This is a genomic window from Flavobacterium sp. 11, assembly GCF_002754315.1.
In the GTDB taxonomy this organism is placed as follows: Bacteria; Bacteroidota; Bacteroidia; order Flavobacteriales; family Flavobacteriaceae; genus Flavobacterium; species Flavobacterium algoritolerans.
The window spans coordinates 2018502-2076172 of record NZ_PEFE01000001.1 but is presented as its reverse complement, the minus strand read 5'-3'; the positions used below and the strand labels follow the sequence as shown (position 1 = coordinate 2076172).

Annotated in this window: 56 protein-coding genes (2 of these 56 cut by a window edge); 35 read left to right on the top strand and 21 right to left on the bottom strand. The window is 33.0% G+C overall.

What is annotated here, in order from left to right; genetic code table 11:
- Positions 1–830 carry the 5' portion of a sensor histidine kinase KdpD gene (locus tag CLV00_RS09025; protein WP_099714804.1) on the bottom strand. Its footprint begins 214 nt before the window's first position, so only the first 830 of its 1044 coding nucleotides appear in the window; it begins with the start codon at positions 828–830; its stop codon lies beyond the left edge, outside the window.
- A 501-nt stretch (positions 831–1331) separates the two neighbouring features.
- On the opposite strand from CLV00_RS09025, the gene rlmD reads away from it, so the two are divergent.
- The 3 genes from rlmD to CLV00_RS09010 all read left to right on the top strand — a co-directional run bounded on the left by rlmD (position 1332) and on the right by CLV00_RS09010 (position 4211).
- Complete coding sequence (gene rlmD, locus CLV00_RS09020) at positions 1332–2744, top strand: 23S rRNA (uracil(1939)-C(5))-methyltransferase RlmD (RefSeq protein ID WP_099714803.1); 1413 nt, start codon at positions 1332–1334, stop codon at positions 2742–2744.
- A 125-nt stretch (positions 2745–2869) separates the two neighbouring features.
- Positions 2870–3406: a DUF6452 family protein gene (locus CLV00_RS09015; protein WP_099714802.1), complete on the top strand. Its 537-nt coding sequence runs from the start codon at positions 2870–2872 to the stop codon at positions 3404–3406.
- The gene (locus tag CLV00_RS09010; RefSeq protein WP_099714801.1) at positions 3378–4211 is read left to right on the top strand and encodes a DUF6048 family protein; all 834 of its coding nucleotides are present in this window, start codon (positions 3378–3380) and stop codon (positions 4209–4211) included. The genes CLV00_RS09015 and CLV00_RS09010 overlap by 29 nt, the downstream gene beginning before the upstream one ends.
- 81 nt (positions 4212–4292) lie before the next feature.
- Here the strand turns inward: CLV00_RS09010 and CLV00_RS09005 are convergent, their stop codons facing one another.
- Both CLV00_RS09005 and CLV00_RS09000 read right to left on the bottom strand, forming a co-directional pair.
- Entirely contained in the window at positions 4293–4529 is a 237-nt protein-coding gene (locus tag CLV00_RS09005) for a hypothetical protein (protein WP_099714800.1), read from the bottom strand.
- A 58-nt stretch (positions 4530–4587) separates the two neighbouring features.
- On the bottom strand, positions 4588–5763 hold the full coding sequence (locus tag CLV00_RS09000; RefSeq protein WP_099714799.1) for a class I SAM-dependent RNA methyltransferase: 1176 nt from the start codon (positions 5761–5763) through the stop codon (positions 4588–4590).
- Between the two features lie 69 nt (positions 5764–5832).
- Here CLV00_RS09000 and CLV00_RS08995 point away from each other — a divergent pair, with 69 nt between their 5' ends.
- Together CLV00_RS08995 and CLV00_RS08990 are read left to right on the top strand one after the other, a co-directional pair.
- Positions 5833–6597, top strand: coding sequence for a bifunctional 2-polyprenyl-6-hydroxyphenol methylase/3-demethylubiquinol 3-O-methyltransferase UbiG (locus CLV00_RS08995; RefSeq protein WP_099714798.1), 765 nt, complete (start codon positions 5833–5835; stop codon positions 6595–6597).
- Positions 6597–7265, top strand: a complete 669-nt coding sequence (locus tag CLV00_RS08990; RefSeq protein ID WP_099714797.1) for a ZIP family metal transporter — start codon at positions 6597–6599, stop codon at positions 7263–7265. Before CLV00_RS08995 ends, CLV00_RS08990 begins: the two co-directional genes overlap by 1 nt.
- 47 nt (positions 7266–7312) lie before the next feature.
- Here CLV00_RS08990 and CLV00_RS08985 read toward each other — a convergent pair whose 3' ends face one another.
- Entirely contained in the window at positions 7313–9703 is a 2391-nt protein-coding gene (locus tag CLV00_RS08985) for an outer membrane beta-barrel family protein (RefSeq protein ID WP_099714796.1), read from the bottom strand.
- A 156-nt stretch (positions 9704–9859) separates the two neighbouring features.
- Positions 9860–11002 carry an AraC family transcriptional regulator gene (locus CLV00_RS08980; RefSeq protein ID WP_099714795.1) on the bottom strand — a complete coding sequence of 381 codons (1143 nt, stop codon included), beginning with the start codon at positions 11000–11002 and terminating at the stop codon, positions 9860–9862.
- Between the two features lie 213 nt (positions 11003–11215).
- On the opposite strand from CLV00_RS08980, the gene murQ reads away from it, so the two are divergent.
- The 8 genes from murQ (at position 11216) to CLV00_RS08940 (ending at position 17087) form a co-directional block, all read left to right on the top strand.
- Positions 11216–12028: an N-acetylmuramic acid 6-phosphate etherase gene (gene murQ / locus CLV00_RS08975; protein WP_099714794.1), complete on the top strand. Its 813-nt coding sequence runs from the start codon at positions 11216–11218 to the stop codon at positions 12026–12028.
- A 6-nt stretch (positions 12029–12034) separates the two neighbouring features.
- Positions 12035–12337: a Dabb family protein gene (locus CLV00_RS08970; protein ID WP_099714793.1), complete on the top strand. Its 303-nt coding sequence runs from the start codon at positions 12035–12037 to the stop codon at positions 12335–12337.
- 10 nt (positions 12338–12347) lie between these two features.
- A complete protein-coding gene (locus tag CLV00_RS08965; protein WP_099714792.1) occupies positions 12348–12569 on the top strand; it encodes a DUF6095 family protein in 222 nt (73 codons plus the stop codon).
- Positions 12569–13141 (top strand): pentapeptide repeat-containing protein, encoded by a 573-nt coding sequence (locus CLV00_RS08960; RefSeq protein WP_099714791.1) that lies wholly within the window; start codon positions 12569–12571, stop codon positions 13139–13141. Before CLV00_RS08965 ends, CLV00_RS08960 begins: the two co-directional genes overlap by 1 nt.
- Before the next feature lie 23 nt (positions 13142–13164).
- Positions 13165–13539 (top strand): DNA topoisomerase IV, encoded by a 375-nt coding sequence (locus CLV00_RS08955; protein ID WP_099714790.1) that lies wholly within the window; start codon positions 13165–13167, stop codon positions 13537–13539.
- A 39-nt stretch (positions 13540–13578) separates the two neighbouring features.
- Positions 13579–14349 (top strand): TerC family protein, encoded by a 771-nt coding sequence (locus CLV00_RS08950; protein WP_099714789.1) that lies wholly within the window; start codon positions 13579–13581, stop codon positions 14347–14349.
- Between the two features lie 159 nt (positions 14350–14508).
- The gene (locus CLV00_RS08945) at positions 14509–16428 is read left to right on the top strand and encodes a DUF294 nucleotidyltransferase-like domain-containing protein (RefSeq protein WP_099714788.1); all 1920 of its coding nucleotides are present in this window, start codon (positions 14509–14511) and stop codon (positions 16426–16428) included.
- Positions 16428–17087, top strand: coding sequence for a PolC-type DNA polymerase III (locus tag CLV00_RS08940; RefSeq protein WP_099714787.1), 660 nt, complete (start codon positions 16428–16430; stop codon positions 17085–17087). The genes CLV00_RS08945 and CLV00_RS08940 overlap by 1 nt, the downstream gene beginning before the upstream one ends.
- Before the next feature lie 56 nt (positions 17088–17143).
- Here the strand turns inward: CLV00_RS08940 and CLV00_RS08935 are convergent, their stop codons facing one another.
- The 5 genes from CLV00_RS08935 to ychF all read right to left on the bottom strand — a co-directional run bounded on the left by CLV00_RS08935 (position 17144) and on the right by ychF (position 23975).
- A complete protein-coding gene (locus CLV00_RS08935) occupies positions 17144–19834 on the bottom strand; it encodes a DNA gyrase/topoisomerase IV subunit A (RefSeq protein ID WP_099714786.1) in 2691 nt (896 codons plus the stop codon).
- A 50-nt stretch (positions 19835–19884) separates the two neighbouring features.
- A complete protein-coding gene (locus CLV00_RS08930; protein ID WP_099714785.1) occupies positions 19885–20070 on the bottom strand; it encodes a hypothetical protein in 186 nt (61 codons plus the stop codon).
- A gap of 11 nt (positions 20071–20081) precedes the next feature.
- Complete coding sequence (locus CLV00_RS08925) at positions 20082–21944, bottom strand: DNA topoisomerase IV subunit B (RefSeq protein WP_099714784.1); 1863 nt, start codon at positions 21942–21944, stop codon at positions 20082–20084.
- Between the two features lie 163 nt (positions 21945–22107).
- The gene (locus CLV00_RS08920; RefSeq protein ID WP_099714783.1) at positions 22108–22629 is read right to left on the bottom strand and encodes an NADPH-dependent FMN reductase; all 522 of its coding nucleotides are present in this window, start codon (positions 22627–22629) and stop codon (positions 22108–22110) included.
- 251 nt (positions 22630–22880) lie between these two features.
- Positions 22881–23975, bottom strand: coding sequence for a redox-regulated ATPase YchF (ychF, locus tag CLV00_RS08915; protein WP_099714782.1), 1095 nt, complete (start codon positions 23973–23975; stop codon positions 22881–22883).
- Positions 23976–24278: 303 nt separating this feature from the next.
- Here ychF and CLV00_RS08910 point away from each other — a divergent pair, with 303 nt between their 5' ends.
- Together CLV00_RS08910 and CLV00_RS08905 are read left to right on the top strand one after the other, a co-directional pair.
- Positions 24279–26972, top strand: coding sequence for a TonB-dependent receptor (locus tag CLV00_RS08910; RefSeq protein ID WP_099714781.1), 2694 nt, complete (start codon positions 24279–24281; stop codon positions 26970–26972).
- A 439-nt stretch (positions 26973–27411) separates the two neighbouring features.
- Entirely contained in the window at positions 27412–27948 is a 537-nt protein-coding gene (locus CLV00_RS08905) for a hypothetical protein (RefSeq protein ID WP_099714780.1), read from the top strand.
- Between the two features lie 82 nt (positions 27949–28030).
- Here CLV00_RS08905 and CLV00_RS08900 read toward each other — a convergent pair whose 3' ends face one another.
- Positions 28031–28381 carry a 4Fe-4S dicluster domain-containing protein gene (locus CLV00_RS08900; protein WP_091171992.1) on the bottom strand — a complete coding sequence of 117 codons (351 nt, stop codon included), beginning with the start codon at positions 28379–28381 and terminating at the stop codon, positions 28031–28033.
- A 135-nt stretch (positions 28382–28516) separates the two neighbouring features.
- On the opposite strand from CLV00_RS08900, the gene CLV00_RS08895 reads away from it, so the two are divergent.
- The 6 genes from CLV00_RS08895 (at position 28517) to CLV00_RS08870 (ending at position 33395) form a co-directional block, all read left to right on the top strand.
- Positions 28517–29575 (top strand): acyl-CoA reductase, encoded by a 1059-nt coding sequence (locus CLV00_RS08895; RefSeq protein WP_099714779.1) that lies wholly within the window; start codon positions 28517–28519, stop codon positions 29573–29575.
- A 93-nt stretch (positions 29576–29668) separates the two neighbouring features.
- On the top strand, positions 29669–30739 hold the full coding sequence (gene serC / locus CLV00_RS08890; RefSeq protein ID WP_099714778.1) for a 3-phosphoserine/phosphohydroxythreonine transaminase: 1071 nt from the start codon (positions 29669–29671) through the stop codon (positions 30737–30739).
- Between the two features lie 161 nt (positions 30740–30900).
- A complete protein-coding gene (locus CLV00_RS08885; RefSeq protein ID WP_099714777.1) occupies positions 30901–31851 on the top strand; it encodes a D-2-hydroxyacid dehydrogenase in 951 nt (316 codons plus the stop codon).
- Positions 31852–31947: 96 nt separating this feature from the next.
- The gene (locus CLV00_RS08880; RefSeq protein ID WP_099714776.1) at positions 31948–32511 is read left to right on the top strand and encodes a DUF937 domain-containing protein; all 564 of its coding nucleotides are present in this window, start codon (positions 31948–31950) and stop codon (positions 32509–32511) included.
- Positions 32512–32625: 114 nt separating this feature from the next.
- Positions 32626–33060, top strand: a complete 435-nt coding sequence (locus tag CLV00_RS08875; protein ID WP_099714775.1) for a DUF6146 family protein — start codon at positions 32626–32628, stop codon at positions 33058–33060.
- A gap of 32 nt (positions 33061–33092) precedes the next feature.
- Positions 33093–33395, top strand: a complete 303-nt coding sequence (locus CLV00_RS08870; RefSeq protein WP_099714774.1) for a DUF6787 family protein — start codon at positions 33093–33095, stop codon at positions 33393–33395.
- Positions 33396–33407: 12 nt separating this feature from the next.
- On the opposite strand, the gene CLV00_RS08865 is transcribed toward CLV00_RS08870, so the two are convergent.
- Positions 33408–33707 carry a hypothetical protein gene (locus CLV00_RS08865; RefSeq protein WP_099714773.1) on the bottom strand — a complete coding sequence of 100 codons (300 nt, stop codon included), beginning with the start codon at positions 33705–33707 and terminating at the stop codon, positions 33408–33410.
- Between the two features lie 42 nt (positions 33708–33749).
- Positions 33750–34298, bottom strand: a complete 549-nt coding sequence (gene msrA / locus CLV00_RS08860; RefSeq protein WP_099716293.1) for a peptide-methionine (S)-S-oxide reductase MsrA — start codon at positions 34296–34298, stop codon at positions 33750–33752.
- 245 nt (positions 34299–34543) lie between these two features.
- Between msrA and CLV00_RS08855 the strand changes: the two genes are divergently transcribed.
- From CLV00_RS08855 to CLV00_RS08820, 8 genes are all read left to right on the top strand, one after another.
- Complete coding sequence (locus CLV00_RS08855) at positions 34544–35206, top strand: ABC transporter ATP-binding protein (RefSeq protein WP_099714772.1); 663 nt, start codon at positions 34544–34546, stop codon at positions 35204–35206.
- Between the two features lie 60 nt (positions 35207–35266).
- Positions 35267–36031, top strand: a complete 765-nt coding sequence (locus tag CLV00_RS08850; RefSeq protein WP_099714771.1) for a TIGR02757 family protein — start codon at positions 35267–35269, stop codon at positions 36029–36031.
- 131 nt (positions 36032–36162) lie between these two features.
- Positions 36163–37377: a HEAT repeat domain-containing protein gene (locus CLV00_RS08845; RefSeq protein ID WP_099714770.1), complete on the top strand. Its 1215-nt coding sequence runs from the start codon at positions 36163–36165 to the stop codon at positions 37375–37377.
- A complete protein-coding gene (locus CLV00_RS08840; protein ID WP_099714769.1) occupies positions 37374–38810 on the top strand; it encodes a glycosyltransferase in 1437 nt (478 codons plus the stop codon). Before CLV00_RS08845 ends, CLV00_RS08840 begins: the two co-directional genes overlap by 4 nt.
- Positions 38807–40075: a YaiO family outer membrane beta-barrel protein gene (locus CLV00_RS08835; RefSeq protein WP_099714768.1), complete on the top strand. Its 1269-nt coding sequence runs from the start codon at positions 38807–38809 to the stop codon at positions 40073–40075. The genes CLV00_RS08840 and CLV00_RS08835 overlap by 4 nt, the downstream gene beginning before the upstream one ends.
- Position 40076: 1 nt before the next feature.
- The gene (locus tag CLV00_RS08830) at positions 40077–42311 is read left to right on the top strand and encodes a DUF4838 domain-containing protein (protein WP_233206873.1); all 2235 of its coding nucleotides are present in this window, start codon (positions 40077–40079) and stop codon (positions 42309–42311) included.
- A 12-nt stretch (positions 42312–42323) separates the two neighbouring features.
- Positions 42324–42686 carry a response regulator transcription factor gene (locus CLV00_RS08825; protein ID WP_099714767.1) on the top strand — a complete coding sequence of 121 codons (363 nt, stop codon included), beginning with the start codon at positions 42324–42326 and terminating at the stop codon, positions 42684–42686.
- Between the two features lie 93 nt (positions 42687–42779).
- The gene (locus CLV00_RS08820) at positions 42780–44132 is read left to right on the top strand and encodes a DEAD/DEAH box helicase (protein WP_099714766.1); all 1353 of its coding nucleotides are present in this window, start codon (positions 42780–42782) and stop codon (positions 44130–44132) included.
- A 67-nt stretch (positions 44133–44199) separates the two neighbouring features.
- Here CLV00_RS08820 and CLV00_RS08815 read toward each other — a convergent pair whose 3' ends face one another.
- Positions 44200–45312, bottom strand: a complete 1113-nt coding sequence (locus CLV00_RS08815) for a lactonase family protein (RefSeq protein ID WP_099714765.1) — start codon at positions 45310–45312, stop codon at positions 44200–44202.
- A gap of 182 nt (positions 45313–45494) precedes the next feature.
- Between CLV00_RS08815 and CLV00_RS08810 the strand changes: the two genes are divergently transcribed.
- The 4 genes from CLV00_RS08810 (at position 45495) to CLV00_RS08795 (ending at position 49801) form a co-directional block, all read left to right on the top strand.
- Complete coding sequence (locus CLV00_RS08810) at positions 45495–47423, top strand: BatA domain-containing protein (protein WP_099714764.1); 1929 nt, start codon at positions 45495–45497, stop codon at positions 47421–47423.
- 118 nt (positions 47424–47541) lie between these two features.
- Positions 47542–48795, top strand: a complete 1254-nt coding sequence (locus tag CLV00_RS08805; protein ID WP_099716291.1) for a dihydroorotase family protein — start codon at positions 47542–47544, stop codon at positions 48793–48795.
- A gap of 3 nt (positions 48796–48798) precedes the next feature.
- The gene (locus CLV00_RS08800; protein ID WP_099714763.1) at positions 48799–49149 is read left to right on the top strand and encodes a hypothetical protein; all 351 of its coding nucleotides are present in this window, start codon (positions 48799–48801) and stop codon (positions 49147–49149) included.
- A 4-nt stretch (positions 49150–49153) separates the two neighbouring features.
- Complete coding sequence (locus CLV00_RS08795; RefSeq protein ID WP_099714762.1) at positions 49154–49801, top strand: alpha/beta hydrolase; 648 nt, start codon at positions 49154–49156, stop codon at positions 49799–49801.
- A gap of 6 nt (positions 49802–49807) precedes the next feature.
- Here the strand turns inward: CLV00_RS08795 and CLV00_RS08790 are convergent, their stop codons facing one another.
- The 3 genes from CLV00_RS08790 to CLV00_RS08780 are packed head-to-tail and all read right to left on the bottom strand — an operon-like array spanning position 49808 to position 51524.
- Positions 49808–50245, bottom strand: coding sequence for a hypothetical protein (locus tag CLV00_RS08790; protein WP_099714761.1), 438 nt, complete (start codon positions 50243–50245; stop codon positions 49808–49810).
- Positions 50246–50247: 2 nt separating this feature from the next.
- Positions 50248–50748, bottom strand: coding sequence for a hypothetical protein (locus CLV00_RS08785; RefSeq protein WP_099714760.1), 501 nt, complete (start codon positions 50746–50748; stop codon positions 50248–50250).
- 11 nt (positions 50749–50759) lie between these two features.
- Positions 50760–51524 carry an MBL fold metallo-hydrolase gene (locus CLV00_RS08780; protein WP_099714759.1) on the bottom strand — a complete coding sequence of 255 codons (765 nt, stop codon included), beginning with the start codon at positions 51522–51524 and terminating at the stop codon, positions 50760–50762.
- Positions 51525–51618: 94 nt separating this feature from the next.
- Here CLV00_RS08780 and CLV00_RS08775 point away from each other — a divergent pair, with 94 nt between their 5' ends.
- Entirely contained in the window at positions 51619–53079 is a 1461-nt protein-coding gene (locus CLV00_RS08775) for a TonB-dependent receptor (protein ID WP_099714758.1), read from the top strand.
- A 223-nt stretch (positions 53080–53302) separates the two neighbouring features.
- Here the strand turns inward: CLV00_RS08775 and bcp are convergent, their stop codons facing one another.
- Positions 53303–53755: a thioredoxin-dependent thiol peroxidase gene (bcp, locus tag CLV00_RS08770; RefSeq protein WP_099714757.1), complete on the bottom strand. Its 453-nt coding sequence runs from the start codon at positions 53753–53755 to the stop codon at positions 53303–53305.
- An 89-nt stretch (positions 53756–53844) separates the two neighbouring features.
- On the opposite strand from bcp, the gene nth reads away from it, so the two are divergent.
- The gene (gene nth / locus CLV00_RS08765) at positions 53845–54495 is read left to right on the top strand and encodes an endonuclease III (RefSeq protein WP_099714756.1); all 651 of its coding nucleotides are present in this window, start codon (positions 53845–53847) and stop codon (positions 54493–54495) included.
- Positions 54496–54804: 309 nt separating this feature from the next.
- On the opposite strand, the gene CLV00_RS08760 is transcribed toward nth, so the two are convergent.
- From CLV00_RS08760 to bglX, 3 genes are all read right to left on the bottom strand, one after another.
- Positions 54805–55389, bottom strand: coding sequence for an RNA polymerase sigma factor (locus tag CLV00_RS08760; RefSeq protein ID WP_099714755.1), 585 nt, complete (start codon positions 55387–55389; stop codon positions 54805–54807).
- 343 nt (positions 55390–55732) lie between these two features.
- Positions 55733–56488, bottom strand: a complete 756-nt coding sequence (locus CLV00_RS08755) for a family 16 glycosylhydrolase (RefSeq protein WP_099714754.1) — start codon at positions 56486–56488, stop codon at positions 55733–55735.
- A gap of 6 nt (positions 56489–56494) precedes the next feature.
- Positions 56495–57671, bottom strand: the 3' portion of a protein-coding gene (gene bglX / locus CLV00_RS08750) for a beta-glucosidase BglX (protein WP_099714753.1). The gene runs 1124 nt beyond the window's last position; 1177 of the gene's 2301 nt are visible here — the last part of the coding sequence; the start codon falls outside the window, past its right edge; it ends in the stop codon at positions 56495–56497.

The following is a 57671-nucleotide window of genomic DNA, read 5'->3' as shown; positions in this document are numbered from 1 at the left end:
AAAAACAATTTACCGCCTTGCATATAAACACGAACTTTGATTTCACTATCCGGAAACGAGAATTTTATAGCATTATCTATTAAGTTCACTAAAACTCGTATCAGCAACACTTTATCAATTTTCAAAAGTGCTTCTTCGACTTCAATTGATAAATCCAGTTTAAGGTTTTTATTACTTAGCAGCTGATCCAATTGCTTAGATACAACAGAAAAAATAGAAGAAAACTGAACAATATCATTTTCGGATTTTTTTTCTATAACTTGATCTTGCTCTTTCAGCAGCTTGATAAAGTTTTCAATATAATTATACTGTTGTTCTGTCGATTGAAGTATTAATTGGGCTAATTCAGTTATAGATTCAGAAGGTTCTTCCTCTAAAATAAGCAACGCCACCGACTTAGAATTCCCGACAAAGTTTCTTAAATCATGGGAAAGCAAATACACTAAATCTTGTTTTTCAGTAATGAAATTTTCATTTTCAGCGATTGAATCCTGAATATTACTCATCAATAAACCTGCTTCATCAGAGAAATTAGTTGGTAATGAAGGAACAATTCTCTTGTTTCTATACACATGTAAGGCTTTAGAAGCTACTTCAATTGGCTTAATTAGCTGCTTTAAAAATAGCAAAGTTGTACCTGTAGCTACTAAGGTCATGATAAGTGCAAAAATTAAAATGGTATCTGCAGAAATGGTTTTACTGCCATAAAGCACAAAAAACAACAACCCAATCAACGGAATATGAATTCCTATAAATGCGACAAACAAAAATTTGAACGCATAACTCTTTTTAAGAAAACCTATGTTAGATAATTTTTTATATAACTGCATAGACAATTTATTTCGTTTTTTTAAACAACAGAAAATTACAAAGAACAAAATAAGTGATTAATTTCTTACTAATACTTAAGATATTCTAAATAAAATATTAAATTAAGTATTTTACTTCAACCAACATACGTTTAAAAAGAGTATTTGGTTCTTAAAGTTGATTATTTAATACTATTCTTATTTTTTTATAGAAATAAATCACAATTGCTTATCTGAAATCTTCGCTGAACAACAACACCCAATTCTAGACCACAATTCCCTGCCCCCGATTACAGCGAAAAACCCGCCGTTGCGAAAGCTTTGGAACACTTGCCGGTAAAGAGCGCCTCCCGAAACTTCGGGAGAAGCTCCTTTACGGGCGCAGTGTTGCTGCTTGCGAAAGAGCCCCGAAGCATCGGGGTTCTAGTGGAAAGCGGGAATGGCTCCAATAAAAAACACTTGAAATTAAAAATATTTCCTAATTTGAATTTATAAAACCATTCAAACGCTTATTTTTGCGCTATGGCAAAGAAAAATACAGACAAAGTTGTCTTTCATCAAATAAAAGTCCTTGATGCTGGTGCAAAAGGCGTATCGGTAGCAAAGGCTCCCGACGGAAAAGTAGTTTTTATCCCGAATGTGGTTCCGGGTGATGTGGTTGATGTGCAGACTTTCAAGAAGCGCAAGGCTTATTATGAAGGAAAAGCGGTTCATTTTCATGAATATTCAGAGCATCGTGTAGACCCAATTTGCGAGCATTTTGGTGTTTGTGGCGGTTGTAAATGGCAGAATATGAAATACAGCCAACAGTTGTATTACAAGCAAAATGAGGTAAAAAACCATTTGCAACGCATTGGAAAAATAGAACTTCCGGAATTTGAACCGATTCTTGGTTCCGAAAAACAGTTTTTTTACAGAAACAAAATGGAATTTTCGTTTTCGAACAGCCGTTGGTTAACTGAAAAAGAAATTGACAGCACCGAAGATTTAGGAAACAGAAACGCACTTGGTTTTCACATTCCGAAAATGTGGGACAAAATTCTGGACATTAATAAATGTCATTTACAGGAAGACCCATCGAATGCGATTAGAAACGAGGTTCGCGCTTTTGCTAACGAACATGGTTTGACTTTCTTTAATCCAAGAGCCCACGAAGGTTTATTGAGAACTTTGATGTTGCGTACTGCTTCGACTGGTGAAATCATGGTTTTGATTCAGTTTTTTGAAAACGACAAAGCCAACAGAGAATTACTTCTCGACCATCTTTACGAGAAATTCCCCCAAATTACTTCGCTGCAATATGTTATCAATAATAAAGCGAATGATACTTTATACGATACCGATATTAAATTATATAAAGGAAGAGATTATATTCTAGAAGAAATGGAAGGTTTGAAATTTAGCATTAATGCAAAATCTTTTTACCAAACCAATTCCGACCAAGCATACGAATTGTATAAAATAACGCGCGATTTTGCCGGTCTTACCGGAAATGAAATTGTGTATGATTTATATACTGGAACGGGAACTATTGCACAGTTTGTTTCGAAAAAAGCAAAAAAAGTAATTGGTGTTGAAAGTGTTCCTGAAGCTATTAAAGATGCCAAACTGAATGCTGAACGCAATGAAATTACCAATTGTGAGTTCTTTGTAGGGGATATGAAAGTTGTTTTCAACGATAGTTTCATCGCACAACACGGTCATCCTGATGTAATCATCACTGATCCACCAAGAGACGGAATGCACAAAGATGTAATTGAACAAATTATGAAAATTGCTCCTGAAAAAGTAGTTTATGTAAGTTGTAATTCGGCTACACAAGCGCGTGATTTAGCTTTAATGGACGAAAAATACAAAGTGACTCGAGTACGTCCTGTGGATATGTTTCCACAAACGCATCACGTGGAGAATGTTGTACTTTTGGAAAAAAGATAGCGATTTAGGTTGCCGGTTCTTGAATGTTGAATGTTGATTGTAGATTTTAAAAATTGATATTGTCATTGAAATTTTTCAATTCAGCAATCCTATTGCATACCGAATTACACAAAAACAAATTGTAAATGAAAAAAATAATTTTATTGGTATTTGCATTAGCACTTTCCTTCTCCAGTTGCGAGAAGGATGACATTTGCGATGCAAATACACCCACTACGCCTCGTTTGGTGATTAGCTTTTATGATTTCTTGAATCCTTCGGTTTTAAAAAATGTGACAAATCTAAAAGTAGTTGGCGAAGGAATGACTGAGGGAATTGTTTTTAATACTGCCACCGGAGATGCTAAATACCTTACGAATGGAAGCACGATTTCGATTCCGCTAAAAACAGTTGGAACCAGCACCAGTTATAGTTTTACTTTAAATTCTGGAAATACAAATCCAGCTTTGGTAAACGTAGACAATATAAAATTTGATTATACAACCCAAGAATTATTTGTGTCGAGAGCTTGTGGCTACAAAACTATCTTTACATTAGACCCAATAAATCCATACACACATACCGATGCTGCAGTTGCAGATGAAAAATGGATAGAATACATCTCGGTTGAAAAAAGTAACTTAGAAAACGAAAATGAAACACACATTAAGATCTTTTTTTAGTTTTTGTCTCCTATTATCGTTGACTTTGGTACAAGCTCAGGAAACTACTCCTGTCAAAAGTGACCCCAAAAACACCAAAACGGACCAGATTATTCCTGAAGCGCCATTACCATTGGTCGAAATTAGTCCTGAAATCATAAAGAACGATTCGATTCCTGTAAAAACAGACCGATATGGGATTCGTGTTGGACTGGATTTATTCAAATTGACACGCGCTTTATACGACGAAGATTATAAAGGAATTGAGTTTGTGGGAGATTATCGATTGACAAAAAAATATTTTTTGGCTGCCGAAATTGGAAACGAAAACAAAACCACTGATGATGACCGCCTTAATTTCACTACCAAAGGTTCGTATCTAAAAGCAGGTTTTGATTATAATGTTTATGAAAACTGGCTGGATATGGAAAATATTATTTCCGTAGGCATACGCTATGGTTTCAGTACTTTTAATCAGCAATTAAACAGTTATAGAATTTACAATGCGAATCCTTATTTTGGCGAAGTTCCTGTAATTCCTTCCGGTGAAAAATTTGATGGTTTAACTGCCAGTTGGATTGAAGTGGTGGCCGCAGTGAAAGCAAAAGTATTCAATAATGTTTTTGTGGGTTTCAGTCTTCGATTGAACCGATTAGTAACCAACAAAGAACCGGAGAATTTCTCCAACTTATATATTCCTGGATTTAACAGAACTTACGATGGTGATTTTGGAGTAGGATTTAACTATACCGTTACATATTTTGTCCCTATTTATAAGAAAAAAGTAAAACCTGTTGCAGTTCCTAAAAAAGAGGAGAAAAAGTAATTACGAATTAGGAATAAAAAAATATCGCAAAGAAAACAACAGTTCTCTTTGCGATATTTTTTTTAATTCGTAATTTATAAGCTACCCTATTTCCTTAATTCCTTTCATAAAAATCCATTTCATGAATAATTTCTCTCCGTCTTTAGTTTTTACGGATTGAAATTTTGGTGCTAAAAGAGTTCCTATAACAAATGCCGTTAATGGAATCCAGAAAGAAGTTAAATTAGTATAATGTGCCACTACATATCGAGCGGAAATAAATAATATTGCAAAACATCCCAGTTGGTATAGAAATGCTCGTATTTGTAATTTGGTCATTTTTTTAAGTCTTAAAGTTTTAAAGTCAAAGGTCGAAAAGTAAAAAATTGAATATTGCTTATTCAGCACTATCAGTTGTTACCTGAAACTTTGTTCTCTTACTTCCTTCGTACATTTCGTATTTTACCAAACGTGCTTCTAAACCGGCGTTAAAAAGTTTGATTTTTCTCGAAGGTTTAAGTCCAACATATTTTAAAGCTTCCAGATTTGCTGTAATCATCCAAGCATTCGTTCCTGGGTAATTTTTCTTTAAGGTATCACCAATGTTTTTATAGAATTCTTCCATGTGAATATCCAAACGCTCATCATACGGCGGGTTGAAAACTATGTGCAATTTCCCTTCTGAAGTTTTCTCGGTATCAAAAAAGTTCTGTTCTTCAATCGAAATATATTCGTCCAGATTGGCATTTTTGATATTGTCTTTGGCTTTTTGAACCGCACTTGGTGCTTTATCATAGCCTTTTATCGTGTAATGAAACTCTCTAATACGTTTCAATAAACTGTCTGAAATAGCATCAAACAAATCATTGTCCCAATCGTTCCATTTTTCGAAAGCAAATTCTTTACGGTTGATGTTTGCCGGAATATTACAAGCAATCATTGCTGCTTCGGCTAAGAATGTTCCCGAACCACACATTGGATCCAAGAAATCCGTTTGACCGTCCCAACCGGAAAGCAATAGAATTCCTGCTGCCAAAACTTCGTTTATAGGAGCAATATTAGTAGCAGTTCTGTACCCACGTTGATTCAATGCATTTCCTGAAGTATCAAGCGCTACTGAAACCTGGTCTTTATCGATATGGATGTTGATTCTTAAATCAGGATGTACTTTATCAATACTTGGTCTTTGTCCAGTTCTTTCTCTGAACTGATCGACAATCGCATCTTTACATTTTTGAGAAACAAATTCCGAGTGATTAAAATATTCCGAATGCACCGTTGTATCAATCACAAAAGTCTGATTCGCATTCAGTAATTTAGACCAATTCACTCCCGAAATGCCTTTGTATAAAGCCTGCTCATTATTTGCCTTGAAAAAATAAATAGGTTTCAGGATTTTCAAAGCCGTACGCAAAGACAAATTTGCTTTGTACATAAACCCTTTATCTCCTTTAAAACTAACCATTCTTACCCCTTGCTCCACGTTTTGTGCGCCAAGGTTTTGTAATTCTTTCGCTAATATTTCTTCAAAACCAAAAAAGGTTTTGGCAACCATTTTATAATTATTTTCCATTGTAAAATCAAGTATTCGTTGCAAAAATACACTAAATTTGCATCAATCGAATTAATTGAAAAAGAATAAATGTCTGCAGCACAAAATCCACCAACTGAAAATCATCTGAAATCATCTGAAAACTGGTATACCTCTTGGTTTGACACTCCGTATTATCACATCCTTTACAAAGACAGAAATTATAGAGAAGCACAGGTTTTTATGGATAATCTTACCCATTATCTTAATCTTCCAGAAAAGGCAAAAGTATTGGATTTAGCATGTGGCAAAGGCCGTCATTCTATTTATTTGAACCAATTAGGATTTAATGTTCTTGGAGCTGATTTATCTGAAAACAGTATTGCCGAAGCCACTAAAAACACGAATGAAACCCTTCATTTCAAAGTACACGATATGCGTGAACCTTTTGAAGAAAAATTCGATGCTATTTTCAATTTATTTACCAGCTTTGGTTATTTCGAAAATGACGAAGACAATCTAACCACGTTAAAAGCCATCAAAGAAAGCCTTTCGGAATATGGTTTTGCCGTGATTGACTTCATGAATGTTGCTCAAGTACTCGAAACACTGGTTCCTGAAGAAACAAAAACGGTCGAAGGCATCGAGTTTCATATCAAACGCTATTTGAAAGACGGTCATATTTACAAAGAAATTGACTTTGAAGATAAAGGTCAAAAATTTCATTTTACCGAAAAAGTAAAAGCCCTTACCCTAAAAGATTTTGAGGAATTAATGGAAGAAGCCGGAATTTATTTATTGGATATTTTTGGTGATTACAAATTAAAAAAATTCCATAAAACAGATAGTGAACGCCTAATCATGATTTTTAAATAATGAATTACCTTTTACCTTTACTTTCCGTAATCATAGGATATATCGTCGCATTGATTATACGTCCAAAGAACAAAACCAACCTAAAATTGCTATTGGCTTTCAGTGGTTCTTTTTTACTTTCATTAACGGTAATGCATTTATTGCCTGAAATTTATGAAAGTGCAAATCCAAACATTGGACTCTTTATCATGCTGGGAATCTTGTTCCAGATTATATTGGAATTTTTCTCAAAAGGAGCTGAACACGGTCACGTTCACGGACATGAAATAATGACACAAATCCCGTGGTTATTATTCATCAGCCTTTGTATACATGCATTTTTAGAAGGGTTTCCAGTAAGCCATCATCATGATTTAGCTATAGGAATTGCCATCCATCATCTGCCTATTGCTATTATTCTGACTACCTTTTTCATCAATGCAAGTCTAAATAAAAAAGCCATTTTTTTCTTCATGGTCACCTTTGCAATCATGACGCCGCTAGGAACTATTTTATCTGATTATTTGCCAATATTAAACGTGTATTATACTGAAATTACAGCCATTGTAATAGGAATATTATTTCATATTTCGTCTACCATTATTTTCGAAAGCAGCGAAGGACACAAGTTCAATATCGCCAAAGTTTCTATGATTGTGATAGGAATTGCGTTGGCATATTTTATATAAATTTATAAAGCTAAGAAACAGATTTCTGTTTCTTAGCTTTTAATTTTCTAATTACCTCCAGTTCTTTTATTCTCCTCCTTATTCCCAAAATCACGCTGTTGTACATTGATCTTTTTGTTTCCAAAATTATAAACCACAGATAAACGTACAAATCGATTACTTTCTTTCTGCTCATATACCTGTTTTACACCGTTTATAACTGAAGTAAAGTCTTTTAAATAAGAGGTATTAAAAATATCATTTGCCAAAAATGCAATCTGCATGGTTTTATTAAACAAATCCTGTTTGAAACTAATATCAAAACTCGAGGCATATCCTACTTCATATAAACCGGATTTAAAAGGCGTTGTATACGTAAAATCGATTTGCAATTTTGTCGTTTTACTTAATAAAAAAGTATTATTTGTAGAAAAATCAATTTGTAAACTGTTTGATGGTGTAGCATTGATATCTTTAATAAATTCTGTTTTTGCTCCCAAAAGGTACAATGAATTTTCACTAGACCACCAATCTGTAAAACTTGCCGAGTAACTTTCCCCTATTCCATAATTTAAGTTTTTAAAATAATTCTCACGGGTTACAATCTGCGTATTGGTTTCCGGGTTTGAGGTAAACAAAACTCCATAACCGTTTGTAATTGCATTTACAAAAACACTCGTTCTAAAAATCTCTTTATAAGAATGCACCAACTCAAAATTATCACTAAATGAAGGTCTTAAAAACGGATTCCCTTCGGAATAACTATTGCTGCTGATGTAAATTCTGAACGGATTCAATAAGTCAAAACGTGGTCTGTTGATTCTTTTTCCATAATTCAAACTAAAAGTATTGTTTTCGTTTTTCTTGTAAGAAGCATAAAACGTTGGGAACAATTTCAAATAATTATTTTCTGTTTCCTGATTCATTGTTTCAGAAAATCCATTTGTTTGAGTGTTCTCCAATCTTAATCCCATTTGGAAATTCCATTTTTCATTGAGTTTTTTATCCGCATTTACATAAACTGCCTGATTATTTTCAGTGTATTTAAATCGGTTGGACTGGTTCGAATCTAATTCCGGAGTTCCTGTAATTGTATTGAAATAAAGTACATCACTTACGCTATTTGTAAAACTCATTTTTGCACCATAAGACAAATTCAACGCTTGAAGCGGATGTTCCATATCTGCCTTAAAACTCCAATTGTCAATATCCTGATTCGAAATGTTTCTTCCCGACTGATTTATATCAATAAATGTCATATCTGGCGTGAAATTATTAGCTACAAAGTTTCTATCGAATTTTGAACTGTAATTAAAATAATCTACATCAAAAGATAACTTCCTTTTTAAGGAATCTAGTTTGGTAATCAAATGTGCATTATACGTTTGATTTCTTGATCCTTTATCAGTGAAGCTATTGTTCAGTGTAACATTATCCAATTCGTTTTGAATATTGTAATTCTCAATTCTAATATCCGATTTAAAATCAGGGTTATTTCTATCGTTTAAATATTGAAATCCAATAGTAGTGCGTTCTGAAAGATCATAATCTAAAGCCAATTTACCCGAAAGATTTTCAGTCTTTACCTTTGTTGCACTTTTCATATGGGAAAGTCCATCAGGAAAATACATTTTTAAATCATCTGTAGCATTCAAATAACCTGTTTTTGCATTAATGCTGGCAGAAAATCTAAACTTGTTTTTATTGTAAAAAAAGTTATCTCTTAAAGTATAAATACTATATTTATTTTGATCATAAGAAACTGTAGTCGTGTTTTTCCAGGAATCACGAACTCCTTTTTTCATAATAATATTAATCAATCCACCAGTTCCTTCGGCATCATATTTTGCCGGCGGATTACTGATAACTTCAATATTTTTAATATCACTAGCCGAAATTGATTTCAAAAAATTATTCAGTTCCTCACCTACTAATTCAATCATTCGTCCATCTATCATAACACGGGAAGTTCCTTTTCCTAAAATATTAATTGTATTATTCTGAACGACAACTCCGGGAGCCGTATTAATGGCACTTAAAGCGTCTCCGCCAACTGTTGTAACATTGTTTTCAAGATTATAAACCAAACGATCCGTTTTCTGTTCGATTGTTTTCTTTTTATATTGAATGATAACCTCTTTTAAATTGGTTGCGCTTTCTTTTAAAATGATTGTTCCTAAATCCATATCATTTTCTATTGTAAACTCTTTTTCATAATCTTTAAATTGTAAAAGGGTGATCCCAATTTTATAAGATCCTTTTTTAAGATTGATTTCAAAACTACCGTCTTGTTTGGAGGTTGAACCGTCTATAATTTTTCCTTCTGAATTCGATATGGAAATATCTGCCCATTCTAATGGAATTGTTTCGCTTGCTATTTTTCCTTTTAATTTAAATGATGCCTGTGCTAAACAAAATAAAGGCAATAATAAAAAGACAAGGAGATTTACTTTTTTCATGATTTCTAATTTTAAAACTTGTTTCGATTAATTTGAAGCAAAGTTGCCTTAGAAATTTTCAAAATTCGACCGACAAAAAAAAGTCGAACCAATTTCTATTCAGAAAATCAGTTCGACTTTATCAGGTATGAAGTACGACTTTTTACAAACCACTTATTATAAGGCGTTTCTATAAGCGGTAGGCGTCAAATTGGTGTGTTTTTTAAAAGAGGTATTAAAAGAAGATTTGGAGTTAAAACCAACCTCGTATAAAATTTCCAAAACGGTAAGCTGACTTCTAGACTGATCTTTTAAAATACCCATCGCTTTTTGAATACGATATTCATTGACAAAATCAAAAAAGTGTTGATCCATATGATGATTAATCAAAACCGATAAATCCCGAACCGGAATATCAATTTGATTGGCAAGCTCCTGAATGGTAAGCGATGGATCAAGAAAAGGCTCTTTCTGAGCCATATATTGTTTTAATATCGAAATTTGACTGGAAATCGCATCGTCTTGAACATTTTTAGATGCTGTCTTTTCTTCGACTTCAGGCAGAATATCTTTTGTCAATTGTAATTTAGAATTAATTCCCCTAAAAAGCTCCGGATGATTCAATGCTTTCATCACTAACCAACAGGTAATAAATAAAGCTACACTTCCTACAACTACATTTAACCAAAGAAACATTTGTCTGTAATCGCTATACCGTAAGAGGTTTTTTAATGCAACCAAACCGTGCGCGATTAAGAAAACAGTAGTCATCTGAAAAAGATACTTGTATGTTGAAGTACTAGGATTGGTATAGTTTTCCAGATAAATTTCTCTGTATTTCTTCAAAATTAAAAATGCGCTAACAATATAAAACACATATTGAAATTCAATTAAAATCTGGATTAAGTATATTTCAGGCATATGCTCAAGATCTCCGGATAAGAGTTTCATATCTGAATTACTGGCTAAATAAAGTCTTGGAATAAAAACTAAATTAACTAGTAAAATAGGAAGTAAATGCACTAAATGTTTCCATTTCAATCTAAAATCAGAATAACAAACTGACAATACATAAAGATAAAATAAGGGCATTGCCAACAAACAGATTGTCCATCTAAAAATCATCAAATCAAGATAATCCTGAATATAATTAGTAACAAAAAAACCACTAAGATCAATAGCCGAAATAATAAAAAACCAGGCAAATAAACGGTTAGCCAATTTATTTTCAGTTTTAACAGTCAGTAAAAAAAATGCCATCAATAAAGACACAAAAACTGAAATCCGTGCAATCCCTTGCAATAAGATTATTCTATCCATTTATTTTTTAATATTTAACAAATATAATATTTTAGTTCATCTAACAAAGATTCAATAACCTTTCTCCATATGAGAAATTAAAAACTAAAAAAAGTAAATCAATTTATATCAAATTTAAAGAAACTTGACACTAAAAAACCTGAAACTAAAAATAGAAAATTTCGAGATTGTGATAAAAAAGGTTAATTTTGGAGTTGTCCAATTATACGAAAAATGACCTTCACAAAAACCACCGAACAATCTTCAAAATACGAACATTTAGAAAAAATGTCAGTTCAAGAATTGTTATCTAATATCAATCAGGAAGACAAAACTGTTCCACTTGCCGTAGAAAAAGCGTTGCCCCAAATAGAAAATTTAGTCACTGAAATCGTTGCCAAAATGAAACTCGGCGGGAGATTATTCTATATTGGCGCAGGAACTTCTGGACGTTTGGGAATTCTTGATGCTTCGGAATGTCCACCAACATTTGGCGTTCCTTTCGATTTGGTAATTGGGATAATTGCCGGAGGCGACACCGCAATCCGCAGAGCCGTAGAAAATGCCGAAGACAACGCAACACAAGCCTGGATTGACTTGAAAGCTTTTGATGTAAATGAAAATGATGTCGTGGTAGGAATAGCTGCTTCGGGAACAACACCTTATGTTATTGGAGGATTACAAACGTGCAACGAGAACAATATAACCACAGGAAGTATTTCTTGTAATGCAGGAAGTCCGCTTTCGCAAACAGCAAAATTCCCTATTGATGTAGTTGTAGGTCCAGAATTTGTAACCGGAAGCTCTAGAATGAAAGCTGGAACAGCCCAGAAACTGGTACTAAATATGATTACTACCGCAACTATGATTCAACTGGGTAAAGTGAAAGGCAACAAAATGGTTGATATGCAATTGAGCAACAGCAAACTGGTCGATCGCGGTGTGAAAATGATTATGGGAGAAATTCCCGTTTCCTATGAAGAAGGTGCCGAATTATTGAAAAAACACGGCAGTGTAAGGAAAGCCGTTGATAATTTTAAAAAATAAACAACGATGATTCACCATATAGTAATGTGGAAATTAAAAGATTTTGCAGAAGGCAAAAGCAAAGCCGAAAATGCAATTATTCTAAAAGAGAGACTTGAAGATTTAAAAAAGGATATTCCTGAAATAGTTGAAATACGAGTAGGAATTAATATTGAAAGTGAATATTCAAACTTTGATGCCGTACTGCACTCCTATTTTAATTCGTTTGAAACATTAGAGAAATACCAAAATCATCCAACACATAATATTGTTGCTGAATGGATAGGTAAAATTAGAGATTTGAGATATTGTGTGGATTATGAATTTTAATTATTAAATTATGGCAACCAACAAGGAACTACTATCTAAAGGAATTAAATATTTAGCGGGAGCTTTACCATTATTATTCTTGGGACCGGCAGTGATTTATAATGCTTTTATGAATCAACAGAATGTGTGGCATTATTTAGTTTTAGCAATAGGAATAATTGCTTGTTTAGCAGCTATGCTTTTGATGTATTTGGGATTAAAAATAATTATGAAAAGCTTATTTAACGACTAATGGAAAACCTAATTCACGTTCAAAAAACATTTGAAAAAATCGTCTATGTCGATAAAAAAGTAAACAACCGAGAATTTGAAGATTGCGTTTTTAAAAACTGTGATTTATCGAACAGTGATTTCTCCTATAGCACTTTTATGGATTGCGAGTTCATTGATTGTAATCTTGCTATGACCAAATTATTAGGAACAAGTATGAAAGGCGTACAATTCAAAAACTGTAAATTATTGGGTATCCAATTTGAGGAATGCGATGATTTCTTGTTTAACGTCAATTTTCAAGAATGTGTTTTGGATTATTCTTCTTTTGCCAATAAAAAAATGCCAAAGACAAAATTTAATTCTTGCTCGTTAAGAGAAGTAAGTTTTGTTGGCACCAATCTCACGAGTTCTGTTTTTGATAACAGTAATTTGGATGGTGCTATTTTTAACAATACACAATTAGCCGCAGCCGATTTTTCAAAAGCATCTAATTTTAAAATTGATCCCGAATTCAATCCTATGAGAAAAGCCAAGTTTTCTACACAAGGAATCATTGGACTTCTGGACAAATACGATATCAAAATACAATAGTTAAAAAGTAAACATACTAAGAAATGAAAAAAATACTATTCCTCCTCCCACTACTATTACTAATGTCATGCTATGATGCGGAGCGCAATTGCAAGGATTTTAAAACTGGAAAATTCAAGTTTGAATATGAAGTTGACGGTGTAAAAAAAATTGCCCTTTTTGAACGTAATGACAGTATTGAAATAGAAACTTTTGAAGGAAAGACTGATACTGCTTCGATACGATGGGTAAATGATTGTGAATATGTTTTACTGAAATTGCATCCAAAAAATATGGCTGAGGAAAAGGCCATTGGTATGAAAATTTTGACAACCACAAAAAATTCCTATACCTTTGAATTTGGAATGGTTGGTGTTGATGAAAAACAAAGAGGAACCGTTACTAAGATTTCCGATTAAGCTTACAAACTCAAATTAATAAATAATAACGAACTAAACATGGAAGTATTTTTAAATCCGGATGCTTGGATTGCCCTTTTAACATTGACCTTTTTGGAAATTGTATTAGGAATCGACAACATTATTTTCATATCAATTGCTACAGGAAAATTACCTCCTGAACAACGTAAGAGAGCGACAAAAATAGGAATGTTCCTTGCCATGTTCATGAGAATTGCGCTTTTGTTTGGTATCAATTTATTGATTCAAATGAAAGAACCTTGGTTTCATATTGATTTTAGTTGGTTTTCAGCGGGAATTACTGGCCAAAGTCTTATTTTACTGGGCGGAGGATTATTCTTGATTTATAAGAGTACCAATGAAATTCGTGAAAAAGTAGACGAGAAAGGTCATGAAGAAAAAGAAATAGGAAAAGCTGCCACAAAATCATTCCAGAACGTACTGTTACAAATTATCATGATTGATTTAGTTTTCTCTTTTGACAGTATTCTTACCGCGGTAGGTATGACAAACGGAGTTGAAGGTGCTTTATATATTATGATTACTGCTGTGGTTATTTCTGTATTAATTATGATGCAATTTGCTGTTCCTGTTGGGAATTTTGTCAACAAACATCCTTCTATTCAAATACTTGGATTATCCTTTTTGATTCTAATTGGAATGATGCTACTTACAGAAAGTGCTCATTTATCGAATGCTTTAATCTTTGGAAATCATGTTACTCCAGTACCAAAAGGGTACTTATATTTTGCCATATCTTTCTCATTATTAGTCGAAGTACTGAATATGAAAATGAAGAAAAATAAATAATCAAACTATTTTTTGATAAAGAAGCTCCTTTTCGGGAGCTTTTTTTTTATTCTGAAAATATATTCCTCCTTAAATGGGGAAACACTAAAAAGACCCAAATTTGGTCTTTTTTCTTTTTATTTTATTTTTTATAAATTACCTTAGACACAAATAAGCACCATGAAAAATACAATCTCCCATAGAGTTGCTGACTTTTTAAAAAACTTCCCTCCTTTTTCCTTTTTACATCAAAAAGACATCGAAGTTATCTCTGAACAAATCTCCATTATTTATAAAGAAAAGGACAGCGTCATCTTTGCCGAAAACGAAGAAACCCATTCCTCTTTTTATGTTGTACACAAAGGAGCAGTCGCACTTAGAACTAGCCTGGAAAATGATATCCTGGATATGTGTGATGAAGGGGATATTTTTGGGCTGAGACCACTTATAGCCAATGAAAACTATAAAATGGAAGCCAGAACTCATGAAGAAAGCATTCTTTATGCCATTCCAATAGCTATTTTCAAACCTTATGCGTTAGAAAACAGAGCTGTGGGAAATTTTTTAATCGAAAGTTTTGCTTCTAATACACACAATCCTTATTCCAAAAGCCACAGCGGAAAACTATATGGAGAAACAATAGATCTGGAAGGTCTGGACACGGGTAGAAAACTATTAGACTTACAGCCTGTAAAATATTCTAAAAAACTAATCACCTGTTATTCAAACACTATTGCAAAAGATATTGCGGAGACCATGACCAAAAAAAATGTGGGGGCCATTCTTGTAATCGAAGATTCGCTCCCCATTGGTATCATTACAGATAAAGATTTAAGGAACAAAATTGTGACTGGAGAATTTCCCATCACAACAACTGCGGCCTCAATAATGACAACTCCTGTTATTACTTATCCTAAGAAAATGACCGTTACGCAAGCTCAAATGGCCATGATGAAAAGCAATATCAGCCATTTATGCCTTACGAAAGATGGCACGCCAAATTCCAAAGCTGTTGGAATCCTATCCAAACATGATGTTATGGTAGAACTTGGCAATAATCCAGCAGTATTGATTAAAGCGGTAAAAAGAGCTAAAAAAGCAAAACAGATAAAACCAATACGCGCCAATATAATGCAATTGTTACAAGGATATTTAGACCAAAATATTCCGATGACACTCACTTCTAAAATAATTACAGAATTAAATGATGCCTGTATCAAGCAAGTCATTGAAATATCCTTGAAAAAAATGAAAACACCTCCTCCAGTAAAATTTGGATGGTTGGCGTTGGGAAGTCAAGGAAGAAGTGAACAGTTACTGCATACTGACCAAGACAATGCTTTAGTCTATGAGGATGTACCTGAAGATTTAAAAGAAAAGACCAAGAACTATTTTTTAGAATTTGCCAAACATGTCAACAAAGGACTTTTTGAAATTGGCTATGATTACTGTCCGGCAGAAATGATGGCTTCTAACCCAAAGTGGTGCTTAAGTCTTGGCGAATGGGAAAGTCAGGTTCATCATTGGATTACCAATCCAGGGAAAAATGAAGTCTTATTGTCCTTTATATTTTTTGATTACAGTCTGTCATATGGAGACAGCGAACTGGTAAACAAGCTTTCAGAATTTATTTTTGAAAACATAAAAGCAAATCCTGTTTTTTATATTCACTTGGTAAGTGGCGCGCTACAAAGTCCTTCTCCAACAGGGTTCTTTAGACAATTTTTAGTAGAGCAAGATGGCGCCCATAAAGATTTTTTCGATATAAAAAGACGCGCTTTAATGCCACTAACAGATGCTGCAAGGGTTTTAATTCTATCTCATTCCGTAAAATCAATCAGCAATACTCCCGAACGTTTTGAAAAATTGGCAGAATTAGAACCCAACAATAAAGAATTGTATTTAGCTTGTTCGTATTCCTATAAAGCATTATTAAAATTCAGAACAAAACAAGGGCTTTTGCATAATGATTCCGGGCAGTTTATTGCTCTCGAAGCGTTATCTAAATTAGAAAAGATTAAGCTAAAGCGAACGTTCAAAACCATTAAGGAACTCCAAGAAGTCATTACCATCCGATTTAATCCTTCAAATATATTATGATGATAAATTTTATAGAAAAAAGTAAAACTATTTTATTTGATTTATTGGGGAAATCCGAAAAATCATCTGATGAGGAACTATTAAACGATATTGATGCGGTACGTTTTGTTGTATTGGACACAGAAACCACCGGATTTGATTATACAACTGACAGGATACTTTGCATTGGCGCTATTGTTCTTCAAAACAATACGATTCCTATCAATGGAAGTTTTGAAGTTTACATTCAACAAGAACATTACGATCAGGCAACTGCAAAAATTCATGGAATTCTGAAAGAATTTGTCATAGACCGCCCTACAGAATTAGAAGCCTTACAACAGTTTTTAGATTTTTTAGGAGATTCTATTATCATTGCACATCATACCATATTTGACATTACTATGATTAATAAGGCACTCGAAAGAAACGGATTGCCAGAATTAAAAAACAAGACTTTAGACACGGCTGTTTTGTATAAAAAAACGTTATTGGTATCTAATTTATTGGAACGTAAAGAAAATTATAGTTTAGACGAGCTTGCCGATAAATTTGATATTTCAAAAAAAGACAGGCATACCGCAATGGGAGATGCTTATATTACTGCAATTGCCTTTTTGAAAATTCTAAATAAATTGAGAGAGAGAAAAGAAATTACCTTAAGACAATTGTTTAAATAAGCGCATAAAAATTGGCAAAAACGCATAAAAAAAGCCCCTTTTCAGGAGCTTTTTATTTATTCTAAAGACAAAGTAATCTGTCCGTCATCTTCCAATTGAATATCAGAATCATCAGCATCTGTTTCTCCTTTTACTTCTAAATCCTCAGGAATAACCTCGACAGGAATTTCATACGGTAAAGGTTCCAGCAAGTTTACTTGTTTCAACTTATCGGTTGTCAATTGATTCCCCAAAGCCTTAAATCCTTTTACCGAAATAAATGATTCTATGTCTACCGTCATTGCCTCTTTTTGAACTCCTTTTACTTTTGTAAAAATTAATTCAGCCACAGGGCGATAATCCGTTGATACAATCTCTAATTGTGAATTAGGATGTTCCGTGATAAAACTTTCTTCTTTATTCTCTGTTTCCACTAAGAAACGTTTGATGTAATAACGTTCTTTTTCTCCATCATAATAAATCGCCGAAATTGGTTTCTTTGGAATCCATTTCTCCAAAACCACCATATCTTCATCAAAATGAGTCGATAATTCTGGTGTAATTACTTTTATTTTTCCAGATTGTGATATGACCAAAATTTTATCATTAGGTCTGAACTCCCCTAACAACTCCCCTCTTGCATCTACGTTTAATCGTTGAACGGTATCATCAAACCAAACTTTTCTTGGCAATAAAGTAGAGATACCTTTTTCCTTCAGTTCTATTTTTTTGATTGGATATTTGGTCACCAAATTCCCTTTGGAAGCACGACCTTTTATCGCTAAACTGGCAAAATCAATATCGAATTTCAGTTTTTTGACACTTCCTACCTGACGCAATAATATCGTAATTACTTCAGCTTCTCCATTTGGATTACAAGAAAAATACAACACTTGGGAACCAGCAGTTTCATTGGTCAAATCGTATGCTTTGTCTCGGGTAACTCCTGAAACATTGAATCGTTTGATATAAGAAGGCCCAGATTTTCCATCGCGGTAAATCATATTATAAATGGTACGCTTATCACTTTTGTCAAAAATAGCAATGTGAATAATATCTTTACCCACGAAGGTTTTCGCATCTACTTTGGTAATCATCATTTTTCCATCACGCAGAAAAACAATTACGTCATCAATATCAGAACAATCCGTAACGTACTCGTCTTTTTTCAGGCTCGTACCTACAAATCCTTCCTCTTTATTGACGTATAATTTAGTGTTTCTTAAAACTACTTTGGTCGCTTCAATATCATCAAAAATACGAAGTTCGGTTTGTCGTTCCCGCCCTTTTCCATACTTCTCTTTTAATTTGGTAAAATAGGCAATAGCAAAATCAATCAGATGTTCTAAATTGTGTTTTACTTGTTCGATATCGCCTTCCAATGCTTCGATTTTGTCTTGCGCTTTATTGCTGTCAAATTTTGAAATACGCATGATTCGAATATCCAATAAACGCAGAATATCGTCTTCGGTAACAGCGCGTTTTAAGTGTTTTGTGTGAGGTTTCAAACCATCATCAACGGCCTTAATTACCGTTTCTCTGGTCGTCATTTCTTCAATGTCACGATAGATTTTATTTTCGATAAAAATACGTTCCAAAGAAAGAAAATGCCATTGTTCTTCCAGTTCACTCAATTGAATTTCCAATTCACTTTTCAGTAATTGTACCGTTCTATTGGTTGAAATTTTCAACATATCCGAAACCCCGATAAACAACGGTTTGTTATCTTCAATCACACAGCCCAATGGCGCCACCGAAGTTTCACAAGCCGTGAAAGCAAACAACGCATCAATGGTTTTATCTGGAGAAACACCTGGAAAAAGATGAATTAATATTTCGACATCAGCAGCGGTATTATCCTCAATTTTCTTGATTTTGATTTTCCCTTTATCATTTGCTTTCAAAATACTGTCAATCAAAGTCGTTGTATTTGTAGAAAACGGAATTTGGGTAATCACCAAAGTATTTTTGTCCAGTTGACCAATTTTGGCACGAACACGAATACGTCCGCCACGCAATCCATCATTATAATTAGACACATCAGCAATACCTTGCGTCATAAAATCTGGATACAGTGTAAAAGGTTTCCCTTTTAATATTTTTATCGAAGAATCGATTAATTCATTGAAATTATGAGGCAACACTTTCGTCGAAAGACCAACAGCAATACCTTCGGCTCCTTGTGCCAAAAGCAATGGAAACTTCACCGGAAGATTGTTCGGTTCGGCTCTACGTCCATCGTAAGAAACACCCCAATCGGTAATTTTTGGACTGTAAATAACCTCCAAAGCAAATTTAGACAAACGCGCTTCGATGTAACGAGAAGCTGCAGCGCCATCACCCGTTAGGATATTCCCCCAGTTTCCCTGACAGTCAATCAATAATTCTTTTTGTCCAATTTGCACCATCGCATCACCAATACTCTGATCTCCGTGTGGATGATACTGCATGGTGTGTCCTACAACATTGGCAACTTTATTATAACGACCGTCATCTAATTCTTTTAGAGAGTGCATGATACGACGTTGCACCGGTTTAAAACCATCTTCAATCGCTGGAACGGCACGTTCCAGAATCACATACGAAGCATAATCCAGAAACCAGTCCTTATACATCCCCGTAACTTTGGTAATGGTATCGTTTCCGTCTTCTTGATTATCGTAAAAATGCTGGCCTTCAAAAGATTTATCTTCAGATTGATTTTCATCAATCGAATTATCTTCTTCCTGACCTTCCGGAATTGTATTTTCGTCTTCTTCGTCTTTCATTAAATATATTCTATTGAATAGTAATCAATTCTAATTTTGTTCTAAAAACTCTAAAAAGAATATTTTTCTTTACAAACATGCTCTTCCTTTGTAACCTCAATTCCATTTTTATCCATCTCTTTTTTTACAACTGCATCACATTCTTTATGATCGTTACTCCTTATAATAAAAAAGGTAGTTGAAAAACTAATCACAAATAATAAAGCGATAAAAATTAGTGTTCTTTTTGTAGGCATCTTATAACTATTTAAACTTTCTCGATTACATCTAATTCCACTTTCAAATTCTTGATGATAAATTCTTGCCTGTCTGGAGTATTTTTACCCATATAGAAAGACAATAATTGTTCAATCGAAGTGTTTTTGTCCATCATAATCGGATCTAAACGAATGGTTTCTCCAATAAAATTCTTGAACTCATCCGGAGAAATTTCACCTAGTCCCTTGAATCGGGTGATTTCCGGTTTTGGTTTTAGTTTTTCGATAGCGTCTTTACGCTCTTCATCAGAATAGCAATAAATGGTTTCTTTCTTGTTTCGAACCCTGAAAAGTGGTGTTTGCAGAATATACAAATGTCCTTCTTTTATTAACTCCGGAAAAAACTGAAGAAAGAACGTAATCAATAATAGTCGAATGTGCATCCCATCGACATCGGCATCCGTTGCAATCACGATATTATTGTAACGCAATTTTTCCAATCCGTCTTCAATATCCAAAGCCGCTTGCAGTAAATTGAATTCTTCATTTTCATAAACAATTTTCTTGCTCATTCCATACGAATTCAAAGGCTTACCTCGTAAACTAAAAACCGCTTGTGTATTTACATCACGTGATTTGGTAATAGAACCAGAAGCCGAATCTCCCTCAGTGATAAAAAGCGTACTTTCTAAATTTCTTGGGTTTTTGGTATCGGGTAAATGTGCACGACAATCTCTTAATTTCTTGTTGTGTAAATTCGCTTTTTTAGCTCGATCTGTTGCTAATTTTCGAATACCAGAAAGCTCTTTACGTTCTCTTTCGGCTTGAAGAATTTTTCGAAGTAAAGCATCCGCAGTTGCAGGATTCTTGTGCAAATAATTATCTAATTTTGTTTTTACAAAATCATTTACAAAAGTACGTACCGAAGGCATTCCTGGTTCTGAACCCATATCTGTCGAACCTAATTTGGTTTTGGTTTGCGACTCAAAAACAGGCTCCATTACTTTGATACTAATGGCGGTAACAATGGATTTTCGGACATCAGATGCTTCGAAACTTTTATTATAAAACTCCCGAATGGTTTTTACAATCGCTTCTCGGTATGCTGCTAAATGCGTTCCACCTTGAGTGGTATTTTGTCCGTTTACAAAAGAGTGATACTCCTCAGAATATTGGGTTTTGCTGTGTGTTAAGGCAATCTCAATATCGCCTTCTTTCAAATGTATAATTGGATATTCTAAATCCTCAACATTAATTGTAGCTTCTAATAAATCTTTAAGTCCGTTTTCAGAATAGTATTTTTCGCCATTAAAAATGATGGTTAAACCATTATTTAGATAACAATAATTCTGAATCATTTTCACTACATATTCCATACGGAATTTGTAATTCTTGAAAATGGTTTCGTCAGGAGTAAAAATAACTTTGGTACCTTTTCGTTTGGTAGTGTCTATAATTTCTTCTTCGAGAACCAAATTTCCTGCGGAGAATTCGGCTGCCTTTTGTTTTTCATCACGAACAGACTCTACTCTGAAATAATTAGAAAGCGCATTGACTGCTTTAGTTCCGACACCATTAAGACCAACTGATTTCTGAAAAGCTTTTGAATCATACTTCCCTCCAGTATTCATTTTTGACACTACATCAACCACTTTTCCTAGCGGAATACCACGGCCATAATCCCGAACAGTAACCGTTTTGTCCTTAATTGTCACCTCAATAGTTTTTCCGGCGCCCATTGCAAACTCGTCGATACAGTTATCGAGGACTTCTTTGACTAAAATATAAATACCATCATCTGCAGAAGAACCATCCCCTAGTTTTCCGATGTACATTCCGGGACGCATGCGAATGTGTTCTTTCCAGTCGAGCGACCGAATATTATCTTCGGTATATTGATTTTGTTCGGACATTGTAAAATTTGTGGATTTTGTGCTAATGTAGTGTAATTCGATAAAATTTAAAATAGGTAGTCATCAAAGTTATTAAGAATGATATTGACAACCGATTGAGGATTTAGGATTAATGATTTTAGATTGCAGATTTCAAATTGATATTGATTTTTGATGTTCAAATTTAAAAATTCTTGATAATCTCTTTCAATTGATTGTCTAATTCAGGATTAGAAATTTTACCGTTTAGAATATCAAAATTAGCATCAAAACTAGGAAGTGAAAAAGCAGCCTTAACGTTTCCGCCATAAAATGGAAAAGCTTTTTTAGCGATTTCCAAAACACTTGCGCCACCTCTGGCTCCCGGAGAAGTTGCCATCAACAGCATAGGTTTTTCCTGAAAAACTTTTCCTGTAATTCTGGAACACCAATCAAAAACATTTTTGAAAGCCGCTGAATAATTTCCATTATTTTCAGCAAGAGAAACCACTAGAATATCTGCGGTGGCAATTTTAGCCAAAAATGCTTTTGCTAACTCGTGCTGACCAATTTCTTTTTCTATATCAACAGTAAATATGGGCATTTGGAAATCGTTTAAATCCAATACCTCCACTTCGGCATTTTCAAAAAGATTTGCTGCGTACGTCGCTAATTTTTTATTGATAGAGTTTTTGCTGGGGCTTCCGCCAAAAGCGATTATTTTCATGATACTTTATTTTTACTAAAAGTAGTAAAAATTGACTCTGTTGCAAAATAATTAGCCACAGATTCTCCCATTTTGAAAACGAATATGAAACTATGAAATCTGGTATTCACCCAAATCTATTTTACCCCAGATTACAACGTAAAGCATTTTTCAGATCAATCTTAAAGTGTAAAGCTGGATTAGGTGCATAAAAAAAGTCGAAAGCAATTACTAACTTTCGACTTTATGATTTTTGATTTTATAACTTTTTTTTAGACGTTGAATCTAAAATGCATCACATCACCATCTTTAACAATGTATTCTTTTCCTTCTACTTTGAATTTTCCGGCTTCTTTACATTTAGCTTCTGAACCGTACTGAACGAAATCCTCATACGCAATAACTTCGGCACGGATAAATCCTTTTTCGAAATCAGTGTGAATCACTCCTGCAGCTTGCGGTGCAGTTGCTCCAATATTAATAGTCCAAGCACGAACTTCTTTGACACCTGCCGTAAAATAAGTTTGTTGTTTCAATAATTTGTAAGCAGCACGAATCAATACTGATGCTCCTGGCTCACTTAAACCCATATCTTCTAAGAAAACCTGACGTTCTTCGTAGCTTTCCAATTCGGTGATATCCGCTTCAGCACCTACAGAAAGCACGATAACCTCAGCATCTTCATCTTTTACCAATTCACGAACTTGGTCTACATATTTATTCCCGTTAACTGCCGAATTTTCATCAACATTACAAACGTACAATACTGGTTTTGCAGTAATCAATTGAAAACCTTCCATCAAAACTTCTTCGTCATTGTTTTGTGGCGTAATAGTTCTCGCTGATTTTGCTTGAAGTAGCGTTTCTCTAATTCTGTTCAACAATGCTTCTTCGACAATTGCTTCTTTATTTCCAGTTTTAGCGGCACGTTTTACTTTTTCCAAGCGTTTTTCAACATTTTCTAAATCTTTCAACTGCAACTCTATGTCGATTGTTTCTTTGTCACGAATTGGATTTACATTCCCGTCAACGTGAACAATATTATCGTTGTCAAAACAACGTAAAACGTGAATAATAGCATTACACTCTCTAATGTTTCCCAGAAACTGATTTCCTAAACCTTCTCCTTTACTAGCTCCTTTTACTAATCCTGCAATATCAACGATATCAACAGTTGCCATTTGCACACGTTCTGGTTTTACTAATTCTTCCAGTTTTTCTATTCTGGAATCCGGAACATTCACAACACCTATATTAGGTTCGATAGTACAAAAAGGAAAATTCGCACTTTGTGCTTTTGCATTAGATAAACAATTGAATAATGTTGATTTTCCAACATTTGGTAATCCTACAATCCCTGCTTTCATATGTAGATAATATTTATTTTTAATGGAATATTGTATCGCAATCCTATTTGTTTAAAAAAACAGAACGATTGAGACATTATGATCATTTTCTTTACCGATAACCGTTGCCTGTTAAAAGTTTAGCATTTACTTTAAAAGTTTGCAAATATAAGATTTTATAAATGTTTAAGTAAGTAAAAATTGCAGTTTAAACAGGTCTCATATGTTTTTTATAAAAAATTAAACGATATGCTAATCTTTTGTTAAAAAAAAAATTATATTGCAAACGATTTTAAACCAAACAAAAACCAAACACAACTTATTATGAAAAAATTTGCATTATTATTATTTCTATTAAACGTCTCGTTTCTTTTCGCACAAAAAGAAGTCTCGGGTGTCGTTAAAGACAATACCGGCAACCCTTTGCCAGGTGTAAACATTGTTGAAAAAGGGACTCAGAATGGGGTTTCTACCGATATGGATGGCGCATACAAGATAAAAGTTAAAGAAGGAGCTACACTAGTTTTCAGCTATGTAGGGTTTTCTAAATTAGAAAAAGCCGCTACAGATGCTGTTATAAATGTTGTTTTATCAGAAGAAGGTGGACAAAATCTAGACGAAGTTGTTGTTACTGGAACCAGAACGGCGCCAAGAAGTAACACGACATCTGCACTTCCAATAGATGTATTGTCTTCAAAAGACTTAACATCAACAGGACAAGCTTCTTTTGACAAAGCGTTACAGTACAAAATTCCATCTTTCAACACGGTTCAAACACCTGTGAATGATGCGACTTCATTATTGGATCCATATGAAATCAGAAACATGGGACCTAGTAGAACTTTAATCCTTATCAACGGGAAACGTAAAAATTTAAGTTCATTATTATATGTACAAACCTCTCCGGGACGTGGAGAAACAGGTGCTGATATCTCAGCAATTCCTACTGATGCTATCGAAAGAGTAGAAATACTTCGTGACGGTGCATCTGCTCAATACGGTTCTGATGCGATTGCAGGAGTTATGAACATCATTTTGAAAAAGAATACAAACGGTGGATCTGTAACTGTAAGAAGTGGAATGACTTCTGAAGGTGATGGTGAAATGTTAGGGGTTAGTATGAATAATGGTTCTACTGTAGGAGATAAAGGATTTGTAAATTATACAGTTGATTTTTCTAAAGTAAATTTATCTAACAGACCTGGAACTGTAGACGCTGCTGGTGAAGCAGGAGATTTTGGAGCTTCACTTTCTGATGTTCAAGCTTTCCTAGCTAAAAAACCAGACGCAGGAAATATCAATGGATCTCCAGAAACTGCAGCTGCTAAATTCTTGGTAAACGGTGGATTTAGTTTATCTGATGAAACATTATTATACTACAATGCTGCTTATGTTTACAAAAAAGTAAACTCATTTGCTAATTACAGAACTCCATACTGGAGAACTTTAGCTGATTATCCTTTCCTAAAAGACTTTTTTGGAGATGGAACACCAGCATCTTATCAAGGATATGTACCAACATTTACGGGAGATTTAAATGATTACAATGGTACATTGGGATATAAATCAACAAAAAACGATTGGAATACTGACGCCAGTATTACTGTAGGTGGAAATACACAAACTTATTCAGTGGACAACTCTTTTAACAGATCAGATATTCAAGATGCTGATGGAAATAATGTGTATTTAGAAAATAGTCCAATCTCTTTTAAACCAGGGGGAACTTCTTTCAACCATGTTGTAGGGAATTTAGATATCTCTAAAGTATTATCAGATAAAATCAGTATTGGTTTTGGATCTGAAATCAGAACAGAAACTTTTGAAGTAATTGAAGGAGACAAAGCTTCTTGGGATGGTATGGGAGCAGATTCATTCGCTGGAAACAGACCTGAAAATTCATCAAAATGGAACCGTTATAATATTGGTGCTTATTTTGACCTTGCTTATGATGTAACGGAAGATTTCTTGATAAATGGTACTGTTCGTTATGAAGATTATAGCGATTTTGGTGATGCCACAGTATGGAAATTGAGTTCTAGATATAAATTCTTAGATGACAAAATCACGTTAAGAGGATCTATTTCTACTGGATTCAGAGCTCCAACATTACACCAAATTTACACTCAAAAATCACAGTATTCATTCGTTGCTGGACAAGGAATACAAGTTAGTGGAATTATAAATAACGTTTCTCCACAAGCACGTCAATTAGGAATTGATCCTTTAGATGCTGAGAAATCAACAAATATTACTGTAGGAATTGGAGCAAAACCTTCTAAAAACTTTAATTTCACAATCGATTACTACAACATTAAAGTGGAAGACAGAATCGTTTTAGGAGACAGACAGGATACTCAATTTGGTAATGTAGCTTGGTTTGAGAATTCATTTGACTCTAGAACTTCAGGTTTAGATGTAGTTGCTAATTACAACAACATTCTATTAGGAACAGGAAAACTTGGATTCAATTTATCTGGAAATATTACTTTTCAAAATGAAAGAATCTCACCTGTAAAAAGTGACAATTTTGGACCTATACTTGAATCTTTAATGTTTACTTCAAGACCAGAAACAAAATGGATTTTAGGAGCGAATTATGAAATTGGAAAATTTGGTTTCTCTCTTAACAACACTTACTTTGGTAAAACTACCTTTAATCAAGATGGTTTAGCTACAAATGACCCGAATGCTCCAGTTGGATCTGTAGAGTATTTAAGAGCTAATTTAAAAACTGAATTTACTCCAAAAATTGTTACTGATTTAGGAGTTACTTTTTCTGCTACTGAAAAGCTAACTTTGGCATTGAATGTAAACAACCTTTTAAATGTACTACCTGAATGGAAATTTGTAGCAGAAAATGCTAAGGGTGTAGAACTTTTAAATGACCCAGCTCAAGTAAAAAATCAATCTAACTTGATCACTTTCAACCAACGTTATTCTCAAATGACGTATGATGGATATCACTTTAGCCAATTAGGAACTATGTTTAATTTATCTTTAAACTATAAATTCTAATTCATTTATTGAATAACTCAAAAAGGGCTGTCGAAAGATAGCCCTTTTTTTATTTCGTTTATTCTACATGAATTTAGTTATTATCGCACATCGCAATTGTAAAACAAATTCATCATAAAATTTTATACTGGATTGCACCACGTAATATTACACCTTGAAAAAAGATGAAAAAGAAATAATTACAGGTGATTTTTTCTACAGTTCTCATTTTTACCTTAAAACGAAATACAATTGTTTTATATTTAAATGACTTTGGAATCATTACAATTGACCGGAAAATCTATAGGAATGACACATTTATAATTCTTGCAAATCAAGAATCAAACATACTTATTATGCCCCTTTATGTAAATTATATAATCTTTTATAATAATTACGTAACAAGTACTGAGCCAGAGGATTGTAAATTTGCTTTGTATTAATCACAAAATTAAATATTATGAAGACTCTAATTTTTGGAATGGTTGCTTTTCTATTTTCAATAAATATTCAAGCTCAGAATAACAATGTTAAATCCGAAGTTAAAACGACTGTAACTACTGTAAAAAGTTCTGATGGTCAAAAAAAATCAATAAAAACTCAAGAAGTAAAAGAAATTCAAAAAATTGAATTAAAAGACGCTGAATCTAATGCTTTAAACAAAGAAAGAAAAGAAACACCTGTTGAAGTAACGGCTATTACTAGCATTACCGCAAATGGAGTTACAAATATTGTTGATGTAGATAGATCCGCATATTATGATTTGAACGGACAAAAATATGAAGTCAAACTCGCTGAAAGTGGATATACGATATACCAACCTAATGCTGAAAAAGCCGCTGTTTTGAGAAAAACATCAAACAACAACTATATCTATAGTTCAAAAAACAAAACTTCTTATGGTTACTTTGATGCCAATGGGAATTTAGTTTTAGAATCCTATGATGACAAAACAGACAAAATAACGGTAGAAACTTTTGTAATTATCAAAAAATAATCTGTTTCAAAATACCTCAAAAAAAAACCTGTTTGCCGAGGCAAACAGGTTTTTTTTGTTGTAAAAATATAAAATTTTATCTTTATTCGTTATGTAAAAACGCTTGTCTGTTCAATAACGTTTCTTCACTTTCTACATGATTATCATCCGGAATACAACAGTCTACAGGACATACTGCAGCACATTGTGGTTCGTCATGAAAACCTTTACATTCTGTACATTTTCCTGGTACAATGTAGTACACTTCGTCAGAAATAGGAGTTTGAGCTTCATCAGAATCAATTTCGGTACCATCCGGTAAAATCACTTTCCCTTTAAGTTTTGTTCCGTCTTTATATCTCCAGTCATCTGCTCCTTCGTATATTGCTGTATTTGGGCACTCTGGTTCACAAGCACCACAGTTGATACATTCGTCTGTTATAATAATTGCCATTTTTCTATAGTTTTAAAGTCTTAATATCGAATGTCAAACGCCAAAATTCTTTTGACATTAGGACTTTTGACTTTCGACATATTTATGCTTATTTTTGTGCAAAATTACAATCAAAACTATTCATAAGCAAACATTATGACATTAGAAACAAAAAAAAGTGTTTTTGTTGAATTAGGAAAATTCTTAAGTCAATTTTCCGAAGATAATAGCTCTAAGAATCCAACTGTTTTGCACAACGATGTGTTTTTTGATGATTTTATCGAATTAATAAAATTATCTCAATCACATAATGGATGGTATACACCGGAACAAGTCTATTTTTCTATCCAATCTTGGGCTGAAGCATTGACTGCCGAAAACTTAAATCAATGGCTTTCTGCTTATGATTTTCAAATAAAAGAACCTAAAAACATTGCCTTAATTCTTGCCGGAAATATACCGTTGGTGGGTTTCCATGATTTCCTGTCGGTTTTAATTACGGGAAATAATGTATTGGTAAAAACTTCCTCAAATGACCAACATTTGTTGCCTTTTTTGGCGAAGTACATCATTGCAATTGATTCTGAATTAGCCAACAACATCACTTTTGTAGCAGGAAAATTAGAAAACTTTGATGCCGTAATAGCAACCGGAAGTAATAATACGGCCCGTTATTTTGAATATTATTTCAAAGACAAACCTTCTATCATTAGAAAAAGCAGAAACTCAATTGCTGTTTTAACTGGCAAAGAAACCAAAGAGCAGCTAACCGCTTTAGGGGAAGATATATTTCGATATTTTGGATTGGGCTGTCGAAATGTTTCTAAACTTTTTGTCCCAAAAGGATACGTATTTAACGCATTTTTTGAAGCAATATTTGAGTACCAAGACGTGATCCATTATGAAAAATACGCTAACAATTACGATTACAACAAGGCCGTTTTCCTAATGAGTAATTTTAAATTATTAGACAATGGCTTTTTGACAATAAAAGAAGATCAAAGCCATGCCTCACCTATTTCTAGTGTGTTTTATGAGTTTTATGAGGATATCAATGAGTTGAAAACGAGATTACAATCAGAAAATGAGCAAATTCAGTGCATTGTAAGTGACAATCTTATAGAAGGCAGTATTGATTTTGGACAAACCCAAAAACCTAAATTGTGGAATTACGCAGATAACATTGATACAATTTCATTTTTGTTAACAACATAGTAGAAATATGTTTAATTATTTCGAATTATTTAACGCCTTTTAAATTCCTATTGCCGAAATTTGCACTTTAAATTTTTGGACATAAACTACACCATGAAAAAACACAACTACAGCGCAGGACCTTGTATTTTACCACAAGAAGTTTTTGAAAAATCAGCACAAGCTATATTAAATTTTAACGATTCTGGGTTATCACTTTTAGAAATTTCGCATAGAAGCAAAGACTTCGTTGCCGTTATGGATGAAGCAAGAGCAATTGTTATTGAACTTTTAGGCCTTGAAGGCAAAGGATATCAAGCATTATTTCTTGCTGGCGGAGCTAGTTTAGAATTTTTGATGGTACCTTATAACTTAATGAAAGAAGGCGGAAAAGCAGCTTATCTTGATACAGGAACATGGGCTTCCGGCGCAATAAAAGAAGCGAAACTTTTTGGAGACACAGTTGTTGTCGCTTCATCAAAAGAACAAAATTACAATCATATTCCAAAAGGATATACCGTACCAGCAGATGCAGATTATTTCCATTGTACGAGTAACAACACCATTTTTGGTACACAAATGAAGGAATTCCCATCAGTTGATATGCCAATTGTATGTGACATGAGTTCTGATATCTTTTCAAGAGAATTGGATTTTTCTAAATTTGATTTGATTTATGCAGGAGCTCAAAAAAATATGGGACCGGCAGGAACTACTTTGGTTGTTGTAAAAGAAGAAATTCTTGCTAAAAATAACCGAATTATCCCAAGCATGCTTGATTATACTAAACATATCAAAGCAGAAAGTATGTATAATACTCCTCCTGTTTTTCCAGTTTATGCTTCGTTATTGACATTACAATGGTTGAAAAACCTTGGTGGAATTGCTGCTATAGAAAAAATAAACAATGCTAAAGCGGCATTACTTTATGCAGAAATAGACAGAAACCCATTATTCAAAGGGGCTGCAGTTGTTGAAGACCGTTCAAACATGAATGCTACTTTCTTATTAAATGATGAAGCACATGCGGCAACATTTGATACAATGTGGAAAGCAGCTGGAATATCTGGTTTACCTGGACATCGTTCAGTAGGTGGTTACAGAGCTTCTATGTACAACGCACTTCCATTAGAAAGTGTTCAAGTATTAGTTGATGTAATGAAAGCATTAGAGTCAAAAGTTTAACCGTGAATTTGGTTATTTGTTTAATCGAAATAACCAAAAAACAAGAAAATATTATTGTGTTGTTTTAATTATTTAAACCAACAATCAAATTAATTAATAATTCAGTTATTTTTTATCCAAAATACGATTAAACAAATAACCGAATAAACAAATAAATACAAATGAAAGTATTAGCCAACGATGGAATTTCAAAAAGTGGAATTCTAGCTTTAGAAAAAGGTGGATTTGAAGTTATAACTACAAAAGTAGCTCAAGAACAAGTAGCTAATTTTGTAAACGAAAATAATGTAAGTGTAGTTTTGGTACGTAGTGCGACTAAAGTTCGTAAAGATATCATCGACGCTTGCCCAGGATTAAAAATCATAGGTCGTGGTGGTGTAGGAATGGATAACATTGATGTGGATTATGCTAAAAGCAAAGGAATTCATGTAATCAATACTCCAGCTTCGTCATCAGAATCAGTGGCAGAATTGGTTTTTGCACACTTATTTTCTGGTGTTCGTTTTTTACACGATTCTAACAGAAATATGCCTCTTGAAGGAGATACAAACTTTGAAGGTTTGAAAAAAGCCTATGCAAACGGAGTTGAATTAAGAGGAAAAACGCTTGGTGTTGTAGGAATTGGCCGTATTGGCCAGGCTACCGCTAAAATGGCACTGGGTTTAGGAATGAAAGTAATTGCTGCGGATATGTTTATCCCACAAGTTGATATTAAAGTAGCGTTTTTTGACGGACAATCCATCACAACAACTATCGTTTCTCAATCATTGGAATCTTTATTCAAAGAAGCTGATTTCATCACATTACACGTTCCTGCTCAAGATGGTTACATCATTGGAGAGAAAGAATTGGCAATCATGAAAAACGGTGTAGGTATTGTAAACTGCGCTCGTGGTGGTGTTATTGACGAAGTGGCATTAGTAAAAGCATTAGACAGCGGAAAAGTATTATTTGCAGGATTAGATGTTTTTGAAAACGAACCAACTCCTGAAATGGCTATTTTGATGAATCATAAAATCTCGTTGACTCCACATATTGGAGCAGCAACAGGAGAAGCTCAAGATAGAATTGGTACTGAATTAGCTTCACAAATCATTAGCATATTAGGCTAGTATTTTTGACTAAATAAATAAAAAGGGATTTATTAACTTTGTTTAATAAGTCCCTTTTTTCATTAAATTTGATTTCTAATTTAAAAAATACTTTCCATGTTTGAACAATTAACACAATTAGCACAACAGTTTGGAGTAGAATCAGTTGTTAAAAACCAAGCGATTCCAAACGAGCAAAATGAAGCAGTTATGACCGAGGCAAGTAGTTCTATTTTTTCTGGGTTACAAAAAATAGTTTCAGAAGGCGGAGCAGATCAACTTGCAGGTTTATTTCAAGGAAACAATGCTCAAGACAGTTCAAATCCTGTAGTACAAAAACTCACCGAACAACTTACAGGAAGCTTAGGTGAAAAATTTGGTATCAACAGTGAAACTGCCTCTGGTGTTGCAGGAAGTTTAATTCCTAAAATTTTAGGTTCGTTAGTCAATAAAGCAAAAGACCCTAATGATAGTAGTTTTCAAATTTCAGATGTGATAGCGGCGATTTCTGGTAATAGTGCCCAGAATTCAGGCATAATGGATGCTATATCTAAATATGGAGGTCAATTTGGTTTAGACCAAAATGCAGATGGAAAAGTAGATATAAGTGATGCCATGTCAGCCGTAACAAAAAAAGGTGGTGGAATAGGAAGCATACTCGGCAAACTTTTTGGAAAATAATAAAAATAAAAATATTTATAAAAAATCATCTACTCGTTGTAGGTGATTTTTTTATGTTAAAACGCTACAAACAAATCATTTAATTTTGTAAATTTAATATTCAATTTTCTGATTATGAAAAATAGTGTTTATCTATTAGCAATTATTCTAGTTTCTATTTTTAGTTGTAACACTTCAAAGTCTAATTTTCCAAGTACTGAAAAGCCCATTGCAACTCAAGGTGATACTGTGCGAATTGCCAATGACGAGCTCGAATATGAAGTAATTATCATTGATCCCGGTTTTAGTACTTGGCTTAACTCCAGAGCGTTTCCAAGAGGATATCATTCGCAAAGCTATTTAGAAAATAAAAATCAATTTTATGTCAGCGAGTGGAATAGTCGTGTTATGCAACCTATGCGATACAATCCGAATTTATATGAAATGTCCATCAATTATGATCCAAATATTGATTATGGTTACGAAGTAAATTATCTGATTTACAATTACATGATTTATTTTCAAAATACCTACAAACAAAAACTTTTTGGTTTAGTCCCCATCAGATAATGTTACTATATTTGTAATCATTATAAATAAAAATGAATAAACTAAAACAACGTTGGGGAATTGAAACTAATTTCCAACTCATAATCATATTTATCGTTTTTGCAATTACCGGATCGGCTTCTGCATGGTTGTCAAAACCATTTTGTTTTTGGTTGGGAATTACAAAAGAAGACTTAGGATATTGGTTTACACCAGTGCGATTAATTTTAATCTTCCCTATATACCAAGTGCTTTTAGTCCTAATTGGATTTCTTTTTGGGCAGTTCAATTTCTTTTGGGCTTTCGAAAAAAAGATGCTGAAACGTATGGGATTGGGATTTCTTTTTAAAGAATAAAAAACGCCTCTGTTATGAGGCGTTTTTGTTTTTAATCCAATACTTATAAATCCAAGTCAATGTAAACGTTGGTATAAAATCTGAAAACGGTAAAATTTCTTCCAGAAAAGTAACCACTCCTCCTACTCGTCCTATGGTTCCTTTATACATCCAAGTCATTAAAAACCCAGCTAATGGCGCCCAAATTACATCTGAGAATTCTCCAACCAACGGAACCGTAAACGATACTAATCCTATTGCATCAAACAGAATTCCTAATATAAGATTCCTTGTTTTATTGTTTTCTGCACTAACGGGCACTTGTTCTCTCATACTATTTCAATTTATCAGAAAGTTGTACAAATCCAATGCCAATTATTTTTTGAGCTTGTCTTGATACATTTTTTTAAGCTTCTCAATTTTTGGAGTTATCACATAACTGCAATATCCTTGAGTCTTGTTTTGATTGTAATAGTTTTGATGATAATCTTCGGCCTCATAAAATTTAGAAGCTGCAGAAATCTTAGTCACAATTGGTTTGCCAAACGTATTCTCACTGGTCATCAAAGCAATATAATCTTCCGAAACTTGTTTTTGAGTAGGATTATGGTAAAAAATCTCACTGCGATATTGCGTTCCAACATCATTTCCTTGACGATTTAACGTGGTTGGGTCGTGTGTAGCAAAAAATATTTCCAATAATTCTCCAAAACTTATTTGGCTTGGATCAAAAGTAATTTCAATAGCTTCCGCATGGCCCGTATCTCCATTACAAATATCCTTGTAGGTTGGATTCACCGTATTGCCGCCAATATATCCTGAAACAACTTTTTTTACTCCATTTAATTCTAAAAAAACTGCTTCTGTACACCAAAAACAACCTCCTGCGAAGGTTGCAACTTCCAATCCGTTTTGTATTTCCATATTTTTTATTTCTTTACTTTTTGGCACAACACTACTCTTTTCTTTTGCACAAAATGAAAAAGGCAATAGCGCCAGAAAAATACCAATTATTTTTTTCATCATTACCAATTTAGAATCAAATTTATTCATTAAAACGAACTGATTATTCGATATTAACTAAAGTTTATATTTTGTCAAAGCAAAATATATTGGGATGCATTTAATAATCATTAAAATCTTTGTTTCTTTGTGAAAATAGTTTCAAAATGATACAAGCCAAAAATCTACATAAATATTACGATCAACTACATGTGTTGAAAGGAGTCGATTTACATATTCAAAAAGGAGAAATTGTCTCTATCGTAGGGGCTTCGGGAGCCGGAAAAACGACTCTTTTGCAAATCCTTGGAACTTTAGACAAGCCTACAGTCGAAAACGGAATTGAATTACGCATCAATAATGAAGACATTCTGACTATGAATGACAAAACCTTATCTAAATTCAGAAATTTAAATTTAGGTTTTATTTTTCAATTTCATCAATTATTACCTGAATTTACGGCTTTAGAAAATGTTTGCATTCCCGCTTTCATTGCTAATAAATCAAAATCGGAAACGGAGATTGAGGCAAAAAAACTGCTGACTTATCTTGGACTTTCCCATCGAATGAATCACAAACCCAATGAACTTTCTGGCGGAGAACAACAACGTGTAGCGGTTGCAAGAGCCTTAATCAACAAACCTGCAATCATTTTTGCAGATGAACCTTCGGGAAATCTTGACACTGCTTCGGCAGAAAACCTGCATCAATTATTCTTTAAATTGCGTGATGAGTTTGGGCAAACCTTTGTCATTGTGACCCATAATGAAGATTTAGCGAATATGGCCGATAGAAAATTAGTAATGATAGATGGATTGATTAGTAACTAAAAAATTTCAGGTTTAAAGTTCATTCGACACTAAGAGCCGCATTAAACTTTAATATAGAAAATGAATTCTTCAGAACTCAAATCGTTTCTTGACGAAAAAGTGGTACAGTACAACACGCTCGACTTTATCGAAAGTGATCCTGTTCAAATTCCACATTTGTTTTCACAAAAAGAAGATATCGAAATTGCCGGTTTTCTAAGTGCTACAATAGCTTGGGGAAATCGCAAAATGATTATAAAAAACTCCCATAAAATGATGGATTTAATGGGAAATGCACCTTATGATTTTGTTATGTCACATTCCGAAAATGATTTGGAACGACTAGAAAATTTTGTGCATCGCACTTTTAACGGTCAGGATTTTGCAAGTTTTATCAGAAGTCTAAAAAACATCTATGAAAACCATGATGGATTAGAATCCGTATATGCTAAAAACCAAGAGTTAAAAACCATGCAAAATAGTATCTCGGAATTCAAAAAGACATTCTTCGAAATTCCCCATCAATCTAGAACCCAAAAACACATTTCAGACCCTCTGAACAATTCTGCAGCCAAGCGAATAAACATGTATTTACGCTGGATGGTACGCCAGGACACTAAAGGTGTCGATTTAGGAATATGGAAAACTATCTCTCCTGCTTCATTATCCTGTCCATTGGATGTGCATTCCGGTAATGTCGCACGAAAACTAGGATTGCTGACCAGAAAACAAAATGATGGAAAAGCCTTAGCGGAATTAGATTTAAAACTTCGTGAATTTGACGCAAATGATCCAGTGAAATATGATTTCGCTTTATTTGGATTAGGTGTTTTCGAAAAATTTTAAATTTAACACATAGTTAATGTGTATTTTATATATATTTATCGACTTATGGCACACACACTCGATTTATTACACAATATAATATTCATTCACGACACCCGAATCACTTAATTTAAGGCCTAATTAGATAAAGCATGACCAATTACTTGTATAATTTATTAAAACACATTACTAATATTACCACGCTTTTATTTAAAAAATTAGATGCTGAAATAAGCTACAAAACTATTAAAAATGAATTATTGACTTTTAATTATTCATTATTCAAAGCTGAATTTTCTTTTGATCTGTTTAAATACATCATCATCCCATTTCTCTTGATTGTTATTATTTCTTTTGTTATATTATTGATTGTCAATCGCTATGGCTTTGAAAAAAAAATAATTATAAAAAATGAAGTGGATATTAAAATAAACGATTTTCTTACTGAGATTATATTTTCTAATTATGATTCTAAACACATAAAAGAACAGATAAAGCTATTTAAAGAAGAAGTGCCTTTTAAAAAAAAATGGTGTAAAGGTATTATTCTAAATAAAATCATTACCATCAAAAGAAATATTAATGGAGTTAATCCACATCAAATGCTATTAATTTACAAATATTTTGGGTTTCACGATTACAGTAAAAAATTGATTAGAAGCAGGAGCTGGGAAAATAAATTGTTAGGAATTTACCATTATCAAATATTAGAATATAAAATTAAAACAGGATATATAAGACCTAATATATATGTTAAAAATAAATTTCTAAAATCGAATGCATTGATTGCGGTAATTTCGCTTTCTGATCAAAAGTTTGATTTTTTAAGCAATTATGAAAAACAAATATCATATGCAGATGAGCTAAAAATCCTTGATATAATTCATCAAAAAAAGTCTGCTTTACCTAAAAAAATTAATGAATGGCTCTATAATAAAAATAGTTCCGTAGTAATACTAGCCATTAAATTAATGATTCGATATAGAGAAACTTTAACAATTGATCAAATAAGCCATCTCTTAAATAATACTAATAGTAAGGTACGAAGAGAAACTTACTTAGTCATTCGAAATTTATACATCATAGAAGCCAATGAACTTTTAATAAACCATTATTCAAAAGAAACAGATAAGCGAAATAAAATTTCTGCCTTAAAAACAATGGGTGCTATTGGTGATAATGATACCAAAGATTTTGCTTTAAGCATTCTTTTAGCAGAATCAGATTTAGAAATAAAATTTGAAATTGTTAATTGTATTAATAAAATTGATGCCACTTTTTTTAATACCTACAAAACAGAAGATGCATCAGAAAATGAAATCATAAAAAGAATTGTTTTACATGTAAATAACCCATATCTAAATTGAGTACCCTAGAAAACATTATTAAAACCTACGAAACCTACATTGCTTATTATTCCATTAGTTATATCGTATTTTATTTATTACTCGCTATATTATCTTGGACTGCAATAAAGAAGTATTATAAATCTAAGTATTTCTTACTTAAAGAAATACTGGTGAAATCGAATCATACAGTTGGCGTTTCTATAGTTGCTCCAGCATTTAACGAAGCAACTACAATTGTATACAACGTTAAATCATTACTTTTTCAAGAATATCCAAAATTTGAAGTAGTTATTGTTAATGACGGAAGTACTGATGCAACTCTTGAAATACTAATCAGAGAGTTTAATTTAGTTAAAGTAGACTTTTTCTATCAAGATAAAATACCGACACAACCCGTAAGAGGACATTATAAGTCAACGAATCCTATATATTCGAAACTTTTAGTTGTAGATAAAGAAAACGGAAAGAGTAAAGCCGACGGATCAAATGCTGGTATCAATTCTGCTAAATATTCCTTATTCATTTGTACCGATGTAGATTGCATTTTAAGAAAAGATACGATTTCAATGCTTGCCAAACCTTTTATCGAAAATACTGAGAAAGTAATTGCGACTGGGGCGGCCATACGAATTTCAAATTCATGTGAGTTTAAAGATGGAATGCTTTTTAAATCGCATTTCCCTGATAATTTTTTTGCTCGTTTTCAGGAACTGGAATATATCCGTTCATTCCTATTTGGAAGGATGGCTTGGAGTAAAATTAATGGTTTACTGTTAGTTTCGGGCGGCTTAGGAATGTTCGATAAAGAAACAGTTATTGAAGCTGGCGGATATTGGCACAAATCACTTGGTGAAGATATGGAACTCATCACTCGAATGAGAAAACTGATGCACAAGAAAAAAGAAAAATTCTTAATAATATACATCCCAGAATCCCTTTGTTGGACTGAAGTACCTGCCAGTATGACTATATTCTTAAGACAAAGAGTACGTTGGGCCAGAGGATTAGTTCAAACATTATATTTACATAAAGATGTATTTTTAAATCCAAAATACGGTAAAACTGGCCTCCTAATTTTTCCGTATTATTTGCTTTATGAATTTGCAGTCCCAATTTTAGAAATTTTAGGCTTAATTGTCTTAACAATTGATCTGCTATTCTTTAATATTAACTATGATTTTTTATTGATTGGTAGTGCTTTTGTATATCTATTTTACATCAGTATAACTCTAATTTCTGTGTTTTTAGATCAATTAATCTATAAGCACTATACTGGTATTAAAGAGGTGTTAATTTTAATAGTAATGATTTTTATTGAGCCTTTTGTCTTCCATCCACTCAATGTTTATGCTTCCTTAAAGGGCTATTGGCACTTTCTAAGACAAAAAGAACAAAAATGGGGAGTTATGGTGCGTAAAGGATTCACTATGGAACAAAAACAAATATCATGAGGAATAGTAAAATTTTAAATATAGTCGGTCTTTTCATTTTAATATTTATTTTTTCAAGTCAAAAAATAAACGCACAAAAAATTGATACCGACAGTCTTTTAACAGTAATCATAAAAGACATGCAGAATGAAAAAAATTATGCAAAAAATATTCAAAGAGCATTGATAGCTAAAAAAATAGCACCAAATTATCTTGATTATTATCTAATATTAGGACGTAACCACGATTTATTGAAAAATAAAGATAGTGCGACCTACTACTACAACTATTTCATCAAAAAAACGAACTCTAACGATGATGCTTTCAACTATCTAATCAATATAGAATTAGAAAAAGAAGACTACTTAGAGGCCGAAAAAACAATAGATGAAGCCATTTTAATGCACCCTGAAAACAGAGATTTTCAAAAAAAGAAAATAGTGCTTTATCAATTACAAAATGAAACTAAAAAAGAATATAATTATGTACAATCGTTACAAGTAAAATATCCAAACGACCCTGAAATTAAACAAAGTCTTTTTCTTATAGAATCAAAAATAAACTCTGACAGGCTGGGCGTTAATTATAGTTATACAACATTCAACAGAAAAGGTTATGGCCCATGGCATTTGGGAAGTATACAATATATTAGAGAACGTGGCTGGGGTTCTTTAATAGGACGAATTAATTATGCAAATAGATTATCTTCCGGAGAAAGTATTGCTGAAGGCAAGCAATTTGAAGCAGAATCCTATTTTTTTACAGGGAAAAATAATTATTCATACGTAAGTATAGCATACAGTCAAGATGTAGTTTTTCCAAAATTAAGAGTAGGATATTCTTTTTATCAAAATTTTAAAAAGGGTTGGGAAGCTGATTTAGGGTTTCGATACATTGAATCAGAAAATACAGAAACTAGAACAATTGTTTTGGGGGTTGGTAAATATATAGGTGCCTATTGGATAAATTTTAGATCCTACCTACAAAATAATGACAAGGACTACCATCCTTCATTCTCACTGACAACCAGATATTATTTTGATACAAAATATGATTATATTTCATTATTAGCTGGATATGGAACGTCCCCAGATGAGAGAACTACCATAGGTCAGTTCGATCAAAGGGTAAGTCTTAATTCCTATAGAATTGGCGCTGGATATTACAAATTATTCAACAATCACTATCTGACAGGAATTCAAACAACATTTAATAATCAGGAATACGCTCCAAACTTAAAACAAAACGAATTAGAAATATCTTTAATGTTCCAATATAAATTCTAAAATGTTTCATAAAAAATTGAATTTAAACAGAATAGTATTTATCCTTTTTCTTTTAAGCTTCAAAATGATGGCTCAATCTGATATTGTTATTAAGAATCAAACAACTAAAGAAAACTCGATCACTATTGCATCAGAGAAAGCAAGACCTGCTGCAATAGTGCTAAAATCGTATTTAGATAAATCTTTTTCTAATTCATTTTTGATTCAAAACGAAAATAATTCAATTGAAAAAAACTCAAAAATTCATCTCAGCATATCAAACTTAAAGAAATTAAATACTGATAATAGTTTTATAATTAAAAGCAATGCAACTGATATTTTTTTGATTGCTCCAAATGAAAAATTGTTACGCTACGCCGTTTATACTTTATTAGAAAGTTGGGGATTTAGAAAATTCAATGCTAAAGAAACTTACATTCCAAAATTAGATGCTGTTGCATTTACAAAAAACACGGAGCAATATCACAAACCTTCTTTTGAGTATCGGATGTTATTATATCCAGATGCTTACGATGAAAATTTCAGAGATTGGCATAAACTGGATTGGCATTTAGAGGACTTTAGTGTATGGGGACATTCGTTTAGTAAACTTTTACGGCCTAAAGAATATTTCAAAAAGAATCCAACTTTTTTTGCATTGTATGAAGGAAACCGAAACGGCGAATCTCTTTGTATGACTAATGACACCGTAGTAGATTTAGTAATACAAAAAATGCAGAAAGTGATTGTGCAAAACCCAAATGCTTCATTCTATTCTGTAAGTCAAAATGACGATGTAATCTATTGCGAATGCCATGAATGCAAATCTATAAACAATAAATATGGAGGCCCTCAAGGCTCTCTTTATCATTTTTTAAACAAAATTGCAGTACATTTTCCAAAAACAAAAATAGTAACGTTAGCATATCTCCATACATTTAAGCCTCCAACAAATTTAAAATTACAGCCAAATATTTATACCCTATTTTGCCCAATTGAATTGAATCGTGGAAAGGCTATTCTGGAAGATACTTACAGTAAATCTTTTAGAAAAACATTACAAGATTGGAACAAAACTACATCTCATTTATATTTATGGGATTATACAGTGCAGTTTTCAAACTATTTGTCTCCATTTCCTAACATTCATACTTTTTCAGACAATTATAAATTCTTTGAAAAAAATAATGTAAAAGGATTATTTGTACAAGGATATGCAGATGTTCCAGGTGATTTCACAGAATTAAGACAATATCTTTTGGCCAAATTATTATGGAATACTGATATTGATATTGAAGCTACTACAGATGATTTCCTAAGAGGTTTTTACGGTAAAGCAGCACCTCATATTAGAAAGTATTTAAATCTTTTATCCGAAAATCAACAAAAATCTAATTCATATCTCGACATTTATTCAGGTCCGGTTCAAAGCAGAAATACATTTTTATCACCGGAAGCAATGTATCAATATGATAATTTGATTAATGAAGCTGCATATGCGGTTAATCAAGAACCAATATTAGAGTCAAGAGTCAAAAAATTACGATTGGCCTTGGAATATGTATTTTTTGAACAATCAAAATTTTATGGCAAGGATCAACATGGTATGTTTATAGTTAATGAAAAAGGCCAAAAAGAAATAAGAAATGGAATAACCGAAAGAGTGCTGAATTTTACAAAAAACTGCACTGAATTAGGAATTTATGAATTAAGTGAAGGTGGTTTATCTCCAGAACAGTATTACGAAGAATGGCTCGAAATAGCCAAAGACTCTACAAATCATCTTGGAGAAAAACTAAAGGTTAATTTCCTGACATTACCCGCAGAAGAATTTACAGGAAAAGGAAGCTACGGCTTAATTGATGGAATTAAAGGTTATAAAGATTATAACATCAACTGGATTGGGTGGTATGGAACTAATCCAGAGATAGAATTAATTACCAACAAAATGAATTTTAACCAAATCAAAATAAACTTTCTTGACAATCAAAGACATTGGATTTTTAAACCAAAGAAAATTTCTATTTACGGTTTTAATAATGAAGAATGGTTGCTGATTACGGAGAAATTTATCGGGGATTTAACAGAAAATTTTGTTATTAAAACAGAACAGATAGAGATGGACAGTAAAAACTTTAGTAAGTTTGATAAAATAAAGCTACTAATTGATAATCAAGATGATTTACCAATTTGGCGAAAGCGAAAACAAAAAAAACCAATGATAATGATTGATGAGATTGAACTCTACAATAAATAAAAAACACTTAAAATGAGCCAAAAAAAAATATTAATAATAGAAGACGATAACTTAATCATTAAAATTCTAGATTTTATTTTAAAGAAAGAAGGTTATGAAACGTACATCTCCAGAGATGGTAATGATGGAATTGATCAAATAGGAATCCTACAGCCCGATTTAATTATCACCGATATTATGATGCCTTATAAATCCGGACTGGAAATTACCGCCTATTCTAAAAAAAACTATCCAAGCATTCCAGTGATAATAGTTTCGGCTTTAGGTAAGGAAGATTTAACAGTTATTGAAGGTTTTAAATTGGGTGTGGATGATTTCATAGCCAAACCATTTAATCCTATCGAATTAGTTTTAAGAGTAAAACGTTTTGTTTAAAAGGTTGTGTGTAAACCAATCTAAAAATAACAATACCATTACCTAATGTCAGTATCCTCATAAAAAACGTATCTTTGCACAAAATTTAAGCAAATGAGTACTTTCGAACAATTCAATCTCCCTAAATCTGTACAAAAAGCAATAGATGATTTAGGATTTACTTCTCCAACTCCCATCCAGGAAAAAACTTTTTCTGTGATTATGTCTGGTAGAGATATGATGGGAATTGCACAAACCGGTACTGGTAAAACATTTGCATACCTATTGCCTTTATTAAAATTATATAAATTTACTCCGGGACATACTCCTAAAATAGTAATTCTGGTTCCTACACGTGAGCTTGTAGTACAAGTAGTGGAAGAAGTAGAAAAATTGACGAAATACATGTCCGTTCGAACTATTGGAATTTTTGGTGGTGTAAATATTAATACCCAAAAAACAACCGTTTATCAAGGTTGCGACATACTAGTGGGAACTCCAGGAAGAATCATGGATTTAACGCTGGACAATGTGATTCGTTTTGAAGAAATGCAAAAATTGGTAATCGATGAGTTTGACGAAATGCTTAATTTAGGTTTCCGAACTCAATTGACCGCTATTTTGGCCATGATGCCTAAAAAACGTCAAAACATACTTTTTTCAGCAACTATGACAGATGATGTAGATGCTATATTGAATGACTATTTTGATTATCCGGAAGAAGTTACGCTTTCGGCATCAGGAACTCCATTGGAGAACATCAAGCAAATTACTTATAATGTTCCCAATTTCAATACCAAAGTAAATCTATTAAAACACTTATTAGAATCTAACGAAGACATGAGTCGTGTTTTGGTTTTTGTAAATAATAAGAAGATTTCGGATATGTTACACGAACGAATCGAAGAAGATTTTGATGGTCAGTTTGGTGTAATTCACTCCAATAAATCACAAAATTATCGTTTGAGTACAATGGCTTCCTTTCAAGAAGGAAATCTTCGTGGTTTGATTACTACTGATATTATGGCAAGAGGTTTAGATATTTCAAATATTACCCACGTTGTCAATTTTGAAATGCCAGAAATGCCGGAATTGTACATGCACAGAATTGGTAGAACCGGTCGTGCAGATGCAACAGGAACAGCTATAAGCCTTATCGCTCCTCGTGAAGAAGAATTCAAAGTGGAAGTCGAAGTACTTATGAATATGGAATTAGCAATCGAGCCTTTCCCGGAAACAGTTGAAGTTTCTGCAAAATTAATCGAACCTGAAAAAGACAGACAACCGATTAAGTTTTTGATGAAAAAACAAAAACTGGCAGGAGATGGCGCTTTTCAAGAAAAAAGTAAAAAGAACAAGAAAGTCAACCTGGGTGGACCTGGTGTAACCAAGAAAAAAACACATGGTTCTGTCAATAGGAATATGCTAAAAACCAGAGATAAAAAGAGAAAAGACAAGAATAAATAGTACAAAAAAAAAGGCTAAAAAATGACAATCATTTTTTAGCCTTTTTTTGTGATTCTAAATTACTATTTTAATTCTTTGTAAAAACCAAGCAAACTGGAGAACATAAAGCAATTTTTTTGCCAGTATCTTTAAGTGCTCCCGTAGTTTTATTCCTTTTAAAAATCACTACGTCATTAGTATATTGATGTGCTACCAAAAGAAAATTCCCGCTTGGATCAATGGCAAAATTTCTAGGTCCTTTTCCTAAAGTACTGGTTTGCCCTTGTAATTGTAATTTTCCGTTTTTTAGAATTTTAAAAATTGTAATCGTGTTTGCTTCACCGCGATTAGAAGCATATAAAAACTTCCCGTCAGGCGAAATATGAATATCTGCAGAGCTAAATGTTCCTTTGAAGTCTTTTGCTAAAATGGAGGTTTCATCAATCTTTTTCAATATTCCATTTGAATAACTAAATACCGTTAATGCTCCGTCAAGTTCCTGTAATAAGTAAACAAATTTACCGTCTTTGCTAAAAGTTAAATGTCTTGGTCCACTTCCAGATTTCACTGAAACACTATCTTTTAATTCTAATACAGTATTTGCAGCATTAGGATTATAGGCATACGAATATACTTTGTCATTCCCTAAATCGTTAGACAAAACAAACTTTTTATCCGGAGAAAAATGAACCATGTGAACATGCGGACCTTCTTGTCTTTTCGCGTTGATTCCTTTACCATAATGTTGCACAACTTGTTTTGCTTCTGCAAGACTTCCGTCGTTATTTTTTCCAAAAACAGAGATATTCCCACCAGAATAATTGGCAATTATCACATTTTTATCGTCATTAATGATGTAACAAGGATCAGCACCTTTTGAACTTTGCTTGTTGATTAAGTCTAATTTTCCGCTTGACGGATTGTAACTAAAAGAACTTACCGTACTTTCAGCACCAAACTCATTTACGGCATAAATGAAGTTATTCTCCTTTGAAACCGTTAAATAACTCGGATTTATAACTTTTTCAGTTGCATTTTTAAAACTGAAATCACCTGTCTTTGAATCAAAATCATATACATAAATTCCTTTGCTATCACAGCTTTGAGTGTAGGTTCCAATCAGTAAATTGAATTTATTTTTTTGTGCCTGTACACTTGTAAAAATGAAAATGAATAGAATAACAGCAAACGGTTTTTTCATGTTTTTAAATTTTATTGAAAAGCTAAAATACACATTATATTCATAATGAATGTCAATTGTTTATTCCTTTGAAAAATTATAACAACTTCATCTAAAACTGTCAACAAATTTGTATTTTTGACTCACGAAATTCAATGAACTCCATTGAAAATAAAATCCAGTGAAGTAAACTCAACCTCAGAATGCATTTTAAACATCCCGAAATTTTATACTTTCTGTTCTTGTTGATTGTTCCAATTTTGGTTCATTTATTTCAATTACGCCGTTTCAAAAAAGAATATTTCACAAATGTTCGTTTCTTAAAAGCACTTTCTATACAAACCCGAAAAAGCTCTAAAATCAAGAAATGGTTGCTTCTAGCCTCTCGTTTATTGCTACTAGCTTTTATTATTATCGCATTTGCACAACCTTTTTTTGAGTCAAAAGACAGTAAAAATGCAAACAACGAATTGTATATTATTTTAGACAATTCTTTTAGCATGCAAGCCAAAGGCAAAAAAGGTGAATTGCTAAAACGTGCTGTTCAGGAACTGCTTGAAGAAACTCCTGAAAATGTAAATTTTTCTTTGCTTACCAATTCTGAAAATTATTGGAACACAGATATAAAATCGGTTCGTGGTGCTTTGCAAAACTTAAAATACAGCGCTACTCCGTTCCAATTGGATAATATAATAGCAAAAATAAAAGCACATAAATCGGCTTTCAAAAAGGATATCGTTATCATTACCGACGCTGTTGGTCTTGATGAAAAACAACTGAAAAATACTGATGCAACTGATTCGCCTTTATTTATAATCCCAAAAGCAGAACAAAAAAACAATGTTTCTATTGACAGCGTCTTCATCAATAAAACATTAGAAAATTTTTATGAAATTAGCGTCCAAATATCTGGTTATGGAGATGATTTTAACCCGATTCCTATTTCGTTATACAATGAAAACAAGCTCATTGCAAAGACGATAGTTACATTAGACACAAAGAAAAAAAACCTCAACTTCACGATTCCAAAACAAGCTTTTCATGGCTATTTCTCTATAGTTGACAATGGATTGACTTACGATAATACGTTATATTTTAGTATTTCAAAAGCTAAGAAAACCAACATAATCAGTATTGGAGAACCGGCGAAAAGCAATTTCCTTTCCCGAATTTACACCAGTGAAGAATTCAATTTTAGCAATTATACTTTAAGCGCATTGGATTACAATAAATTGGAGGAACAAGATGCGATTGTTTTAAATGAATTGGATGAAATCCCGCAAGCTTTGGCAACTACTTTAAAATCTTTTGTAGAAAAAGGTGGCAATTTAATTGTGATTCCTTCGGCAATAAGTTCAATTTCAAATATGAATTCTTTTATATCAAATTTTGGAAAACTTACATTCAATTCTTTAGAAAACAGAGAAAAACTGATTACTAAAATTAACTTCAATCATCCTATATTCAATAGTGTTTTTGAAAATAAAGTGACTAATTTTCAGTATCCAAAAACAAAAAGTTCATTTGCATTATCCAGCTCCAGTCCTGCTGCTTTGTCTTATGAGGACCAAAGTGTTTTCTTGACTTCGATAGCAAATTCGGTTTCAGCAGTTGCAATTTTTGCAGCTCCTATCAATATCGAAAATTCAAATTTCCAGCAATCTCCATTAATTGTTCCTACATTTTACAAGATGGCGATGAACAATCAAAACAATGGCGTAAATGCTTTGATAATTGGGGATAACAACCCCCATTTGACCGAAGCATCCTTAAACAAAGACGCTATTTTAACGGTAAAAGGCTTAGATGAACAATTCATTCCTATCCAACAAATCCTGAATAATAAAGTCAAAATGACTTTCAATGATTATCCGGAACAAGCGGGAAATTTCAGCATTTACAATAAAAAAGAATGGATTGAAAACATCAGTTTCAATTACAATAGAACCGAAAGTGATTTGGCTTCAGCCAATGACAATATTCTTTCTGACTATAAAACAATCGAATCAATCCCATCGCTATTTAACACTTTACAAACTGACAGAACTGATAATCAAATTTGGAAATGGTTTGTTATCTTTGCACTGTTATTTCTGATAACCGAAATGGCAATTATACGATTCGTAAAGTAATTAACGAAAGTCCAATACTTAAAAATTAATATGAAATGAGCATGACCGTAATTTGGTCGTAAAAGTTAACACAACTATGCGAATTCCATATTCCATTAAAAATAAATATTATCTACATATGAAATTAATCATCAGAGGCGCCAAAATTATCGATTCAAAAAGTCCCTTTCATAATAAGACTGCAGATATTTTAATTGTTGATGGTTTTATAAAAAAAATTGGAACATCACTTCCAAATCCAGATAAACTAGACGAAATAAAACTCGATAATTTACATGTTTCACAAGGCTGGTTTGACAGCAGCGTTTCTTTAGGAGAACCTGGTTTTGAAGACCGAGAAACGATATCAAACGGACTTACAGTAGCTGCCAAAAGTGGTTTTACCGCAATCGCTTTACAACCCAACTCCTTCCCTATTATTGACAATCAATCCCAAGTGAATTTTGTATTGAATAAAGCACAAGGATTTGCAACGCAACTCTATCCTATTGGCGCTTTAAGCAAAGAAAGCGTAGGAAAAGACATGGCTGAATTGTATGATATGAAAAAAGCAGGAGCAGTTGCTTTTGGAGATTATAATAAAAGTTTGGATAATGCTAATTTGCTGAAAATTGCCTTACAATACGTTCAGGATTTTGATGGATTGATTCTTGCTTTTTCCCAAGACGAAAATATAAAAGGAAACGGAGTAGCAAATGAAGGCATTGTTTCTACCCGATTAGGTTTGAAAGGAATTCCAAATCTTGCCGAAGAATTACAAATCGCAAGAAATTTATTTCTGTTAGAATATACCGGAGGAAAACTTCACATTCCGACGATTTCGACTAAAAAATCAGTTCAATTAATCAAAGAGGCTAAAGCGAATGGACTAAATGTAACGTGTAGCGTTGCTGTACATAATTTAGTTTTAACAGATGAAAAACTGGAAGGTTTTGATACCCGTTATAAAGTTTCACCACCACTTAGAACTGAAACCGATAGAAAAGCATTGTTGAAAGGGGTAAAAGACGGAACGATTGATATGATTACATCCGACCATAATCCGATAGACATTGAACACAAGAAAATGGAATTTGATGGCGCCAAAAATGGGACAATTGGAATGGAAAGTGCTTTTGGTGCTTTGATGACCGTATTGCCATTAGAAACTGTAATAGATAAATTGACCGCTGGAAAATCTACTTTCGGTATCGATATCCAAGTCATAAATGAAGGTTCTAAAGCAAATATTACCTTATTTAACCCTGAACCAAAAAGCACTTTCGCAAAATCATCCATTTTATCCAAATCGAAAAACTCAGCGTTTCTGGAAACAGAAATGAAAGGAAAAGTTATCGGAATTGTGAATCAAGAAAAATTAATTTTAGCATAGAAAATGAATAATAATAATAATAATAATAATAATAATAATTCTGAGTCGGGAAAGACTGCCGCCATAACAAGCTATATTTTAGGAATTGGCGTGTTTATAGCGATGTCCATGAACTCCGAAGATAAAAATGCATTTGCTTCTTTTCACATCCGCCAAGGACTGGGACTCACATTAACTTTTATATCACTGGGATTAATCATCAGCAATTTTGACAGCTTAATGATTTCTGCTCCTATGTGGATTTTTGTATTTGTTTTATGGTCTTACGGCATTACGAGTGCTATAAAAGGAGAAATAAAACCAGTTCCTTTATTGGGAACTTATTTTCAAAAATGGCTTAAAAACATATCATAATCCGATGAATTTATCTTTAGAATATAAAATACGAGAACCTAAAATAAAATTAGACAAAAATCCTCTTATCCTTTTATTACATGGATATGGCAGCAATGAAGAAGATTTGTTTTCATTTGCAACCGAACTTCCAGAGGAATATTATATCATCTCAGCACGTGCGCCTTATGACTTGCAATACGGCAGTTATGCTTGGTACGCGATAAACTTTGATGCGGATCAAAATAAATTTTCAGACCATGAGCAAGCTAAAGTTTCAAGGGATATAATCGCTGGCTTTATTGATGAGTTAGTCGCTAATTATCCAATCGATGAAACACAAATTGCTCTAGTTGGTTTCAGCCAAGGATCAATCTTGAGTTATGCTGTGGCACTTTCTTACCCAGAAAAAGTTCAAAAAGTGGTAGCTATGAGTGGCTATTTGAATTTAGAAATTGTGGCTGAGAATTATCTTAAAAACAGCTTTACTAACTTGAAAATATTTGCTTCACACGGAACTGTAGATCAAGTAATCCCTGTAGAATGGGCTAGAAAAACACCTGCAATACTAGAAAATTTAGGAATAAATATAACCTATAAGGAATATCCTGTGGGTCATGGAGTGGCGCCACAAAATTTCTATGACTTTAAAAATTGGTTAGTAAACAACTAACTGATTTTATTGTCCTGTATATTTAATTTCTTCGGCTTTTTTCAAAACATAACCTTTCCAAGGAATCAATTGCCAATCATCCTTAACCCATGGTTGGCCTTCGGCTTTTCGTTCTAAGATAATAGATTCCTTTTGGGTATCCAGAAACAATTCTGCTTTATTTCCATTAGCTTCAAAAATTACAAAAGCTGATGTAGTTGCACTTTCTTGTTCATAATGATTTAATCGAGTTCCGATTTCGAAAACTCGAATACACTCCTTTCTCAACGCAGACCAGGTATAACCGGCAGAAGCTTTACAACCATGTTCATCCAAATCTCCTCCTACTAATTGTGGTTTTTCTTCTTTTAGAATTGAAGTCTTGGATTCCTTTTTTTGATCCATCTGTTTTGCACAAGAAAAAGCAAAAATGATCATTACCGAAAACAATAATCCTTTTTTCATGCTTATTTTTGATATAACAATGATTGATTTACTTCAAAAGAAATACTGTCATCAGCATTTACAAAATATTTCAATAAAACCTCACCCCAAATTTCACCGTCACTAAAGTCTGCAATAATCCATCTGTGGTTTAGGATTCTTACTTTATTGACAATAAATTTATTTGCCCCAATTTGATCTTGCCCAGTGTAAGGATTTCCTTTTGGGTTAGAGTTGTAATCCAATAATTTTTCAGTAACAACAGGAATTAATTTCTCGTATTGAATTATTTTTTCTGAACTTCCTGAATCAAAATAATTTTGCGCATTTTCATTTTTTGCCAAAGAAAAATAGTTAGCATCAGTCAGCTGATTCGAAACTAAACGTAGACTGTCTCTTAGCTTTTTTGTAGTTTTCTCATATCTTTTTTGTTCAAATTCGACCTGTTTACTCAAAAACATATAAGTGAAAATCGAAGAAAGTACCGCTAAAATAGTGAGATAAAGGAATAATGACTGTTTCATTGTAAATTGAATTATAGTGTAATTTCTAAATTGTCGTATGCTAGGAAAACATTTGGAGGAAGGTTTTTTTGAACCTCTTCATGATATCCCATAATATGACTAATGTGTGTAAGATATGTTGTTTTTGGCTGGACCAAAGTTATAAAATCTAATGCTTCTTTCAAATTGAAATGCGTATCATGAGGCTCTTCCCGTAACGCATTTATAACCAATACTTTTAAGTTTTTTAATTTTTCGATTTCGCTTTTTTCAATAGTTTTCACATCCGTTAAATAGGCAAAATCATCTATTCGATACCCAAAAACCTGGAGATTTCCATGCATTACATCAATAGGAATCACCGTCTTATTTCCAAGAGAAAATGGTTCATTATTAACAACTTCAATAGTTGCAACAGAAGGTGCTCCCGGGTATTTATTTACCGTTTCAAAAACGTAATCAAACCGCCTTCTCAGATTATCGATAACCCTTTGATGTGCATAAATTGGGATTTCTCCCTGTTTAAAATTAAACGGGCGAATATCATCTATTCCTGCTGTGTGGTCAGCATGTTCGTGAGTAAAGAGGATTCCATCTACTTTTTGACAATTTGAAGAAAGCATTTGCTGTCTAAAATCAGGTCCGCAGTCAATAACAAAAGAATGGTTTCCCCAAGAAATCCAAACGGAAACTCTCAGTCTTTTGTCTTTAAAATCAGTGCTTTTACATACCGGATGGTTACTCCCAATAACAGGAATCCCTTGTGATGTGCCAGTTCCTAAAAAATATACCTTCAATTTTATTGCTTTTATTTACAAAAATAGGGTTAATTATCTTTCATTAGAAACCTATTTCATTAACTTTGCAACATATTAGCCATATTAAAAGAAAATGGATACAGAAATAAAATTAAAAGGTGACAAAATCATCGAACAAATCCCTTCGATTAAAGACAAAGCACTACGTATCAATTTAAATGAAAATATTTACGGAACTTTTGCAGAAATTGGAGCTGGTCAAGAAACTGTAAGACATTTTTTTAGATCTGGTGGTTCTTCGGGTACAATTGCAAAAGCAATGTCAGCTTATGACAAAGACTTTAGTGATGCTGTATATGGCGTTGAAGAAGACGGCCGTTATGTAACCGAAAGCCGACTTAAAAAAATGCTTTCTCATGAAGTAAATCTGATAGAAAAAAGATTGAGCAGAGAAAAACATCCTAATAAAATGTTTTTTAGTTATGCCAATACTGTAGCTACGATAGATTTTGCAAAACAATTCAAAGGACATGGTTGGGTTGGAATTAGTTATCAAATTGAACCAGATGAGGATTATAACGAGATTATCATTCACATTCGATTTAAAGAAACTGATGTCCGCTTGCAACAAGAAACGCTTGGTATTCTTGGTGTAAACTTAATTTATGGAGCATATTATAAATACAATGATCCTAAACGATTGTTGCGTTATTTATACGATCACCTAGATAAAGATCAATTAGAAATAGACACTATAAATTTCTCAGGACCTCGTTTTGCTGATGTTGACAATCGTTTGATGAGTTTACAATTAGTAAAAAACGGAATGACTGATGCGGTAATGTTTAACCCTGAAGGTAAAAACATTCTTCCTGCAGCAATTTTATACAAGAAAAATATTCTTGCTTTTAGAGGTAGTTTTCGTCCCGTTACTAAAGTGAACATGGACATGTATGAGAAATCATTAAAAATGTTCCTGAATGAGAATAAGGTAAATGCCGAAAACACACTGGTAGTTTTTGAAATTACATTATCAAACTTACGTTCTGATGGTGAAATTGATGAAAGAGATTTTATGGATAGAGCGGAGTTACTGTGTTCACTTGGACAAACAGTAATGATTTCAAACTTCCAGGAATACTATAAAGTGGTGGAGTATTTTGCTAATTATACCAAAGCCAGAATGGGATTAGCCATGGGCGTGAATAATTTAGTAGACATTTTTGATGAGAAATATTACCGTCATTTAAGTGGTGGAATTTTGGAAGCATTTGGAAAATTATTCTATCGCGATATGAAAGTTTTCTTGTATCCAATGATTGGAGAAGACGGAGAAATCATCACATCAGAAAACTTAAAAGTACATCCTAGAATGAAAGAATTATACAAATTCTTTAAATTCAACGGAAAAGTAGTTGATATAGATGATTATGACCCTTCGATTTTAGAAGTTTTCTCTCGTGAAGTTTTAAATATGATTAATAATGGAAAACCGGGTTGGGAAATAATGCTTCCTACTGGTATTGCAGAAATAATCAAAGAACACCGCCTTTTTGGGTATGACCCAAACAAAGTTTTGAAGGAAAGCAATTAGCGAATAGTGGTCAGTAATCAGTTATTAGTGTTCAGTTGCTAGTCCTAATAACTATCGGAATCAGTCATGAAATTTCGATTTAAATTACAAAACAAAGTCCAGAATTGAGGTCATTTAACACCTCAACTCTGGACTTTATTTTGTTTGTCAAAATTTAATTTCAGTTTTTGTATACTTATTTGTAATTGCAGTAACTGAACACTAATAACTGATTACTGAACACTTACTTCAATATCTGAGCTGCATGAGCCTTCGTTTTCACATCTGAAATCACATCTTCGATAATTCCTTTTTCATCAATTACAAATGTTGTTCTGTGAATACCGTCATATTCTTTTCCCATAAACTTCTTTGGCCCCCAAACTCCAAAAGCCTGAATTACCGATTTATCCTCATCAGCAAGTAACGGAAACGGAAAATCAAATTTTTCTTTGAATTTAGCTTGTGCTTTTTGCGCATCGGCACTAACGCCTAACAGCTCATAATTATTAGCTTGGAATCGTTCGAAATTGTCTCTTAAATCACAAGCTTCTGCAGTGCAGCCTGGCGTATTTGCTTTTGGATAAAAGAAAACGACTAATTTTTTACCCGCATAATCCGCTAATTGATGTGATTTTCCGTCTTGGTCCAGACCAGAAAAATTAGGTGCTTTATCTCCTTTTTTTAATGTTGTCATTATTTATATTTTTTATTTATTTGAATTGAATTTGAATTTTGCTATTGCCAATCAAATTGTTTTTCTTTACAAATCAAATTTAATGAATAATGAATAAACAAGAACGTGTAACGTTTGTTATAAATACGTTAAAAGAGTTATACCCAACGATTCCAGTTCCTTTAGACCATAAGGATCCTTATACGTTATTGATTGCTGTTTTACTTTCGGCACAATGTACGGATGTTCGCGTGAACCAAATTACACCTTTACTTTTTGCTAAAGCTGACAATCCATACGATATGATAAAAATGTCTGTGGGGGAAATTAAGGAAATCATTCGTCCTTGTGGCTTATCGCCAATGAAATCAAAAGGAATTCATGGTTTATCCCATATTTTAATTGACAAACATGATGGAAAAGTACCTCAAAGTTTTGAGTTTTTAGAAGAATTACCTGCGGTAGGACATAAAACAGCAAGTGTTGTAATGTCGCAAGCCTTTGGAGTTCCTGCTTTTCCTGTTGATACTCACATTCATCGATTGATGTATCGATGGAATTTGACAAACGGAAAAAATGTTGTCCAAACAGAGAAAGATGCGAAACGTATTTTTCCTGAAGAACTTTGGAATGATTTACACCTTCAGATTATTTGGTACGGAAGGCAATATTCTCCGGCTCGTGGCTGGGATTTAGACAAAGATATTATCACAAAAACAATTGGCAGAAAAACAGTCCTTGATTCCTACAACAAAAAATAAAACCTCATTGAACAAAAAATCCCATTATTTTTTTAAAATAATGGGATTTTTTAATAATTTAAAAACCAAATTAAATACACTTAAGACCAACTATAATTGGAATCAGGTGTTTTTAATTCGATATGATTTCGAAACTTTTATTGTCTATTTTTATTATGCTTAACGCTTTGGAATAGCTTAATAAGAAAGAAATTGTTTCTTTACTTGGTTTCCTGTTTTTTGAAACTGATTCTTTTTTTGAGTAAATTTTTGCCATAGAGTAATATATATTTTTCTTTACATTACAACGCAGCAAGTTTAAACATATTGTTAATTGGTCAAAACAATTTGGTGTTTGTCTATCACTTTTCTCAAATTCATCAAAGCATAACGCATTCTTCCTAAAGCGGTATTGATGCTAACTCCCGTCGATTCCGAAATTTCCTTAAAACTCATGTCCTGATACATTCGCATCACCAACACCTCTTTTTGATCAGCCGGAAGTCCTTCGATTAGTTTCTTTAAATCCATTTCGACTTGTTCCGAAATTATTTTATTCTCTATCGTTTGACAATCATCTGACATTATTGAAAAAATAGAGAACTCTTCGGTTTCTCTAAACATGGGCATTTTTTTTGTCTTCCTGAAATGATCTACAACGAGATTATGGGATATACGCATAACCCATGGTAAGAATTTACCTTCTTCGTTATATGAATTTGATTTCAAAGTCTTAATTACTTTGATAAAAGTATCTTGAAAAATATCGTTGGTAATATCTTTATCCGGAATTTTCGAATAAATAAAACCATAAATTTTTGATTCGTGCCTTTTTATTAGTTTAGCTAAGGCATCCTCGTTACCTGCGACATAATCCTTTACCAATGACGCATCAGGGAGTTGTATATTAACCATAATAATACTTTTTAGTTTTAAAATAAAATAAGAGATGTCTCTAAAAAGTAGTTTTCTATTATAGGCTAGTGTTTATTTAGGTTTGTTAAGTTTTCAAATTTAACTAATTATTGTTTTAACATGCAAGTAAAATTAATAAAAATTAACAGAACAAGGCTGAAAATTGTTAAAATTTTTCTTCTTTTTTCACATTCCTATAAAAATAGGATGCTGACGAATAATAATTAAGAGTCTTTTACTAAAAATGAAATCTGAAACTAGAAAAAACAAAACAAAGTCTGATTATCAATTAATTACAACCTAACCTTGTTTTATTTTTAATTATTTTAGTTATTATTTCTGATTATTGATAGACTCGAATGTAATCAACTATAAAATCCTGCGGAAGTATAGTGTCATCCACTTCGGGACCTCCAAAATTTCCTCCTATAGCCATATTGACAATAAAATAAAAGGGTTGGTTGAATGGCCAAATTGCTTCTGTTTTATTTTCAGGTTGAAAGGTATACACTAAAGTATCATCTACAAAAAAATCAATTTTATCTTTCGTCCATTCTACAGCGTAAATGTGAAAACCTTCCTCGATAGCATCAAATCTTGTTTTCTTGGTATTTATAGTGTTTCCATGACTGTCTTTTGTATGCAAAGAAGTAAAAACCATATTGGGTTCTTTCCCTACATATTCCAAAATATCGATTTCTCCAGATTTTGGCCAACCGACTTCACTGATATTTGAACCCAACATCCACCAGGCTGGCCATACTCCTTGCCCAACAGGCAACTTTGCTCTTGCCTCGAAACGACCATATTGAAACTCCTTTTTGCCTTTGGTGGTAATCCGTGTCGAAGTGTATTTATCACCTACCTTTTTGGCCGTGATAACTAACTGATTTTTAGCAACCGTGTGGTTTTGTTTCGTGTACAGTTGTCGTTCATTGTTTCCCCAACCACAATTAGGACAACCATCTCCAAGCTCAAAATTCCAATTATTTTCGTTTAATGTGATACCATCAAAATTTTCTTCCCAAACTAGTTTTCGTTTGTTCTGTTGTGCAAAAGAAAAATTAACTACAAGCAATAATATTAGTATTTTTTTCATTTTATTTTAATTAGAATATTGAAAATCCCCTTCCAACTTTGTTACTGAACTTCCTCCGATGTATACTTTAAAGTCACCTGCTTCTGCTTCCCATTTTTTATTAGCTGTGAAGTATTCAATTGTTTTTTCATCGATTGAAAATACTACTTTTTTGGTTTCGTTAGGTTGCAATTCGATCATTTCGAATCCTTTCAACTCTTTTACCGGACGGGTAATACTTCCTATTAAATCTCTAATATACAATTGAACAACCTCTTTTCCGGTAACTTTTCCAATATTTTTTATAGTTACTGAAACTTCTATTTTACCATTTTTAGCAAATGCATTAGATGATAATTGTAAATTAGAGTATTCAAATTTAGAATAACTTAATCCGTGACCAAAAGGATACAAAGGCGTGTTCTTTTCATCAATATAATGCGACCAAAATACACTTTCGGGTTCGTTCATAACCGGTCTTCCTGTATTTTTATAATTGTAATAAATAGGAACCTGACCTACATTTCTAGGAAAAGTCATTGGCAATTTTCCGCTTGGGTTATAATCACCGTATAAAACTTGTGCTATTGCGCTACCACTTTGCGTTCCTAAATGCCATCCTTCAACAATTGCAGGAATATTTTCATCAGCCCAAGGAATTGCTAATGGTCGCCCGTTATTTAAAACCAAAACAACATTAGGATTGACTTTATAAATTGCTTCCAATAATTCTTGTTGAACACCCGGCAAACCTAAATCTGCTCTACTTCTTCCCTCGCCTGATTGCAACCCGTGTTCTCCCAAAACCATAACTACCACATCGGCTTGTTTTGCAACCGCAATGGCTTCTGCAAATCCGCTCTTATCAGTTGTATTGATTTTAGTTTCCCAAATGAATTGTGTTCTTCCCTCGGCTACATCAGCTCCTTTAGCATAAGTAAGTTGGTTCCCTGAATACTTTTGTAATCCTTCCAGAACTGAAACTGCCGAGTTATCGTCAGCAGCGATTCTCCAACTCCCCAAAGGACTCGTTTTATCATTTGCCAAAGCACCGATTAATGCAATTTTTTGACCTGATTTTTTTAAAGGCAATACTTCCTTTTCATTTTTCAAAAGCACAATCGATTTTTTGGCTACATCCAAAACTCCTTCTTGAAATTCTTGTTTCCCAACGGTTGCCAATTCTCGATTTTCATCACAATAT

What these genes read in the sequence shown, in the direction of transcription:
- rlmD (WP_099714803.1), top strand. Translation starts at nt 1,332, where the DNA reads ATGGCAAAGAAAAATACAGACAAAGTTGTCTTTCATCAAATAAAAGTC.
- CLV00_RS09015 (WP_099714802.1), top strand. Translation starts at nt 2,870, where the DNA reads ATGAAAAAAATAATTTTATTGGTATTTGCATTAGCACTTTCCTTCTCC.
- CLV00_RS09010 (WP_099714801.1), top strand. Translation starts at nt 3,378, where the DNA reads ATGAAACACACATTAAGATCTTTTTTTAGTTTTTGTCTCCTATTATCG.
- CLV00_RS09005 (WP_099714800.1), bottom strand. Translation starts at nt 4,529, where the DNA reads ATGACCAAATTACAAATACGAGCATTTCTATACCAACTGGGATGTTTT.
- CLV00_RS09000 (WP_099714799.1), bottom strand. Translation starts at nt 5,763, where the DNA reads ATGGAAAATAATTATAAAATGGTTGCCAAAACCTTTTTTGGTTTTGAA.
- CLV00_RS08995 (WP_099714798.1), top strand. Translation starts at nt 5,833, where the DNA reads ATGTCTGCAGCACAAAATCCACCAACTGAAAATCATCTGAAATCATCT.
- CLV00_RS08990 (WP_099714797.1), top strand. Translation starts at nt 6,597, where the DNA reads ATGAATTACCTTTTACCTTTACTTTCCGTAATCATAGGATATATCGTC.
- CLV00_RS08985 (WP_099714796.1), bottom strand. Translation starts at nt 9,703, where the DNA reads ATGAAAAAAGTAAATCTCCTTGTCTTTTTATTATTGCCTTTATTTTGT.
- CLV00_RS08980 (WP_099714795.1), bottom strand. Translation starts at nt 11,002, where the DNA reads ATGGATAGAATAATCTTATTGCAAGGGATTGCACGGATTTCAGTTTTT.
- murQ (WP_099714794.1), top strand. Translation starts at nt 11,216, where the DNA reads ATGACCTTCACAAAAACCACCGAACAATCTTCAAAATACGAACATTTA.
- CLV00_RS08970 (WP_099714793.1), top strand. Translation starts at nt 12,035, where the DNA reads ATGATTCACCATATAGTAATGTGGAAATTAAAAGATTTTGCAGAAGGC.
- CLV00_RS08965 (WP_099714792.1), top strand. Translation starts at nt 12,348, where the DNA reads ATGGCAACCAACAAGGAACTACTATCTAAAGGAATTAAATATTTAGCG.
- CLV00_RS08960 (WP_099714791.1), top strand. Translation starts at nt 12,569, where the DNA reads ATGGAAAACCTAATTCACGTTCAAAAAACATTTGAAAAAATCGTCTAT.
- CLV00_RS08955 (WP_099714790.1), top strand. Translation starts at nt 13,165, where the DNA reads ATGAAAAAAATACTATTCCTCCTCCCACTACTATTACTAATGTCATGC.
- CLV00_RS08950 (WP_099714789.1), top strand. Translation starts at nt 13,579, where the DNA reads ATGGAAGTATTTTTAAATCCGGATGCTTGGATTGCCCTTTTAACATTG.
- CLV00_RS08945 (WP_099714788.1), top strand. Translation starts at nt 14,509, where the DNA reads ATGAAAAATACAATCTCCCATAGAGTTGCTGACTTTTTAAAAAACTTC.
- CLV00_RS08940 (WP_099714787.1), top strand. Translation starts at nt 16,428, where the DNA reads ATGATAAATTTTATAGAAAAAAGTAAAACTATTTTATTTGATTTATTG.
- CLV00_RS08935 (WP_099714786.1), bottom strand. Translation starts at nt 19,834, where the DNA reads ATGAAAGACGAAGAAGACGAAAATACAATTCCGGAAGGTCAGGAAGAA.
- CLV00_RS08930 (WP_099714785.1), bottom strand. Translation starts at nt 20,070, where the DNA reads ATGCCTACAAAAAGAACACTAATTTTTATCGCTTTATTATTTGTGATT.
- CLV00_RS08925 (WP_099714784.1), bottom strand. Translation starts at nt 21,944, where the DNA reads ATGTCCGAACAAAATCAATATACCGAAGATAATATTCGGTCGCTCGAC.
- CLV00_RS08920 (WP_099714783.1), bottom strand. Translation starts at nt 22,629, where the DNA reads ATGAAAATAATCGCTTTTGGCGGAAGCCCCAGCAAAAACTCTATCAAT.
- ychF (WP_099714782.1), bottom strand. Translation starts at nt 23,975, where the DNA reads ATGAAAGCAGGGATTGTAGGATTACCAAATGTTGGAAAATCAACATTA.
- CLV00_RS08910 (WP_099714781.1), top strand. Translation starts at nt 24,279, where the DNA reads ATGAAAAAATTTGCATTATTATTATTTCTATTAAACGTCTCGTTTCTT.
- CLV00_RS08905 (WP_099714780.1), top strand. Translation starts at nt 27,412, where the DNA reads ATGAAGACTCTAATTTTTGGAATGGTTGCTTTTCTATTTTCAATAAAT.
- CLV00_RS08900 (WP_091171992.1), bottom strand. Translation starts at nt 28,381, where the DNA reads ATGGCAATTATTATAACAGACGAATGTATCAACTGTGGTGCTTGTGAA.
- CLV00_RS08895 (WP_099714779.1), top strand. Translation starts at nt 28,517, where the DNA reads ATGACATTAGAAACAAAAAAAAGTGTTTTTGTTGAATTAGGAAAATTC.
- serC (WP_099714778.1), top strand. Translation starts at nt 29,669, where the DNA reads ATGAAAAAACACAACTACAGCGCAGGACCTTGTATTTTACCACAAGAA.
- CLV00_RS08885 (WP_099714777.1), top strand. Translation starts at nt 30,901, where the DNA reads ATGAAAGTATTAGCCAACGATGGAATTTCAAAAAGTGGAATTCTAGCT.
- CLV00_RS08880 (WP_099714776.1), top strand. Translation starts at nt 31,948, where the DNA reads ATGTTTGAACAATTAACACAATTAGCACAACAGTTTGGAGTAGAATCA.
- CLV00_RS08875 (WP_099714775.1), top strand. Translation starts at nt 32,626, where the DNA reads ATGAAAAATAGTGTTTATCTATTAGCAATTATTCTAGTTTCTATTTTT.
- CLV00_RS08870 (WP_099714774.1), top strand. Translation starts at nt 33,093, where the DNA reads ATGAATAAACTAAAACAACGTTGGGGAATTGAAACTAATTTCCAACTC.
- CLV00_RS08865 (WP_099714773.1), bottom strand. Translation starts at nt 33,707, where the DNA reads ATGAGAGAACAAGTGCCCGTTAGTGCAGAAAACAATAAAACAAGGAAT.
- msrA (WP_099716293.1), bottom strand. Translation starts at nt 34,298, where the DNA reads ATGGAAATACAAAACGGATTGGAAGTTGCAACCTTCGCAGGAGGTTGT.
- CLV00_RS08855 (WP_099714772.1), top strand. Translation starts at nt 34,544, where the DNA reads ATGATACAAGCCAAAAATCTACATAAATATTACGATCAACTACATGTG.
- CLV00_RS08850 (WP_099714771.1), top strand. Translation starts at nt 35,267, where the DNA reads ATGAATTCTTCAGAACTCAAATCGTTTCTTGACGAAAAAGTGGTACAG.
- CLV00_RS08845 (WP_099714770.1), top strand. Translation starts at nt 36,163, where the DNA reads ATGACCAATTACTTGTATAATTTATTAAAACACATTACTAATATTACC.
- CLV00_RS08835 (WP_099714768.1), top strand. Translation starts at nt 38,807, where the DNA reads ATGAGGAATAGTAAAATTTTAAATATAGTCGGTCTTTTCATTTTAATA.
- CLV00_RS08830 (WP_233206873.1), top strand. Translation starts at nt 40,077, where the DNA reads ATGTTTCATAAAAAATTGAATTTAAACAGAATAGTATTTATCCTTTTT.
- CLV00_RS08825 (WP_099714767.1), top strand. Translation starts at nt 42,324, where the DNA reads ATGAGCCAAAAAAAAATATTAATAATAGAAGACGATAACTTAATCATT.
- CLV00_RS08820 (WP_099714766.1), top strand. Translation starts at nt 42,780, where the DNA reads ATGAGTACTTTCGAACAATTCAATCTCCCTAAATCTGTACAAAAAGCA.
- CLV00_RS08815 (WP_099714765.1), bottom strand. Translation starts at nt 45,312, where the DNA reads ATGAAAAAACCGTTTGCTGTTATTCTATTCATTTTCATTTTTACAAGT.
- CLV00_RS08810 (WP_099714764.1), top strand. Translation starts at nt 45,495, where the DNA reads ATGCATTTTAAACATCCCGAAATTTTATACTTTCTGTTCTTGTTGATT.
- CLV00_RS08805 (WP_099716291.1), top strand. Translation starts at nt 47,542, where the DNA reads ATGAAATTAATCATCAGAGGCGCCAAAATTATCGATTCAAAAAGTCCC.
- CLV00_RS08800 (WP_099714763.1), top strand. Translation starts at nt 48,799, where the DNA reads ATGAATAATAATAATAATAATAATAATAATAATAATTCTGAGTCGGGA.
- CLV00_RS08795 (WP_099714762.1), top strand. Translation starts at nt 49,154, where the DNA reads ATGAATTTATCTTTAGAATATAAAATACGAGAACCTAAAATAAAATTA.
- CLV00_RS08790 (WP_099714761.1), bottom strand. Translation starts at nt 50,245, where the DNA reads ATGAAAAAAGGATTATTGTTTTCGGTAATGATCATTTTTGCTTTTTCT.
- CLV00_RS08785 (WP_099714760.1), bottom strand. Translation starts at nt 50,748, where the DNA reads ATGAAACAGTCATTATTCCTTTATCTCACTATTTTAGCGGTACTTTCT.
- CLV00_RS08775 (WP_099714758.1), top strand. Translation starts at nt 51,619, where the DNA reads ATGGATACAGAAATAAAATTAAAAGGTGACAAAATCATCGAACAAATC.
- bcp (WP_099714757.1), bottom strand. Translation starts at nt 53,755, where the DNA reads ATGACAACATTAAAAAAAGGAGATAAAGCACCTAATTTTTCTGGTCTG.
- nth (WP_099714756.1), top strand. Translation starts at nt 53,845, where the DNA reads ATGAATAAACAAGAACGTGTAACGTTTGTTATAAATACGTTAAAAGAG.
- CLV00_RS08760 (WP_099714755.1), bottom strand. Translation starts at nt 55,389, where the DNA reads ATGGTTAATATACAACTCCCTGATGCGTCATTGGTAAAGGATTATGTC.
- CLV00_RS08755 (WP_099714754.1), bottom strand. Translation starts at nt 56,488, where the DNA reads ATGAAAAAAATACTAATATTATTGCTTGTAGTTAATTTTTCTTTTGCA.